The following is a 57,671-nucleotide window of genomic DNA, read 5'->3' as shown; positions in this document are numbered from 1 at the left end:
TAGAACGCATATCACTGACACAGCTATGTCCAAGTTGAACATCTAACTCATCATGGATGATTCGAGAGACTCCACCATCTATTGGGAAGAGGTAGATTCGAGTAAGGGTAGCGAATCCACAAGACAGATCATCCGCTAAAGCTAGAATAGATTGTCCATCAGGTGTATAGGTTATTGCGCCAATCGTTAATTTCCCGGTAGATAATTGACGACGATGATCCCCGTTACGGTTAACTACAAATAAGTCGTTAGTTAATAATAGATCAGGATCGGGATAATCGTCAGCATGAGGGGTCGCAGTGTAAGTTACATATTCACCGTTGGGAAACCATGCGAAGGCTGAAACATCGAATTCGCCAGAAGTAATCTGTACGGATTTCTTAGTGTTCAGTGAGAAGACAGATAGATGAGGTCTTCGCCCATCGCACAAGCCACCACCATCTGCTTTATATTTCATACGGTCGATAACTACTGCCTCTCAGGGAGCGGAGATTTCTCGGATTGATCTTGTGTAGCCTTTAAGTCTTTTTCGTTAGATACGGTGGCTTTAATTAATAGAGATTGCCCATCGGGTGACCATTTGAATGAACCAATACCATGTTTGAAATCTGTGATTGAAGAGGTTTCACCACCATGTGCAGGTATAATCCACACTTGACGGTGATCACCTTTTTTACGAAGGAACGCGAGTTTAGATCCATCGGGTGACCAGGCAGGACTTGAATCTTCTTCGCCTGTAGTGAATGGAATATTAGTTCCATCTGGATGAATTGCACGAATATGTGAGCGATAACCATCATGTTTCTCAGCAACGGATTTAAGGATATAGGCAATGGTACCGTCGGAAGAAGAAATAACGGGATCACTTACCCAATGCATGCGATGTAAATCTTCAGCTGTTAATGTTCTTTTGCTGCTTAATGTAAAACCTCCTATGAATAAATAAATGAATACCTAATTATCCCAAAGTGAAGAAGAAAAATCTATTCAATACGGCTTGGATTTAAGATAAATGGTTATTTTATCATGGGAATATAAAGTGAGGGGTCAGATAATGCTATAATGAATATTCCCGCCACGTACCAACGCTGTCGCTTTGGCTGAAGTGGGGGTTTCTGATGTATCATCCAACTTATTTCAGGATGCTTAACATCAGTGGAGTTGACACGTTGATGGTCTGGTTACCATCCAACCCCTCTATCCCATTCGCTCCTTTGGCGGATACGTTTGGGAATACGCATAATATTGGCTGCGCCATTTACATCGGCATGTACTAAGCCCTTACAATTCTTATACAGACCGCGATACATCCGTTTGCCTGAGAAGGTCCATGTCCCCTTTTCGCCATAACTCGGCAATGGGTCTAGATCTTGGAAGCTAGCTTTCGAGGTATACGCCTCTTCGGTCAGGATAACGACTATTCCCTGTTCTTCTGCCTTATACTTGATCATCTTGATGAGCATCTGATGGGGAATATGACTGAAGGACTGATTGTTTCGTCGTCCGATCCCGGGCGCTTGCTTCCATCCGTCGTTATGTCCGATGACGATCGTACCGATGTTATGCTCCACTGCCAACGTAACGATATGATGACTTACCTTGTGGAAGATGTCTTTGATCCTACGGTGGCGCTTCAAATGGAGTCGTTCTAATCGTCTGGACGTGTACGCTCCTTCGCGTAGTTCCTTGCCCTGACGAAGAATGCGGGTATAGTGCGCCTTCATCTTGTTGTAATACTGATTGATCGCTTTAACGATCTTGCCCTTCACGATGAGCGGTTTCACTCCGGTGGTCGTGACGATGGTTGCAAGATTATCGACGCCAAGATCAATGGCCAGCACGTGTTCTTGTACCGCTTCCTTCTTTTCCATAGGATAAGCGAAGATCATTTCAACCACGTATTGTCCATGGCTTGGGACGACACGCACTTGCATCAGTTGTCCGTCAGTACAGCCCAGTTTGCCGATGTTCAGTTGTAGCTTGGTCTTTGGAAACTTGAGACATTTTCGTTCCTTGATCACACAATCTTGATTGGAGAAAATGACTTCCTTCACTCTGTTCCGAGCGTACCCTGGAATATGGGGCTTGCCGTTGTACTTCTCAGGATGCTGGCGGTAGTCCTTGATACTGGCAAAGAAGGCATTCCAATTGTGGAACACCACCTTCATGATTCCCTGACTGCACTGCGTTGGGAGCGCCCGATAATCGATTTGATTCATCACTTTGAACAACGCGTCCAAGAAGTTATAATGAACAAAGGGACTCTCTTGCGTGGGTGGCTTGAATGGATGGGAACGGTTCTTATCTCTTCGTCGTTCGTTCATGACGTCGATATGGGACGCCAGCGTGTCCAGAACTTCCTGTTGCAACGGCTGAAGAGGCTCATTCTTTCCATAAGCAGTAACGATCTGTCGGATGTAAAAGTTGGTCGTGTTATACAGATTCTTGGCATCCCGACATGCTTGATCGAGGTACGCAAACAAGCGATGACCTGGTTTAATCCACACTTGATGGGTTCTGTACATTGACTTTGAATCTGACAAATCTTCACCCCCTTACAGCCACACAATGCGAATGTATGTTCTGCTTCTATTATACCTCTTAAGATATAAGAAGGGAAGAACATCTTGTGGGATTATTCAGGAGGTCGCCGATTCACCTCACCACTTATAGAAGTGGTAGTCCTCTCGGCGAAAAATAATAGAATGAACTAAAGACGAATGCTCATATTCATGATATATTCTAGAAATTATAGAGTAAGGGAGTACACACTTTGGTTCAATCGATGTCGATAGTGAAAGAAGTAACTCAACATACAGAAATAATGGAGTGATGATATGAGTAAAGCTAAAGGTGGAACAGGTAGAGGAACGGGTAGTAAAGGTTGGACTCGTTGGAACAAGACGGATAAGACCAAAATAGTCAAAAAGAATTATGGTGCGATTCGGGCAGCAGCTAAAGAAGCGGAGAACGCTAGAGCGAATAAAGGCAATGCTTCTGTTAAAAAGAAGGACCCAACCGATTAAATTTAATCCAATTGATGGTTGAAATGTAAAATCCCCATTGAAGAGTGAAATCTTTAATGGGGATTTTTTGTGCTGAATCATGCGGGTAATCGTTGATTCAAGAAATTCTATTCTCGTAAATGGTTTCCTTTAATAATGGGTAACAATTCCTTTACTCAGGAGTTACAATCTATCAATTAACGATTCGTATATCTATGATATGCTTACTAGACAAATCTATTAAAGATAGGAGTTATACTATTGTTTTTAAAAAGAATTTCATTAATGTTGTTATGTCTGTTACTTGTTGGTTTATGTACGGTGAACACCGCTCAGGCTACATCGTCTGCACCTATATTAAGGCTTAGTATTAATGATGAAGTAAGTCAAATTGATTCGGTATCTAAGAATAATACATTTTATGTTCCTTTAAGAGAGTTGTCAGAGGCATTACATTTAGAGATGTCGGGTACAGTACATATTCTGACGGTTAAGGGTACACAAGGATGGATTACGATATACAAAGAAGAGAATAAAGCTATGATGTCGGATGGAAGTAAGGTGACCGTACATCCGTTCAACCGAAATGGTAAGCTAATGATCCCGGTGCGAATAGTATCCAGTTATTTCGGATATAGTATCGCGTATGATTCACATAACAATTTACTTAGAATAAAAGATGGTACAGCTAAACTTAGTGATGCAGAGTTTGTTGCGAAGTTCTCAGCCAACTTGAAGCCAAAGGCCACAGTTACCCCAACACCAAAGCGTGCATCATCTACAGGGAAAGTTGTTTATTTAACCTTTGATGACGGGCCTAGTGCGAGCACAGGAGAGTTGCTTAATATTCTTGGCAAAAATGGAGCTAAAGCAACGTTCTTTATGTTAGGAAACAATGTGCAGAAGTATCCAAGTGCCGTCAAACGGATCTCTTCCGAAGGCCATGCCATAGGATTACATGGTGTTACGCATGTGCAGGATAAGTTCTATAAATCTCCCGCAACCGCGCTGGCTGAGATGGACAAAGATAATCAGTATATTAATAAAATTACAGGTGTCAGTTCTACACTGATTCGTCCACCCTATGGCAGTAAACCATATTTCACGCAGTCCTACAGAGATAAGGTCCTTAATCAAGGTTATCATTTATGGGACTGGAACGTAGATTCTATGGATTGGAAATATAAAGAGGATACGGATTCTACTTATAAAACTGTTATGAATCAGATTCATACGTTGCAGAAGCAGAAGACGACACCGATTATTCTCATGCATGATCAAAAGACAACCTTAAAGGTCCTTCCATTGATTATTTCTTCTCTTAAAAAGGAAGGATATTCATTCAAGACCATTACGAAAGATATGAGTCCCGTTAACTTTTGGGGAGATAAACGTTAATAAGAACACAACTTGAGCTATTATGCTTGAGTTGTATTTTTTTTAAAACGGCAATGTTGTTTCTACTTATAGAGAAGATGATGCACTGGGTCATAACTATGCGCAATGTGCTTGCGGAACTTGACTCTAGGAAGTATAATGTTTTCTTCTTAAGTAAAATTGTGGGGTGTATGTGTGCAACAAGCGATTGGTATGAGAAATATCAAAACAGCAATATCTATATTAGTGTGTCTGATTATTGCGAATGTATTAAACTTGGAATATCCGTTCTATGCTGCTATTGCGACTGTGATCTCAATGGAGAATTCGGTAACGAACTCTTTCACAGCGGGAAAGAATCGCGTGATGGGTACATTTGTAGGTGCGGGGGTAGGGTTAGCTTTTGCCTCCATTCAGCCTGGAAATGTATGGTTATGTGCACTTGGAATCATTGTCGTGATCTATCTATGTAATCTGTTGAAGTGGAACAAGTCTGTTTCTATTGGGGGTATCGTATTTCTAGCTATCATGTTAAATTTACAAGGAGCTTCTCCATTTCAGTATAGTCTTAATCGGATTACGGATACGCTGATTGGTGTGGGAGTAGCAGTGCTGGTGAATTACTTGGTATTCCCTCCAAAGTATGAGGCTAACATTCATAAAGCACGTCGATTGTTATCGAAAGAAATGGCCTATATATTGGACCAATTAATCTCGAAGGAAGAATTTAATCGGACGAAGTTAAGAGCCCAGTTGAAGACACTTGAGAGATATCTTGATATCTCGAAGGAAGAATTTCATCTAATGAAAGATGGGGATGATTCATTGGAGAATATTATAGAAGAATACGAATCCTATAAATTAATCTATGAACATCTGAAGATGATTCAGAAGTTAGAGGGAGATCATGATCTAAGTTTACATAATATGATTAGATTAGGGAATCAGAACTGTGACTTAAATGGTAAGGAAGAAGAAGTGCAACAGCTGGATCCGCTATTTATTATTTATAATTATCATATCGATCGTATTCTCAATGAATTAGAGAGTATGGGGCTACCGCTTCCTTTTGGTGCAAAGAAAAAAACGCTAGAACGTGAGTAAGATGAATGAAGAATCAGATATATATTTAAGGGGTGATTGTCATGGCAAAAGGGTTATTTTCTCAAGGCGTTACAGTGTTGTTATCACAATCCGTCTCCATTCAACAGATTAAGGAAGTGCTAGAACAGAAGTTCCAAATCACGAATGTGAATGAGACATCAGAGAATTGGGAGTTCGGCGGGCCGAGTTGTATGATCTCATATCGTCCAGAAGTGAATGGCAACATCACGGTAGACATCATGGATCGCCCATGGCCTGACCATATGGGAGACCCTAAAGAAGAGACGAAGTTATTCGGAGCTTGGTCGATGGGCCATTTCGGGCCGCATACTTATCCTGGCAATCTGGATCGGGCATCACTACAGGCTTGGGAATATCCTGATGCGAAATTAGCTATGGATTCCCATGTTGCCTGCATTCGTATTCGTACAACGTATGTTGCGGGACATGTGCATGAGGAGGCACCTATTTTACCTGAAGATTATGAAGCATTCCCCGAGTTATTACAGGTAACATCTGTTGCAAGGGAATTACTTCGTCTTCCAGAAGCAATCTGCTATTTCAATCCAGGTGGGGAAAGTTTGGCTTCCGATGCGTTGATCGATGAGCTATTGGAAAGATATGAGCAGACGAATCTTGCACCGCTTGAGTTGTGGTCCAACGTCCGTATGTTTAATTTACCACAAGAGGATTGGTTAGTGATGGATACCGTGGGGATGCAGCAATTAGATGTACAGGATCAAGAAATCGTATTTAACCGGAACCTTTATGATCCTAATGAAGCTGCTGATTTCATTCGTAACATTACCAATTATGTGATGCAGCAGGGCCCAGTTATCCAAGATGGCGATACCATTGATGGTATCGGAGGCGTGAACTGGCAGGCTACTCTATGTGCGGAAGGGCTGGCTCAGCCGCCTAGAGAAGTGCTTCGTTGGTTGGCATTAGATGATATAGAGAGACCTGAAGGGCTATTGTAGTACTAGATTAGATGAGGCCACTGAAAAAAATATTAAATTAAATCAATTTCAAATTAATAAAGGCTATTCCATTCAGAATCGAATGGAATAGCCTTTATTAAAGTAGCGGTGGACCTTGCTGCGAAAGGGCATCATGTGCGTATAGTTGATCCAATGGACGTAATTATGGGTCACGCTCATGTGATTAAAGTTAGTGAGAATGGCTTGATTAGAGGAGCAACCGATCCGAGATGCGATGGTGCAGCTATTGGATGGTGAATAGAAGTGGATTTCTTGATATTCTAGAGCTTCCATTATTATGATGTATGAAATTGTGCCAGATTACTCAACCTAAGCAAGTCGGTTTTTTCGTCCAAATTAGTAGAGGGGGCATTAATAATGGAGAATCAAAGTCAGTATAATCAAATGAATAATCAATCCACAGGCATGCAGAATACGAATCGTGGAGGGCATGAACTGTTAGATATGCACGAAGTATTATCTTGTACGATCGGTGTTCTAGATCAATTCATAATCTACAAATCCTTTGTTAAGGATAACGAACTTATGACTATTATGAATCGTCAATACAATTTCATTCTTTCTCAATACAATCTAACGGTAGAATGTTACACAACAGGGCAGAAACCAAGTCAGGATACGACCATGTATACGATGCCACAAGCGGCCAACCAAATAAATTATGGACTCACGCCAAGTCAGCCGAAAAAACCAATTCAATCTGTAAATGAGATTAAAGATGCTCAGATTAGCGGCTTCATGCTTGGCGAGCTTAAATCCACGGCTTCACATATGACGATTGCAGCGTTGGAAGTAACCAATCCTGTAGTGCGTCGAGTTGTCGCTGCCCAGATCGAGAACTATATCGAAATGGCCTATGAAATATTCCTATATCAGAACAAACATGGGTACTATCAAGTACCACAGTTGGATCAAGCAGATGCTCAAGCCATGCTGCGTGCCTATGCTCCAGCGACTGGTCAACCTCAAATTCCTATGCAATAGGAGTGATCATCGAACTTAGAAGTATAGACAATATAAAAATGTAAAGTGGTATGATGATAAGCGACCAGATGTGTTGGGGCGCTTATTTTTTTTGTGAAACGGTAGAAAATACCACTAAAATTTGGTAAAATTTAAATGGGACACGCTTTCTGTAAGTTCTTATTACAGAGGGAATTCAATATATTACAAAGTGTATGTCAGCTAGGTATCAAGTTAATACGTTTTAACACCCAAAAGTTAAAGCGCTTAAACTTTATGGTGGTGCCTAGCTGGAAACATTATAAGAAGGGAGGATGAGAGGGAAACAGGGCAGGAAGGTAAACCATTATAAGACAATAAAGGAGATGCAAATGAAGATACATTGGGGAAGAAAAACAAAGCGATTTCTTTCATTATTTCTGGCAGTTACGGTGTTCATTTCATTACAATTCAACGGATTAACTTCCGCTGAGAGTAGTGTGGCTTCGACTAAACTTGCTGAATGGATTTTTGCGAATTCAGGACAAAATGGGTCATTTCCAGCAACGGGTGGAACATTTAAAAGCTCATCCAAGTTTGAGAATGTAGGTGGGTATTACGAAGATTATGATAGTAGCCAGAAAGCAATTAGTTATCAAGGCTGGAATAGTGGCAACGGTACGAAATACTGGCTAGCGACTGTATCTACTAAAGGTTATGACAACATCACTTTATCCTCACAGCAGAATTCTTCGGGTACCGGTCCACGTGATTTCAAAGTGCAGTACAGTACAGATAAGACCACATGGTCTGATATACCGAACACGACTTTAAAAATGGTTGTCTCTAGTTTCTCATGTGCAAATAATACGTGTAAATTGGTAAATGTACCTCTTCCAACCAATGCGAATAACCAGGATGTATTGTATATTCGTTGGATCGTCAATTCAAACACCAACACTAACGGCTCAACGGGTATAGGCAGTACAGGATCGAGTAGAATTAAGGGAATTAGTGTCTCAGGTAGCGCCATAACAGATGGACCTGTGGTCACGCCAACATCGCTACTTACGAAGACACCAACAGACGGTGGAACCAATGTGGCAGTGACAGCTCCGGTAACGGTGACCTTTAATAAGCCGGTCTCGATCAATTCGGGATCTAACGTCACGATTGTGGATAGTAGTAATCAAGCTTTAGGTTCTGTTACTTCAGAAATCATAAATAACGATACATTAAACATCAAACATGCTTCGTTTGTGAGTGGCAAGACGTACACTGTCAAAGTTCCTAAAGAACACATCAGTGGAAGAGATGATGCGGTAGCACTTACAAATGATATTTCGTGGAGCTTTACAATACAAAGTGCTACAAGTACTCCTTCTGTACCGAAACTCATCAACATGACTTTTAACGGTGATTCTAAGACATCCCGGGCTTTCACTTGGTATACAGATGTTATGACAAGCTCCGTTGTGCAAGTCGTAGAGGCTTCCAAAGTTCAAGGAAGTACTTTCCCTGAGAATGAAGCCTTGATATTTGCAGGTAGTGCAGATGAAATTCAGACCTATGTAACAAAGGCTAACCGGACAGCCAATACGAAAAAGAAATTTACCACGCATAAAGTGATTGCTAACAATCTAACACCTGGCACATTGTATAAATATCGTGTGGGTAGTGGATCAGCAGATAGTTGGAGTTCGATGGGATCGTTCCAGACGGACGCAGCAGGTAATACGCCCTTCCATTTTATCGTGGGATCTGATTCACAGGCTTCAAACAAGGCAGACTTTGAGCTATGGGCGGATACTTTCCGCAAAGCGGTTGAGACCATCGGTGATCCTAAGTTTCTGATTAATGCAGGAGACCTCGTAGATAATGGGGATTTGGAGGAACAATGGCAATGGATGCTAGGACTTCCACAGAATCAACTACTGAATGTACCAATCGTTCCGGTTCTAGGTGGACATGAAGTTCATGATTACGATGGAGACGAAACAACACCGAACTCTAATCTTTACAACCATTTCAACGTGCCTAAAAAGGTGATAGCCAATACCGATGATGGATCTGTCTATTCTTTCGAATATGGAGATGCCCTCTTTCTTGTGTTTAACTCGCAATATGCTGGTGAGTTAGCGAGCAATGGTCAGGATGTAGAATCGGTCGACCCACAATTTACGGCCCAAGTTGATTGGATGAAGAATGTTGTAGCGAAGAGTAATGCTAAATGGAAATTTGTTACCTTTCACAAAGGCCCTTATTCAGCAGGTGATAACGCCGGCGAATGGGAGGACGACCGAGTACAGTTTTACAAAAAAATATTAATTCCTGTATTTGATGAAATGGGAATAGACATGGTATTTGAAGCCCATGATCATATGTATATGAGATCGTACCAGATGCTTGGCGACAAAACGATTCCAATGAACCAGCTTACATTCGACGCGCAAGGAAACGCGATTAATCCAAAAGGTACGATTTATCTCATGTCTAATGCACTTGGTGATAAATTTTATGAGAAATATCCTGGTTATGATGATTACTTCGCCGTGATTAACAACCAACCTTTCAAAAAAATGTTTACAGACGTATCTCTAACAAGCGATTTGCTTGAATTTACGGCGTATACTGCAGCTAAAAGTGATGAGAAGACCGGGGATAATGGTGTGAAAGTATACGACCACTATGGGATTAAGAGAACGGACACGAAACCTGCGAAGGTAGTAGATGCTACAGTTCAGGTTAGTAGTAATAAAGCCGTTATTTCATGGAAGGCACCTGCAGCTGGGGGCGAACCTGTCAGAGGCTTTAGAATTTATGAGAAGAATGACAAAGTGAAAACGTACTGGAGTGTTTATGTGCCAGTTGTAGCAGGGCAAACGGATTATACCTTTACAGTTAGCAATATTAACGCTTCGACTAAGTATGACTTTGTCGTAAGAGCTGTTGGTACTAGAATCAATTCTGACCCAGTTGAGGTTAGCACACCTTAGAGGACTGATCTCCCAACACAACACGGTGGTAGTAAGCTATCATATTTAGGCTCAAAACTTAGTCATCATCTATAAAGGCAACCCTTCTGTGGTTGTCTTTTTTCACGTTAAACGTTTCTTCACCGTGAAAGGACGGGAGGCCAGTTAAGCTTATTAACTTCTCGGAAAAAAGAATTAAAGCCATTTTGTACCTTACCTTTGCGTCATAACAGGCATATATTGGAAGAGTGGGTTAAGGGGTAGAGTCATTTTCAAGGTCATATGGGGAAGGCTTCAATCTAAGAAAAGAGGTAATTATCAATTTGTTATATTTAAATCACGAGGAGATCGTGAAATTACATCTCCGCGATTTACAACAAGAAGCAGAACGTTGTAGAGTCGCACAGCAACTGTTAGCTACTGAGAATGAATTGTTGAAATTAAACCGAGCTCAAAATAGGGCTAGAGAAAGAGAATCGATCATCCAGCGTATTATGCATATGGGGAGAAGAATGCTCTAATTTAGACTATTGAGAGAGATAATAATGATATGCGTTCAATTTGAAGCAGTAGTCGTAGCATGTTGTAGGGAAGTCGAGCACAAACGAAATCCTGAACACAAGCCAAATCCATGAAGGTATTTCTTCCAAAGGGAAGGAATGCCTTTTTGTCGTAGACCACAAAATAGGATACAGAATAAAATAATAAATAGGCGATCTCTTCCTGGTAGAATACCGAGAAGTGATCGCCTAATGAATCATTTTTTATGAATGCTCTGATTGATACTACTTGCCGCCTTTCACTTCTTCAAGCAAAGACAGATCTAGAAATTCTTTTAAATCAAGCTCGTCGACCGTAACATCTTTAATGTAGCCCGCCTCAATTGACACCTTAGCCATCTCTTCGATAGCTTCTTGACTTACATCAGATGTCAATCTCATATGAGAGAGTGCTGCCTTAATTAGATCAATTTCTAGTCCCTTACCACTGAGTGTACTCAGACGTTTATTTATAAGTTCATAAGCTTCATCAGGGTTGGCATTAATGAATTCAATCGCTTCATTATTCGCTTTTATCGCTGCTTTTGCCAAATCTCTATGTTCACTAATGAACTTATCGCTTGCAACGAGGATAACGAGTGGATAGTCGCCGTTATTCGGAGGAATTTGATCCCAAGGAACGATAACCTTACCGATTCCTTCTTGTTCAATCTGCGTACCCCATGGTTCAGGGATCAGCGTTGCATGTACTTCATTCTGACGAAGAGCTACGAGCGTATCGGAAGGAGCGCGAGCTACAATTTGAGCACCGGAGCTATCCGTGGATACTTTGACTCCTTCTTGCTCCAGAAGCAGTCTAAGAGATAGTTCATTTGTACTCCCCTTTGTCGGGATAGCGATCGTTTTACCGACCAAATCTTGTACCGTACTTACTCCTGAATCTTTACCTGCAACTAGAACGGCGCCACCATTATCAGCGCCGGAAATGACTCGAAAGTTCTTGCTTTTAAGATATTGATTGGTAGATGGACCAGGGCCAACATAACCAAGATCAATCTGCCCCGTTGCAATTGCGGTTGAGAAGTCAGAACCATTATCAAAAGCCTGCACATCAATCTTCACATGGTCGCCCAGTTGCTTTTGAAAATAGTCTTTTTCCAATGCAATGTAACCAGCGGCGTGCGTAACGTTCTTAAAAATACCAATCTTAACCGTAACGGGATCTTTCTTCACAGCTTCCTCGGTCGAAGCCGCGCCTGTGTTTGTAGCTGGACTTTCTGATGCGGAATTATTACCTCCACAAGCTGTTAAAGTAAATACAAATATTACTGTCATAATAAGGCCTAATGTTTTTTTCATCTTCTTGCATCAACCCTTCTATACGTCTCAAATGTATTAATTCATATTAATTTAATCGGAATAATGAATAAAGTCAATTTTTATTTTTTATTCCTATTTGTCTAAGCCATAACGAACGAGTAATTTATCCTCTAGTTTCTTGAAACAGAAGTGATCTGAGATCGTTCCGAGTACTGCGATGATAATAACCACGTTAAGCATCAGTGCCGTATCACCAAGCCCTCGACCATCCTGTAGCAACTGTCCGAGACCAGCTCCATTCGCAATCAATTCTCCTGCTACGAGTGCACGCCAAGCGAAGGCCCATGCTACTCTAACTCCTGTCATTAAATGAGGGAATGCTCCTGGGATGAGAATTTGGGTAAACATTTTCCAACTGTTTCCTGTTCCTAAGGTCTGCGCCGCACGGATATAAATGGGAGGTATATTCTTAATGCCTGTGCGAGTGGCAATAGCCATTGTCCATGTAGCTCCTAAAGCCGTAATAAATATAACGGACTTATCATTAAATCCAAACCATATAATCGCGAAGGGTAGCCAAGCAATACTTGGAACAGTTTGAAGTGCAATCACGACGAATCCGATCGTGTCGTCAATGGTCTTCGATTTGGCAAACATGAGTCCGAGTAGTAGGCCTAAGGATAAGGATATTGTGAATGCGATCAATAGCCGTCTAAGAGAATTAATGATAGCTTCTAAAAGTTGTCCATGAGCAAAACCATTGTAGAAGGACTCTATTGTTTGAAACAGGGATGGAAATTTCCAACTCTCCCATCCAATGATTCTATATGCCGCCTCCCATACCACCAAAAGTGTGATCAGAAATATTGTTCTTTTTAAGACTGTAGGTGTCATCTCCCATTTCCTCCTTTACGACTTTCTCGAGTTCATCTGCCAGACATTCCATAATGGATCTTTCTACATGATGCAGTAACGAATCGGAGCTGGTTCTCGGCCTTGCGGCTTGCACAGAGAATTCTTTCTTGATGGTGCCTGGTCTTGTGGACATAACCAATACGCGATCCGACAAGGTGACAGCTTCTCTGATATTATGAGTGATGAACAATATAGTTTTTCCTGTTCTTAACCATATTTCTTCAAGTTCTTGATGAAGCACTAATCTAGTCTGTTCATCTAAAGCAGCGAAGGGTTCATCCATTAATAAGATTTGCGGGTCCATAATGAGTGCACGAGCAATAGCCGCACGCTGTTTCATACCACCTGACAGTTCATGAGGATAGCGGTCTGCGAATTTGCTTAAATGTACAGAACGGATTTGCTCGCGTGCAAGCTCATTTCGTTCCTTTTTCCCTATACCCTTCTGCTTCAAGCCAAATGCAACATTCTCAAGCACCGTCAACCAAGGAAATAAGCCGTGCTCTTGAAATACAACAACACGATCTGGCCCTGGTCCTGTAATGCCATCCCCAGCAACCTTGATAGATCCTTCATAGCTATTATCGAATCCAGCTATAAGATTAAGCACGGTTGATTTACCGCAGCCGGATGGACCGAGCAGAGATACAAATTCCCCTTTTTTAATCGTAAAGTTCACTCCGTCCAATGCTTGAAAGCTATTCCCATCACGTTGATTAAATATTTTACTGACATTGTCCACTTGGATCATCTTGACTACCCTCCCGTTTCATACGTTCAACTATGAAGAAATGTAGCATTTATAAGTAATAATTTCTATAATTTACATACACTCTATTTTTATCGGAATAATTATAATTGTCAACCTATTTGGCTGACAAAAGCATCAAAAATGGATGGGATAAGAGCATGCAAACAGACCGTAATGGTCTCTATAGAACAGATATGATATAATCACAACACTATAAATCGCACGCCGGAGGTCATATGTTATCTTTTGAACAGAAACTTGAGATTCTAGAATCTTACCCTGAATTACAACGAAAGAACGTCTCGCTCGGTCGAGTGAATTTCCACTATGAGGAGAGTAAGTCGGATAAGAAGACGGTTGCCCTTCATCTCCATCCGAATGGTAATGGATTCATCTATGCAGGTCTTCTACCGGGTTATGCCCCTGATGATAGGGGATTCGTGAATATTCGAGACTATACTGCTGAGGAATTAAGGGAACTTGTAGATGCCTCCATTCGTTCTCTTTCTAGCAGTGGAGAAGTGGTTGAATCTGCAAATGACGATGACGATGTCCGTGAGAAGGGTCATGTCTACGGTTCTGAAGTGTGGATTAATGCTGATGGTGAATCGCTTACGCTTACACGTGATGAGGATCTATGGTATGTCTACACGGGAACTGTTATTGAAATGGTATTCGGAACGCTAGAAGAGGCGAAGGAATATTTGTGGGAAGAAGGATTTAATCTGTCAAAAGATTGATGCCCTAAGTCTTAATCAGTGCCTTACAGACAGCAATGAAGTATGTATGGAGTAGCGAAGGTGACGGTATGAAATGGGATTTGAATAACAGGAAATACTGTACAGAGAGAAGATTCGCAATAAATAGGCAACCGACGAAATCGTCAGCTGCCTATTTGAGTTATGAGTGAGTGTGAACAATCGGCAACATTCAAGTGTTTGTATTAGTATTTATATACCATGCTACAAAACCACTATAATAAAACCCTATTATTATCATATTGAGGCCTAATCCCCACCAAGTATAGGTTCGTGATCCCCTTCTTTTACAAATACCTATCAACCCAAGTAATAAACCTGGTATAAACACAGCTTCCGGAGGAATTAAATACATCATCTCTAGATCTTGTAGAAGTAAGCTTATATTTATAAGAGCTAATAATAGAAGTCCACAAAGAAAAGAGATCAGACCTGCTAGAGAGAATAGTTGGTTTATAACCGACTTTTTTCTGCTGTGTGGATCGTGTTTTTTTAAGAATGCCAGTTCCATATTCTCGAATCCTCCACTTTTAGAGTACGAATGATCGGGTTAGTTTCTAATTTTTTCAATTCATCAACAGGTCCGGTTACGACCATGCCATATATTTGTATGCCATGCTCCTTGATATAAGCTAATCTTTGAGGAAGAGAGAGTGAGAGTGCTCTAGACACTTTGGTAGCTAACTGTTCATTCTTAGATAATTGATTTAGAATCGATATAAATCGCTCTTCATTGGTTGTTGACTCACCTGTTGAAACAAAGAACGGAGACCAAAAATCATCGTCTGGTTGAAATGGATATCCAATAGGTGCCGTAAACACGCCATCATCATCTTTTTGAGAAGAGCCTGTATCTACAACAACCCATACAATATCAATATCGAGATTAGTTGAAATATCTTTCACTTGATCGGGTGAGATTATTTTATCAAATGATACATAGAGTTCTGCTACAGTTCCAGATGTCATGCCATTCAGTACTTCTAAATCTCTGTATTGATCGAATACCATCGGCTCATCTGGATGTAAGAATCCAGTACTCTCTGACGTATCGAATACATCAGGAACGGGTTTGTCAACTAAATGATTATATGTAACCTTAGAAACATGATCCATAAAAAAATGGACATCATATTCTCCAGTTCGTATATCTTCTTTTCCAATTCGTTTAAGGGTAGGGAAAAGAGCGTCCATTGAGAAAATTCCGATTCGTTTATCTATTGGCTGTACTGCTAATTTGGAGTTGGGCCTTGCCAACTTGGTGTTTGGTTCTGTTACATAAATAGTTTTACTAACGATATCTAATAACAGATTTTTCTCACGGCTATAATATAGACAAGAACCTAAGGTCAGAACAGGTAACACTAATAAAAGAATGGCAAGAATAATGAGGATTGTACTCACTTTGGCCTGAAATTTAGCTGTCTTTATAATTCTCCGTTCTTGAGTTTCGGTTAACTTGTGGATCGATTGATAGTCGGTCAGTGCTCGATTAAGATATTTGGAGTAATCATTGTCCTTCTCTAATGTTATGTCCTCTGAGTCATCCATCTTATGATCCTTCATTCATCAGTACCTCTCTTTGTAGTATGACTTTCAATTTTTTTCGACCACGTAACAAATGGCTCTTTAATGTATTTAGATTAAGGTTCAGTACATCAGCAGCTTCGTGGAGTTTCAACTGATGGAAGTCGCATAGTAAAATAACATGGGCTTCATGTTCAGGCAAAGCATGAATGAGTGCAAGTAACTGATCTAGTCCTTCCTTTTCCATTACACCATGTTCGGGGGTCTGCAAATCTAGTTGATCCTCCAAAGTATCTTGTAGAATGATTCTCTTTCGTTTACGTGTGTAATCGATGAATACATGGTATCCAACCTTGAACAGCCAGGGTTTAATGACTTCTATATCATTATTCTCTAAATGCAAATATGCGCGAAAAAATGTTTCTTGCACCATGTCTTCGGCTAAATAATGATCGTTTGTAAGAGAAAACAAATATCGGTATAGATCATTAACATACCGTTGGTACAGAAGCTCTAATTCCATGGTGTGCTCCTTTCACTGTAACCACGTATAGCAAGCACGTTAAAAAAGTTGCAAAAAGAGACAAATTCATGGGTGAATCGTCTAGGCATCTCCATTATTGATTATATAATGAATACTCCCGCCACTTTACCAACGCTGTCGCTTTGGCTGAAGTGGGGGTTTCTGATGTATCATCCAACTTATTTCAGGATGCTTAACATCAGTGGAGTTGACACGTTGATGGTCTGGTTACCATCCAACCCCTCTATCCCATTCGCTCCTTTGGCGGATACGTTTGGGAATACTTTTCGCATAATATTGGCTGCGCCATTTACATCGGCATGTACTAAGCCCTTACAATTCTTATACAGACCGCGATACATCCGTTTGCCTGAGAAGGTCCATGTCCCCTTTTCGCCATAACTCGGCAATGGGTCTAGATCTTGGAAGCTAGCTTTCGAGGTATACGCCTCTTCGGTCAGGATAACGACTATTCCCTGTTCTGTTGCCTTATACTTGATCATCTCGATGAGCATCTGATGGGGAATATGACTGAAGGACTGATTGTTTCGGCGTCCGATCCCGGGCGCTTGCTTCCATCCATCGTTATGCCCAATTACGATCGTACCGATGTTATGCTCCACTGCCAACGTAACGATATGATGACTTACCTTGTGGAAGATGTCTTTGATCCTACGGTGGCGCTTCAAATGGAGTCGTCCTAATCGTCTGGACGTGTACGCTCCTTCGCGTAGTTCCTTGCCCTGACGAAGAATGCGGGTATAGTACGCCTTCATCTTGTTGTAATACTGATTGATTGCTTTAACGATCTTGCCCTTCACGATGAGCGGTTTTGCTCCGGTCGTCGTGACGATGGTTGCAAGATTGTCGACGCCAAGATCAATGGCCAGCACGTGTTCTTGTACCGCTTCCTTCTTTTCCATAGGATAAGCGAAGATCATTTCAACCACGTATTGTCCATGGCTTGGAACAACACGCACTTGCATCAGTTGCCCGTCAATACAGCCCAGTTTACCGATGTTCAGTTGTAGCTTGGTCTTTGGAAACTTGAGACATTTTCGTTCCTTGATCACACAATCTTGATTGGAGAATATGACTTCCTTCACCCTGTTCCGAACGTACCCCGGAATATTAGGCTTGCCGTTGTACTTCTCAGGATGCTGGCGGTAGTCCTTGATACTGGCAAAGAAGGCATTCCAATTGTGGAACACCACCTTCATGATTCCCTGACTGCACTGCGTTGGGAGCGCCCGATAATCGATTTGATTCATCACCTTGAATAAAGCATCCAAGAAGTTATAATGAACAAAAGGACTCTCTTGCGAGGGTAGCTTGAACGGATGGGAACGGTTCTTTTCTCTTCGTCGTTCGTTCATGACGTCAATATGGGACGCCAGCGTGTCCAGAACTTCCTGTTGCAACGGCTGAAGAGGCTCATTCTTCCCAAAAGCGGTAACGATCTGTCGGATGTAAAAGTTGGTCGTGTTATACAGATTCTTGGCATCCTGACATGCTTGATCGAGGTACGCAAACAAGCGATGACCAGGCTTAACCCACACTTGATAGGTTCTGTACATTGACTTTGAATCTGACAAAGCTTCACCCCCTTACAGTCGCACGATGCGAACATACGTTCTATTTCTATTATACCTCTTAAGATATAAGAAGGGAAGAACATCTTGTGGAATTATTCAGGAGGTCGCCGATTCACCTCACTACTTATAGAAGTGGGAGTCCTCTCGGCGAAAAATGATAGAAAAAACACAGCCCTTAATCGTAATTGATTAAGGGCTGTGTTCTCTTATGTGAAGATAGCGTGAATGAGTGAGAAGTGTATCGACCGAGAACCCTAACCTTGAGCGGTGGGTGATTCTGTAGCAATAGAAGGTTTGTGCTTGAAGATTGGAACCAAGATCAGAGCGCCTATTAGCATAATCACTCCGGATACACAATAGATTTCTACGATTGGAAAGTGACTTTTGAGAACGCCTGCTAATGACATCATGATGACCATCATACCCATAAACATTGGACTGAGTACACCGTTTACACGACCAACGTAGGATTGTTCTGTCCATTGCAGAATTAACGTGTTGATTCCGATTTGAATACAAGGCATCGTGAGTCCATTTAGAAACTGAAGTGCTAATGTGAGAGGAACGCTTGTGGATAGTCCCATACCAACAATACATAAGGCACTAATGCTCATGCCAAAAGCAAGTAACATTTGTGGAGATACCTTTTTGGCTAGGGTCATAATAAGAGCACCACCAACCAGCATTGCGGCACCATTAACCATCAAGAGGAATTGTAGGAATTCTTTATCCTGACCAAGTCGCTCTGTAACTACAAACAGCCCCAGAGTCTGTATGATGCCAATAGAAAAACCAGCAATGGCAAATGTAGCTGCAAGGACCTTCAATACGGGGCTTTTCCATACATATCGAAACCCATCAGCCAGTTCTTTGCGTAAATTTAGAGCTTTAGTTTCATGAGTTGCCACCTGTACTTCATCAGGCGGGAGACGGAAGAGAATAAGAGCAGACAATAAGAACGCAACACCCATTACAGCTATGGAGATATGAATCCCGAATTGATTATATGAAAAAATACCAAGAGCGGGTCCCATAATCATAAAGATGGCCATAAGGGATTGGAACAATGCCATACCTTGCTGAAGCTGATCTGGATGGACATGTTGCTTGAATAGTTTCATGACGGATGGCTGAGAAAACTGTGAGAGTATCGCGGAGACGAAAGTGGCGAAGTAGATGGTCTCCCATGAACCGTAGAGTAACGTCATTAGGACGATAAGCACTGAAATGGAGGAAAGAAAATCACACCAGATCATGGTTCGTTTAGGTCGCCAACGGTCAGCGAACGCACCTCCGATGAAGGAGAATACAAAGATCGGTGCAAATTCAACAACAGAAATAAGTGAAATTGCCATAGGATCGTTATTTGTCTGATCGGTAACAAACATGAGAATGGCGAAGTTTCTGACCCATATTCCGATTTGCAGAAATAAATTTGAGATGAGTATGGTCTGGTAGAACCTATTCCTGAATAGATTACCATTCATGGGCGACGCATGTGTCGCGTTTGCATTTGACATTGTTATACACTCCTATTTTATTGTCTATATGGATATTTTTCCTATATAACCATAAGTCATTGTGGGCTATTTGGGAAGAGGAAATAGGATTAAATTTTAGTTTTATTTAAGTACAAGGGCAAAAGTGGCTTATGAAAAGGTGACATGGTGGGCTTCTAAAGGGTGTAATTGCTTCACCGCGGGTACTGAGGTTCTAACAGACGAAGGGGAGAAACCTATTGAGGAAATCGAGGTAGGAGATAAGGTTCTTTCTAAGAATGAAGAAACTGGAGAACAGGCTTACAAGGAAGTAATCCAACTACATCGAAATGAGAAGGATACGACGTATAAGCTTTCCGTTGGAGACCAAATTATTGAAACTACCGATAATCATCCATTTTGGGTTGAAGGCAAAGGATGGGTACTTGCTGTAGACTTGAAGGTGGGGGATAGGCTAGTTCAAAGTAAAGGAAATTATCTAAAGATTGACAACATTGAAATTGTAAATCATGATACGAAAGTTAAAGTATACAACTTCACTGTTGCTGATTTTCATACTTACTTTGTTAGTAGCTTAGGCATTTGGGTTCATAATATTGAGTGTAAGTTGCCAAACGTCAAAACATACGAACAAGCACGAAATCAGGTGACGGAAATACTGGGAGACTTTGGTGAGGGTTCAAAAGCTTGGATTGGTGGAATGGAAAGTAGCTATGGGTATGATAAAGTAATTGGTAGAACATCAGCCGATGGTAAAAAACGTTGGAGACTTGATTGGGATTCAGAAAAAGGTATGCATATTAATATCGATGATTTTAGTAATGGTAAGGGAGACAAAGCTTACAAAGCCTATATTCCATTTGAAGGAAACGAAGCTACATTCAAGTCTTACATCGATATGTTAAATAAATAGGAAGGTGGTTAGTATGACTTTATTTGATGAATGTATTGAGGTACTCCTACCTGAAATCGAAGTACTACCCCTTAATCAACGGAATGAATACACCCGATTGATGACTGGAAATTACCCAATCTCAATGAATGGTAGAATTGACTGGGGAAAGGTAGGTGAAAAGCACAAGGTTAACACATGTAATGAAATAATTGCTGTTTTACAAAAACACTTTGATTTTGTTAGCTCTGATGTATTAATAATATGGGATGGGGCTCATTTGCCAATTGTGAAAAGTAAATTAAATAAAGTATTTGAGTATATTGATGATGTAACAGCGGTTGGTTTCGATACATGGATTTACTGTCCTGAACAAAAATATGTAATCGAGTTTTATCATGAAGGTGAAATAACAGTAGGTTATCTTAAACAGTAATAAAGTAATTCTGCTAAGACCTTGGGTATTTATCTCCAAGGTCTTTCTTTACCCCCACAACACTCAAAGCATACGGATATTGATGTGGGAGACCTTGGGGCGAGAACCTCATATTTAACCCCAACCCATTGCCGAAAGTTGCAGGAGCACCAAACCATGTAAGGGTCTATGGAAGAATGGATGAGAATGGCGCAATGGTATTTGATTACATGACCAGCGGTAAATAGTTGATGAAAGGTGGTGAGAGGAATGGATTTGAAGTCAATAGAACAGACTTTTAATCTCAGTTATGACTTTGAAAAGATGAAGGATTCTACCCAAAAAATACTTGAAGAACTTGTTTGTAAATGCTCAACCAATTTTCTGAAAGATGATGAGGCGAGTTTGCCAAATGGCTTAAGTTATTCAGATTTAAGAATACAGTATAAATATGTAAGTATATTCGTAAATAGTTTTGATAGGGAGTTCCCTTATTTTAGAATTTGTTTTGACTTGGTTCATCCAAAGACAGGGATTCAATTTTTCTACTATCATGTTGATTATAATATTGATGGTGAGTTCTCAGATGAATACTTTGGGAGATATTAAAGGATAGTTTGTATCTAATACCTGTAGATTGACCTTGGGGAATCAAATCCTTCAAGGTTTTTCTTTTACCCCAACCCATTGCCGAATGAATCGCTTTATCTTCAATCAAGTAAGATAACGCTGAACAAACCTCTACGTTATATTCGTATGATGCCTTTAGTGGGTTGAAACGCACGATTTATGCCGATCTTACAGAAGATATAGTAGATTATGACTTGGCGCATCTTACGACCACTTATAAAGATGCGAGTGGGAATAAACAAAGAGAACAGTCCGACTTATTAGGACAGATCACATTGCAAGAAGAAGGCAATAATGGTAGTTTCATACCTCTAGCGAAATGGACATATGATCTGGATGGTGATGTTCTCACTAGTCAGGATGGTAATGGACAAATTACGACATCTACGTATGATGCTCTAGGTAGATTGATCAGGTAGCAATGTAATTAAGTTTATCAACTATACGGGACAGACGACCGAATATAAGTATAATGATGATAATTTAGTAACGGGAATTACAACCCTAAGTGAAGGAATACCATACACCTACGATGCGGTAGGACGACGTACAAGTATGGTCGATGTCCAGTCCATGGGAGACACAGTATAAAATATAATCCATTGGATGGATCATTACAGACTTTACGCTACCCGGATGGTGCTCAGATCGGGTATACCTACAATAATCAAGCTCGTACAGGCTACACTTTTACAAGTGGAACGAACATCTGCTGGTAAATGGAAATCCAGAGAGTCATATCATATTGTGGTAGATAAGTATGGAAATATAATTGATAGATTTTAAAAGGAGGAAATGTTGTGAAATATGTAATTGATATAGAAAATGATGATAATGATGAATTTGAAAATCAAGCAGATAACGTTGGCGTATTGCAAGTTTTTGATAGCGAGGGAAATGACATAACAAAGCAATCGAAAGTATCGTTATTCTTAAGCAAAAATGCCCTTTTAGGCTTAGGAACTGAATTGATACGATTAGCTCATAACTATAAAGAAGGAAAACATTATCATTTAGAACCAGCTAGTAAAGATTGGATGGTTCAAACCCTAGGCATTTTTTTAACACCAAATAGTAGTAAATTCATAGTAGGATGTAGATGAAGATGTTATTGATGAATATTTTAAGGGCAGGAACAATTAATTTATCTATAATATGAATTTTTACATATAAGAAGAACTCACTATCAAGACCGAGATGGAATGGACTACTATGATAATCTTTAAAGGAGAGATTTAGTGTGGAGGCGTATCATTTTCATAATTTATATCATAAGTCCGAAGATAAAGGCAATATAGAAGTAATAAATTTACTTCATTCTTTTGTTGCAGATGGAGATGAATTGTTGTTTATGACTAATGGTATAACTCAATTTAATTCATTCTCAGTATACGAACGAGAAGTATTTAGAAATGGTGATTGGGTGCATCCATTCGATCCTCCAGGGGGCTATTATTCCAATCATATATGGTATGCTCCTAAATCAGATAAGGAAATTGAAGAAATCATTACAGAAGATTGGTACTTTACATGTATAGTTCATAAAGTAGGAAGGCCATTTTATGATAGAACATTCGTATTACACATGCACGATGAATTAGATGGTTACATCCTTTCGGTATACATTGAAGAACCAAACGTGATTGATGAAGTTCTACCTAGATTACAGATTTTTTTTGAAAATGGTCTAAAACTAGTCTAACATTTAAAAATCCACATGAGAGAGTATTCGCTCCATGTGGATTTTTATAAACCAACTGGAGGGATCAGCACCCTTGCGAGAGCCGCTTCTCAGCAAATGACATTTGAATATGAAGCTAACAGCTTATTGAAACGTCAAGCATCATCCAATAGCTTAAGTACAACCTTTAGTTACAATAGTTACGATTTATCGGGTGTGAACATTGGAGGAGTTTCATCTTCCCAGCAGTTCACCTACGACTATGATAACAACAAGAATATTATAAATCGAACACAGAACGGAACGACGGACCAGTTCACGTATGATTCTCTAAGTAGAATTGAGAGTGAACAAAGTGATGGAAAGGACAAAACGTTCACGTATGATGATCAAGGGAACCGGCTGACCATAGCAGGTGGCCAAATTTCCGGATTGAAGAATAGGAAATATACCTTTGATACATTGGATCGATTGATTGGAGTTACAGGTCAAGGTCAAGGAAAAGAAGCTATTGATGTTACCTATAGCTACAATGGAGATGGCTTATTATATGAACGTGTGACCAAGGATCAACGGATCCGCTATTATTATGATGAGGAAGGTAAGCTCCTAGCGGAAGCGACCGTTGGAGCGGATAACGCACCTCGAGTATCCTACTTCTATATTTATGATCTGGATGGCCGACTCTGGGCTCGTCAGAGTAAGACCAATGGCATGGAGTACTACCAGTTTAATGGACATGGTGATGTTGTTGGGTTAACCGATAAAGATGGTAATGAACTGAATAGCTACAGCTATGATATTTGGGGTAACCCAACGAATGAGAAAGAAGACGTTCCGAACGTATTCCGTTACTCCGGAGAATATTGGGACAGCGATACTGGACTTCAATACCTACGCGCTCGATGGTATGATCCCAATACCGCACGGTTCGTATCTAGGGATACGTATGAAGGGGAACTCACAAATCCGTTAAGTATGAATTTGTATTCGTATGTGGAGAATAATCCGTTAACAAATGTGGATCCTAGTGGACACCTGACGTTAAGTTGTGCTTTTCTATGTTTTGCATCAGGTACTGTAATCGAAACATCGAAAGGTCCGAAGGCGGTTGAAGACATTCAGGTAAACGACCGTGTATTGACAAAAGAGGAAGAGAGCGGCGAACTGAGCTATCAGCCAGTTGAGGAAACGTTTAATCGTATTACGAATGAAACGTATCATATTCATGTCAACGAAACAGAAATCGTAACCACGGCAGAGCATCCATTCTGGGTAGCAGGTATAGGTTGGATGGAGAGCCGAGGGTTGCAAGTTGGCGATAGTTTGATAGATGATGAAGGAAAGGAATACAAGATTGATCAGATTGAAATAAAAGCTGAAGAAACGACCGTCTATAACTTCCGTGTGCATAAAAACCATAACTATTTTGTAACGAATCTGAAGCTATGGACCCACAATTGCGGATACAATAATATAGGAGGACGAGTTAGTTCTGGACAAAGCATAGGTAGATCCGGTATGGGTAGTAGTGTGAAATCTTCTACTAAAGCGTCGGTCGGAAAGTCTACATCCATTAAACCAGGTACAACCATTAAGGCCTCGAAAAATTTAAATACAACACTGAGCCAAGCAAGGATTATAAAGAAGCTACCAATTAGTGCAAAACCGTCTCGTAAGAGCACGGCTAATACAGGATGGAGTATGCCTAAAGGTGGGGGAACAATAAGCAGTCGAAAATACTCAGAACATGCATTGGAGAGAATGGCTCCCAATACGCCGGAGGTAAGAGCAGAATTAACAACAAGAGCATATCAAAGAGCAAATCAGAGCGGATTGAAACCTGGAACTAAGGAGTATAATGACTTCATCAACAAACAAATTGAACCACGCGGGGTTACTCCGAGTGTAGTAGAGAATACCATCAAATATGGAACTAAGACTTCGGGAAATACACAGGGAACCTTCGTATATCAGAGTGACAAATTAAAAGTAGTCACTAATTCAAATGGAGATGTCATTACAGTTATACCACAATAGGAGGAGATTCAAATGTTTATTCAATTCAGTGAATATGACTTGTTAGAGTTATTTGAAACTGAACCAGTAGTAATTGGAGAATATGAAGCAGGGATGTGTATTTACAGTAAAATAGATGATTTTGGATTTAAACTAGTGTTGACTATATCTGTTTATGAGAATGAATGTCTAATTAGTTTAAATCACCAAAGTTATAGTGTTCCTATAGTAGAATTGAAATTGAAAGATGTCATAAAAATAACTAGAAATGATAACCGATTGATTATCTATTGTGATAATAGTAAGAAGCAACTTGAAGTATTGTTCAAACCGAATTTCTCATTTAACGAAATCATGATTTATAGTAGCTAGAAATAGTACAACAAAAAACCGCAGGAGTGCATCTCCTGCGGTTTTTTGTTGTGGGGGCTACCCATTGCCGAATGAATTCATCTTTCAACGAATAACACATATACCTTTGATACATTGGATCGACTGATTGGAGTTACAGGTCAGGGTCAAGGAAAAGAAGCTATCGATGTTACCTATAGCTACAATGGAGATGGCCTATTATATGAACGTGTGACCAAGGATCAACGGATCCGTTACTATTATGATGAGGAAGGCAAGCTCCTAGCAGAAGCTACCGTTGGAGTAGATAACGCACCAAGAGTTACGTACTTCTATATCTATGATTTAAGTGGACGGCTCTGGGCTCGTCAGAGTAAGACCAATGGCATGGAGTACTACCAGTTTAATGGACATGGTGATGTTGTTGGGTTAACCGATAAAGATGGTAATGAACTGAATAGCTACAGCTATGATATTTGGGGTAACCCAACGAATGAGAAAGAAGACGTTCCGAACGTATTCCGTTACTCCGGTGAATATTGGGACAGCGATACTGGACTTCAATACTTGCGCGCTCGATGGTATGATCCCAATACCGCACGGTTTGTATCCAGAGATACGTATGAAGGGGAACTCACGAATCCGTTAAGTATGAATTTGTATTCGTATGTGCAGAATAATCCGTTAACAAATGTGGATCCAAGTGGACATTGTGGTGTAAGTAGTTGGAGAGAGGTCGGAGATTGTGGAGTTGACTTCATACTCATTGTAGGCGGACTTAAAAGCTTTCAAGAAGCAGCAACTGGGAAAAATTTAGTGACTGGTGCGAAAATATCAACAGCAGATAGAGTTATTGGATTAGCTGGGGTTATTCCAGTTGGAAAAATTGTAGCAAAAGGTGGTAAAGTAGCTGGTAAAGCAGTCGGAAAAGGCGCAAAAGCGGCTTATAAAAAGGTGGCAAAATGGGCTTCTAAATGCAATTGCTTCACCGCGGGTACTGAGGTTCTGACAGACGAAGGGGAGAAACCTATCGAGGAAATTGAGGTAGGGGATAAGGTTCTTTCCAAGTCCCGATGAAACCGGAGAAGTGGAATATAAAGAGGTCGTAAAGCTGTTCCAAAAGCAGGCTGACGAGATCTACTATGTCCATATCGGTGATGAAGTCATCGAAGCAACTGGATTACATCCTTTCTGGTTAGATGGAAAAGGTTGGACCCTTGTACAAGACCTAAAGGTTGGTGATTTGCTTGTTTCAAGTGATGGTACCAAACTAGCAATAGATAAGATTGAAATAGCGGCGCGACAAACAACTGTTTACAATTTCATGGTCGCCGATTATCATTCTTACTTTGTATCAATCCTTGGGATTTGGGTGCATAATTGTACTATTCTTACCTTGGGTAAGAATTTTAAAAGTCATTTTCTTGATCATAAAAAACTACTTGAAAATGCTCTTGGGACCAAATACAAGAAATATGATGGCGAGACAACTGCAAGATTTTTAAGTGATCTTGGTAGTTTAATTGAGGATGGTAAAGTTAGTTCGTAGGGAACGCCACTTTACTTCCAAATGGGGAAGTTTACAAGGTTTACCGTGGGAATGGTTTGACGATGACAACAAAACAAAATGGAGAATGGCACACACTATTGGAGTCGGGAGAAGGAATGGATAAAAAGTTTATTTTTCAATAAAGAAGGTGGAGAACACAATGTTTTTGGAAGGAATAAAAAGTATAGTTCAGAATAATATTTTAAGTAGCTTTTATGTAACTGGTGTAGTTCTACCCCCGGATACAGAAAGTGAACTTGCGGAGTTTGTGCCTTATAGAAGTTACTTATTTCTAGAATTTGGTGTTTACCTCATAAAAATTGAAGCGATTGAGCAGTACTCCAAACTATCTATTTCAATAACTCCCACATTTAAAGTTAGGGTAGAGGTTGAAAATGCTATACCAACAAAATCAAATGTTAGTGACATTATTTTTGATAATAGTTTGATTGATAACAAAGTTAGTCAAATGGAAGTGTTTAATATGCAAATAACAAATGAAGAAATTATTTGCGACGCACTAAGGTTATCTTTAACTAGTAGCACGAATAAACAGGAGTTATTTCTAGACCCTCAATTTTTCGGTATAAACATTGGAGGCTCTGGAGTAGAGGAGTTATGGAAGAATAGTCAATTAGAAGGATATGAATCCATATCAACGATTATCGAATTATAAATAATCTTATGTAATTCCATTGACCTTGGGGCGCTAATCCTCAAGGTCTTTCTTTGTTTACCTATACCCAGTGCCGAATGAATCGGGCGGCAGTCTCAAAAAGAACTCTACTCTCATCAGACTCATATAATATTTTTTCAAATGTGAATGTACGTATTCGTTCAAGTGTTAACGATTTTACCCTAACTATACAAGTTACTCCTTACACATGATCCCCCAAATCATCAGATACTACCGTCTTCCCATTTAATTAAGATACCTTTGGTTTCTCACGGTTTTTCTAAAATGAGATTTTGAGAGTTGACTATTTTATTTCAGAATAATGACACCTAAAAGACTAGCCACCATTTTAGAAGAAGATAAGATTTTAGATGGGAGAGCTACATTTTTTGTCAATAAATTTGATTTGGCACTAGTGGAAGAGGGGATTAACAAAATTTAGAGGATTGTATCCGTCCCACATGGGATGAAGTAGCAAAGGCTATTAACCGCCATTTAAATTGGGAATACGATAACTTTCAATACGAGACACTTGATGAAGCAATGGTAAGACTGAACAATGATAACTGATTTCAAAAACCTTGAGGGAATTTACTCCTTCAAGGTTTTTCTTTTACCAGTTGATTGACGCTGAACAAAATTCTACGTTATATTCATATGATGCCTTCAATCGGTTGAAACGCACGATTTATGCCGATCTTACAGAAGATACAGTAGATTATGACTTGGGGCATCTTACGACCACTTATACAGATGCAAGTGGGAATAAACAACGGGAACAGTCCGACTTATTAGGACAAATCACACTGCAAGAAGAAAGCAATAATGTTAGTTTCATGCCTCTAGCGAAATGGACATATGATCTGGATGGTAATGTTCTCACTAGTCAGGATGGTAATGGACAAATCACGACATCTACGTATGATGCTCTAGGTAGATTGATCAATGTTACCGATCCAGAGCAACGTACGACGGGATATACCTATAGTCAGGCTGGCAATTTAACAGGTATATCTCTCCCAGATAAGACATCGATCAGTAAACAATACGATGAACTGGGCAGATTAACTCGCCAAGTGAATCAAGAAAACCAAGCGGCATCCTATTATTATGATGCACGTAGCAATGTAATTAAATATATCAATTATGCGGGCCAATCAACCGAATATAAGTATAATGATGATAATTTAGTAACGGGAATTACAACCCCAAATGAAGGAATATCATACACCTACGATGCGGTAGGACGACGTACAAGTATGATCGATGCCCATGGGGAGACACAGTATAAATATAATCCATTGGACGGATCATTACAGACTTTACGCTACCCGGATGGTGCTCAGATCGGGTATACCTACAATAATCAAGCTCGTACAGGCTACAAATTTACAAGTGGAACGGGTGAATCGATCCAAATTCAAGGCAAGCTTGATGAGATGAACCGTTTAACAGAGATGGATATCTCAAGTGGTACTGCTGGAGGGATCAGCACCTTTGCGGGAGCCGCTTCTCAGCAAATGACATTTGAATATGAAGCTAACAGCTTATTGAAACGTCAAGCTTCTTCCAATAGCTTAAGTACAAGCTTTAGTTACAATGGTTACGATTTATCAGGTGTGAATATTGGAGGAGGATCATCTTCCCAACAGTTCACCTACGACTATGATAACAACAAGAATATTATAAACCGAACACAGAACGGAACGACGGACCAGTTCACGTATGATTCTCTGAGTAGAATCGAGAGTGAACAAAGTGATGGAAAAGACAAAACGTTCACGTATGATGATCAAGGGAACCGACTGACTATAGCAGATGGTCAAATTTCGGGGTTGAAGAATAGGAAATATACCTTTGATACATTGGATCGATTGATTGGAGTTACAGGTCAAGGAAAAGAGACTGTCGATGTTACCTATAGCTACAATGGAGATGGCCTATTATATGAACGTGTGACCAAGGATCAACGGATCCGTTACTATTATGATGAGGAAGGCAAGCTCCTAGCAGAAGCTACCATTGGAGTAGATAACGCACCTCGAGTATCCTACTTCTATATTTATGATCTGGATGGCCGTCTTTGGGCTCGTCAGAGCAAAACCAATGGCATGGAGTACTACCAGTTTAATGGACATGGTGATGTCGTTGGGTTAACCGATAAAGATGGTAATGAACTGAATAGTTACAGCTATGATATTTGGGGTAACCCAACGAATGAGAAAGAAGACGTTCCGAACGTATTCCGCTACTCCGGTGAATATTGGGACAGCGATACTGGACTTCAATATCTGCGCGCTCGATGGTATGATCCCAATACCGCACGATTTGTATCCAGGGATACGTATGAAGGAGAACTCACGAATCCGTTAAGTATGAATTTGTATTCGTATGTTCAGAATAATCCGTTAACAAATGTGGATCCAAGTGGACACCTGACGCTAAGTTGTGCTGCGCTTTGTTTTGCAGCAGGTACTGTAATCGAAACATCGGAAGGGCCTAAGGCGGTTGAAAACATTCAGGTAAATGACCGTGTATTGACAAAAGATGAAGAGAGCGGCGACCTAAGCTATCAGCCAGTCGAGAAAACGTTCAATCGTATCACGAATGAAACCTATCATATTCATGTCAACGAAACAGAAATCGTAACCACGGCAGAGCATCCTTTCTGGGTAGTAGGTATAGGTTGGATAGAGAGTCGAGGGTTGCAAGTTGGCGATAATCTGATAAATGATGAAGGTAAGGAATATAAGATTGATCAGATTGAAATAAAAGCTGAAGAAATCATCGTCTATAACTTTGGTGTGCATAAAAACCATAACTATTTTGTAACGAATCTGAAGCTATGGACCCACAATTGCGGAAATAATATAGGAGGGCGAATTAGTTCTGGACAAAGCATAGGTAGATCAGGTATGGGTAGTAGTGTGAAATCTTCTACTAAAGCGTCGGTCGGAAAGTCTACATCCATTAAACCAGGTACAACCATTAAGGCCTCGAATGGCTTAAATACAACACTGAGCCAACAAATGTTTGTAAAGAAGGCGCCTTTTAATACAAATATTATTAATTCTGGTATAAAAACTCTGAAGAAATTTAACATTAATAATGCATATGTGAAACCAAAGCATTTGTCAATAACAGGAGGAAAGGGTGCGAAGTTTTTAGGAAATACTAAGAAAGAGGCCGAGGAATTATTGAAAAAAATAATGCAAAATGGAAAAGTCAAAAAAATAGAAAATAATGGTTTGACTCAACAAGGGAATAACTCATACGAAATAATTATCGATGCAGGGAAAGTAGTGGGAACAAAGGGAGAGACTTCGGTAAAAATCATTCTTTCTGAAGACGGCGCAATGTTGTCTGCATATCCAGTTAAATAGGAGGGGAAACAATATGTCAACTTTGTTTGAAAGATTTTTAGATGATGAAATATCGTCGCAAGAATTATATGAATCTATTTATGATTTTGTAACTTCCTTTCATATTAGAAGTGGTGAGTTCGAAGGGAATTACTATGTAATTAAAAAAATAGACAAAAATAATTTTTTTGTTTTTCCAGAGAATGTTTATCCAGATAATCACAGAGAAATTCCAAATTGCATTTCTATCTATAGAGATAATTTAATCAAGAACATAAACGCACATGCAACGAAACAAGGCTTTATTATTAAAGGATAGAGCCAATTGTTACAAATAGAGTAACCTTAATTGGCTTCCTGCCCTTTAAGGTTCTTTAGTGTGGGTTGGAGTCAGGTGCAGTTTAAGGAATATGTATTCAAAAACGACAGAAGAGTTGAGTACAATCTTTAGTTACAATAGTTACGATTTATCAGGTGTGAATATTGGGGGAGGATCATCTTCCCAACAGTTTACCTACGACTATGATAACAACAAGAATATTATAAACCGAACACAGAACGGAACGACGGACCAGTTCACGTATGATTCTCTGAGTAGAATCGAGAGTGAACAAAGTGATGGAAAAGACAAAACGTTCACGTATGATGATCAAGGGAACCGGCTGACTATAGCAGGTGGCCAAATTTCCGGGTTGAAGAATAGGAAATATACCTTTGATACATTGGATCGATTGATTGGAGTTACAGGTCAAGGTCAAGGAAAAGAAGCTATCGATGTTACCTATAGCTACAATGGAGATGGTCTATTATATGAACGTGTGACCAAGGATCAACGGATCCGTTACTATTATGATGAGGAAGGCAAGCTCCTAGCAGAAGCTACCGTTGGAGTAGATAACGCACCAAGAGTTACGTACTTCTATATCTATGATCTAAGTGGACGGCTTTGGGCTCGTCAGAGCAAAACCAATGGCATGGAGTACTACCAGTTTAATGGACATGGTGATGTTGTTGGGTTAACCGATAAAGATGGTAATGAACTGAATAGCTACAGCTATGATATTTGGGGTAACCCAACGAATGAGAAAGAAGACGTTCCGAACGTATTCCGCTACTCCGGTGAATATTGGGACAGCGATACTGGACTTCAATATCTGCGCGCTCGATGGTATGATCCCAATACCGCAAGGTTTGTATCCAGAGATACGTATGAAGGGGAACTCACGAATCCGTTAAGTATGAATTTGTATTCGTATGTGGAGAATAATCCGTTAACAAATGTGGATCCAAGTGGACACCTGACGCTAAGTTGTGCTGCGCTTTGTTTTGCAGCAGGTACTGTAATCGAAACATCGGAAGGGCCTAAGGCGGTTGAAAACATTCAGGTAAACGACCGTGTATTGACAAAAGATGAAGAGAGCGGCGACCTAAGCTATCAGCCAGTCGAGAAAACGTTCAATCGTATCACGAATGAAACATATCATATTCATGTCAACGAAACAGAAATCGTAACCACGGCAGAGCATCCTTTCTGGGTAGTAGGTATAGGTTGGATAGAGAGCCGAGGGTTGCAAGTTGGCGATAATCTGATAAATGATGAAGGTAAGGAATATAAGATTGATCAGATTGAAATAAAAGCTGAAGAAATCATCGTCTATAACTTCGGTGTGCATAAAAACCATAACTATTTTGTAACGAATCTGAAGCTATGGACCCACAATTGCGGAAATAATATAGGAGGGCGAATTAGTTCTGGACAAAGCATAGGTAGATCAGGTATGGGTAGTAGTGTGAAATCTTCTACTAAAGCGTCGGTCGGAAAGTCTACATCCATTAAACCAGGATCAGCTGCTAGTGCTAATAAGAGCAGTACAAAAACTAGTCAGTCGAAAACAACTAAAATTCAACCATCTAGTGCAACATCAACGGATTTGCTTAAAAAAGAGCAATTAAGTATAAAAAATTCTAGTAATAAGAACAGTGATAAAAAGAGTCGAAGCACCCCCGCAGATACAGGAATACCAAACTCTACAAAAGTTGATAGAGATGTCAAAGGAAAGATAACAAAATACACAACATATGGTCCTGATGGGAAAATCCAAAAGGAAGTAAGGATTACTGGTATTGAACATGGCCCTACTATACCAAGACCGAATGTAAAGGAGCCGACTTTTAACATCAATCCTAAAACAGGGGTGAAGTTTCAGAATGGCTATAAGGTTCGACCTGCTCATTCTAATGAGTTGCCAATGTGAAAATAGTTAACACAACATATGATACAGATGGTTATAAGGCTAGGCTTGCACATTCTGTTGTAATTTTAAAGAGCATATTAATTTTAAAAGACTACAATAAGCATAAGAGTCATCTGAAAAAATCCATCTATTTCTGATAGTTCGTTGTTTAATTTCTATTAAGGGGGGGCTTATTGATATGGAATTGTTTCATGATGATATGATTCAAGAGTTTATAGAGTATAAAAATGCTAACCCTAACAATTTTAGCTGGTGGAATTATGTGAATATAAAGGCTGATTTACAGACTGCATTAGCATTTGCGAAGTTTTTTTACCCTGAGATAGTTGAGGTAGAAGGATATTTTCTATTAAAAGACAGATACAATGAAGAACTATTCGAAGATTGGAAGGTGAATTGTGAAAATGATAGGATTTCTGTTGAGAAAATGATGAATTTATATGAATTAAAAGATTTCTTCCATATCAATGAAACCGAACAAGAAAATAAAATGGAACAGGAAAAAATTCTCGGTGACATATTAAAGATGTTTTGGTCTATGAGTTTCCAACAAAGGTTTCCTAGTAAAGATATTACAGTTGAAGTTTTTGAAGAATGGGATTCATTATTTATCACAGTCTATGAGATCAAATAGTATATTTGATTCTACTGTTGTAAAAAAGTTCATTGAAGATTTCATAGATAATCTTCTACTTAACTCTAAAAACTATAGTGAAGCCAAGGGATTTTACAAGAAAATGAAGACTTAATAACGAAATAGTCGGTTTACTACCTTGATTAGCTTTAGGCTTTCAAGGTTTTTTTATTTGGTGGGGGCTACCCAGTGCCGAATGAATACATCATTCAACCAATAACACATATACCTTTGATACATTGGATCGACTGATTGGGGTTACAGGTCAAGGTCAAGGAAAAGAGACTATCGATGTTACCTATAGCTACAATGGAGATGGCTTATTATATGAACGTGTGACCAAGGATCAACGTATCCGCTATTATTATTATGATGAGGAAGGCAAGCTCCTAGCGGAAGCTACCATTGGAGCGGATAACGCACCTCGAATATCCTACTTCTATATTTATGATCTAAGTGGACGGCTCTGGGCTCGTCAGAGCAAGACCAATGGCATGGAGTACTACCAGTTTAATGGACATGGTGATGTTGTTGGGTTAACCGATAAAGATGGTAATGAACTGAATAGTTACAGCTATGATATTTGGGGTAACCCAACGAATGAGAAAGAAGACGTTCCGAACATATTCCGCTACTCGGGAGGATATTGGGACAGCGATACTGGACTTCAATACCTGCGCGCTCGTTGGTATGATCCTAATACCGCAAGGTTTGTATCCAGAGATACGTATGAAGGGGAACTCACGAATCCGTTAAGTATGAATTTGTATTCGTATGTGAGTAATAATCCGTTAACAAATGTGGATCCTAGTGGACATCTGATGCTAAGTTGTGCTGCGCTTTGTTTTGCAGCGGGTACTGTAATCGAAACATCGGAAGGGCCTAAGGCGGTTGAAAACATTCAGGTAAACGACCGTGTATTGACAAAAGATGAAGAGAGCGGCGACCTAAGCTATCAGCCAGTCGAGAAAACGTTCAATCGTATCACGAATGAGACCTATCATATTCATGTCAACGAAACAGAAATCGTAACCACGGCAGAGCATCCTTTCTGGGTAGCAGGTATAGGTTGGATAGAGAGCCGAGGGCTGCAAGTTGGCGATAATCTGATAGATGATGAATGTAAGAATACAAGATTGATCGGATTGAAATAAAAGATGAAGAAACGACCGTCTATAACTTCCGTATGCATAAAAACCATAACTATTTTGTAACGAATCTGAAGCTATGGACCCACAATTGCGGAAATAATATAGGAGGACGAGTTAGTTCTGGACAAAGCATAGGTAGATCAGGTATGGGTAGTAGTGTGAAATCTTCTACTAAAGCGTCGGTCGAAAAGTCTACATCCATTAAACCAGGTACAACCATTAAGGCCTCGAATGGCTTAAATACAACACTGAGCCAACAAATGTTTGTAAAAAAGGCATCTTTTAATACAAAGACGCTTGGTAGAGGCTCGATTAACGCTAAAAATGTGAGGTTTTCTCAGGATAGTATTTCACGTAAATTTAGTGATGGAAAGACTGTCGACGATACTATTAAGGGATTAAAGAATGGGAGTATTAAATCGAGGGACTTGCCCGAGATAAGAATTTTCATGAAAGGTGGTAAACTATATACTTTGGATAATCGTCGTTTGTATGCGGCTCAAGAAGCAGGAGTTGAAGTAAGATACAGAATGGCTACGTCAGAAGAAGTTTCTAAAGAAGCGTGGAAATTTACCACGAAAAATGATGGCACATCAATTAGAGTGAGGTAAGGAGTGAGAATATGATACTAATTGCATTTGATGAAATGGAGATACATGTAACTCCATTGGAAGAAATAAAGATGACCACAACAGATATTTCAATCGAGTTTGATGATTCAGACGAAGTGAGATGGAGGGCAAGCTTTAGTCCGTATCAAGCTTTTAAGGTTACAACTGTAGACTGCATTGAAACAGCACCTTTTTTGGTTGATGGTAAAAGACCTCACCAAATACTTGAAGTTACTCATTCAGATTGGTTAAATGAATTAAGATTAACTCTTGCTGAGAAAGACGCGTCTGCAAAGTTTCTTGAAAAGGCTCATCATTATGTATTTCCATTTCAAGATATAATAATTGAAGTCGTGGGATGGGAACTAATATTAGAAAAGCTGTAATTAGCTTGAGACCTTGATTGGTTTAACCCTTTCAAGGTTTCTCTTTTTTTTGTTTGTACGTTGATAACGCTGAGGCTCATCTTGCTCCAATCATTTTCGTATTGTCTTCGGATCTCTTCCTAATTCTTTAGCGATATGTGTGACATACATTCCTTTCAAGTGCATTTCCTTGATCATAAAAGACTCCCTATTCTTGACCCTAGATTCCTCTCCCCTCGGAGAGTATGTCGGCTAATTATGAGGAATTTTCAACTGCTGATATTAGGTGTTTTACAATTGATGTTCACAGCAGATGTAGGGATATATATGAAGGGGAAATCACGTACCCGTTTCGCTAAGTGTAGATGCTCATTCTATAAGATACAAGTGCAGTAGACCATTATAATTTAGAAATTCAAACTAAAACATCTGCTGGGAAATGGGAAACCAGAGAGTCATATCATATTGTGGTAGATAAGGATGGAAATATGATTGATAGATTTTAGAAGGAGGGAATGTTGTGAAATATGTAATTGATATAGAAAATGATGATAATGATGAATTTGAGAATCAAGCGGATAACGTGGGTGTATTTGCAAGTTTTTGATAGTGAGGGAAATGATATAACAAAGCAATCGAAAGTATCGTTATTTTTAAGCAAAAATGCACTTTTAGGTTTAGGAACTGAATTGATACGATTAGCTCATAATTATAAAGAAGGAAAACATTATCATTTAGAACCAGCTAGTAAAGATTGGATGGTTCAAACCCTAGGGGTTTTTTTAACACCAGATAGCAGTAAATTTATAGTAGGATGTAGTGATGAGGATAGTATTGATGAATATTTTAAGGATAGAAACAATTAGTTCAACGATAAAATGAATTTTTACATATAAGAAGAACTCCCTATCAAGAACGTGATAGAATGCACTACTATGATAATCTTTAAAGGAGAGAGCGACTGTGGAGGGGTATCATATCCATAATTTATATAATAAGTCCGAAGATGAAAACAATATTGAAGTAATAAGTTTACTACATTCATTTGTTGCAGATGGAGAAGAATTGTTGTTTATGACAAATGGAATAACTCAATTTAATTCATTCTCAGTATACGAACGAGAAGTATTTAGAAATGGTGATTGGGTGCATCCATTTGATCCTCCAGGGGGCTATTATTCCAATCAAATATGGTATGTCCCTAAATCAGATGAGGAAATTGAAGACATCATTACAGAAGATTGGTACTTTACATGTATAGTTCATAAAGTAGGAAGACCATTTTATGATAGAACATTCGTATTACACATGCACGAAGAATTAGATGGTTACATGCTTTCGGTACATTGTGAAGAACCAGACCTGTTTGATGGCATTCTACCTAGATTACAGATTTTTATTAAAAATGGTTTGAAACTATTCTAGTATGAAATCAATGGCCAAAGAAAGATTGTAGATGATAAGGTTATTGTTGAATATGATGGAATTGGTATCACAGTTATTGTTATTAATTAAGAAGATTAGCTGACATCGATATGATATCGGTATCAGTATCAGCTTGTTAGTGTATCTTAAAAAGATTAGCATGATGAATAACGAGGAGGAGGATGGTGATTGAACGATTTTAATGAGCTAATTGTTATGAGTAAGAAAACTAGAAAAAAGCCAAAAGAAGGAGATATGTTTCTTATTCAACCATTAGAGGATACATACTATTACGGAAAAGTTATAAAGATAAATATAAATAGTACGAATCCTTTTTTGAACGGATGGAACTTGGTGTATGTATATAATACGCTTGTATACGGTCGAGACAATAACTTCTATGATTTAGTAGATGTTAATCATTTACTTATCCCTCCAATTGTAACTAATAATAGAGGTTGGTATGATGGATATTTTGAAACAGTAGGATCTCAACCCGTAAGTAGTGATGAACTAAATTTGAGTTATGGATTTATGGATAATAGTAAGGATAAACATATTTTTAGAAATGAAGAAGGGGTAGAATTAGAGATTCAACCTGTGCATATTTCTGGATATGGTCTTGTAAGTTATGGTGGTATTGGAAGGGCTATTCATAGATTATTGAATAATGCACCTCATTTAATGTAAGCCACTTTGATATATGTGAGAATATACTCAATAGTATTACAGATCCATTATGGTTAAAATCCATAATGGATCTGTTTTTAGTTCTATGTGTTTTTCCTAGTACAACCTAATCTATTGATCCCGCAGAACAAACCCTGGAACCAGACGGATGTAAATTAATTCCCCAACCAATTCCACAATGGTCTGCGTGACTATAACGGCGGCTGCAATCGTGGACCATTCATCCGGTAAGGCTAATGCCAACGGAAGGACAACGAGTGAATTACGTGTTCCTGAACTGAAAATAAGCGCTCGACCTGCTCCTATATCTAAATGGAACAGCATAGCCATTAATCTTGCTATCGCTGGCATGATGATAAGAAATACAACATAAATCGGAATGACATGAACAATGACGTTGAAATCGGCATAGACCTTCTCGATCTGAGATGCCACGACAATGATCAGGGCAAGTGCCATGAATGGAACCGGCAACCAAGCGGTTGCTTGTAGTACAGATTGTCCCTTGGGTCTACGTTTTGCCCATACTTGTGTAAGTACGGCAAAGAATAATGGCAACACGATCAAAGTGAGGAACGCTTCTACAAACGGACCTACTTTTACAATATTAGCTGCCTCTTTTCCAATAAATAACCATAGATATAAAGGCAGTAATATCATTTGAACGACGAACAGAATTGGTGTTGCAGCTAACATTAACTTCTCATTTCCACGCCCTAGCAGTGTGAACACAATAACGTAATCGATACACGGCGTAAGTAAAACAAGGTAAACTCCAACTAGGACAGAGGGAGTCTGTGGGAATAGTTGTGTAAGTAGCCAGACGACAATGGGAACGAGTATGAAATTAGTAATGAGTAATGCGGCGATAAATTTTCTGTTCGATAGGGACTTCCTTAGGTGGAGAAAAGGAATCTGTGCAAACATGCTATACAACAGAATGGCTAGAATGGGAGAAATGGTGTAGTACAGAAAGGAACTTACGTTAGGACTTGCCATGCCTATCATAGTTCCAATGAATAGAGAGACTACATAGATCCAAATTTGTTTATTCTCAAGTTGTTCTCTTGTGATCACTTGAATGAGTAACCTCCTAATCAGATATGTAAAAGGGCGTTTTATAACCTAAAGGTTCACTATTATAATCATACAGTACTGCACTCGAAGAAAGTAATAAAACACTCCAAAAATACGTTACATATAGAGCTCTCCCAAAAATAAGGGATTGGCTATATTTGCAACTGAATGTATTATAGATATAACTATTAGAGGGTTTTGACCACTATTTTAAATTATTCGATGGGGGATTTGTATGAAATATATTAGCACAAGAGGCCATGTAGAGCCTCAAGGGTTCATTGATACAGTACTCATGGGGTTAGCAGATGATGGGGGATTAATGATTCCAGAGACGATCCCACAGGTATCACCAGCAATGTTGAAAGAGTGGAGCACATTAAGTTATAAGGAGTTATTTCTTCAAATTTTCTCACTTTATATAGATGATGAGATTCCTTATGAAGATCTGAAGGAAATGGTGGATAAGAGTTACGCCAGTTTCCGTTCTGCCGAAGTAACACCTGTGAAGAAATTGAACGATTCTCTCTATATTCTTGAGTTGTTTCATGGTCCCACATTTGCCTTTAAGGATGTAGCATTGCAATTCATGGGTGAGTTCTATTCCTATGTGTCCAAGAAGCAGAATAAAATCATTCATATTCTTGGAGCAACCTCAGGAGATACAGGAGCAGCCGCGATCCAAGGTGTTCGAGGAAAAGAAGGCATCAAGATTTGTATTCTGCATCCACACGAGAAAGTAAGTAAGGTGCAAGAACTGCAAATGACTACGGTGAATGATAAGAACGTATTGAACCTTTCGGTAAAAGGTAATTTCGATGATTGTCAGAAACTCATTAAAGAGCAATTTGCAGATTTAGATTTCAAAAGCAAACATAACCTTCGTGCGATCAACTCGATTAACTTCGTTCGGATCTTGGCACAAACCGTTTATTACTTCTATGCCTATTTCCAAGTGAAACAAGGAGATCAATCGAAGAAAGTGAATGTCAGTGTTCCTTCGGGCAACTTTGGGAATATCTTCTCAGGTTTCCTAGCGAAGATGATGGGCTTGCCGATCCATAAGTTAATCATTGCAACGAATGAGAATAATATTCTTGAGCGGTTTGTGAAGACTGGTGAATATAAGCCTGGCGACTTCAAGAGTACACATAGTCCTTCGATGGATATCCAAGTGGCGAGTAACTTTGAAAGATATCTCTATTATTTCTTAGGTCAAGATGCGGAGAAAGTGTCCGCTTATATGAAGAATCTTCAGAACGCTGGAGAGATTGTGATTAGCGCAGACGATTTAGTACGCGTACAAGATGATTTCGAAGCTTATGGAGCTAGTAACGAACAATGCTTACAATTGATCAGCACATATACAGCAGAGTATGATTATTTGCTGGACCCACATACGGCTTGCGGTGTGGCAGCTTATGAAGCGTTCAATGGTGAAGATGAAATCTGTATCTCGTTCGCTACGGCTCACCCTGCTAAATTTAATGAAGCGATCGCACAATGTGATATTAAGCAGGAGTTCCCAACAGAGATCGAGCAATTGTTCTCTAAGCCACAACATCAGTTAGTTATTGATCATAATAAGGAAGCCATCGTAAGTGAACTTGAAGCTTTCTATACTAAATAAAGATAAGCGACAGGGATATCGCTGAAACACAGAATAGCCTACTGACGGGATGACTTGTCAGTGGGTTATTTCTATTGGTATTTCATTGAGAGGAGAGAGGAATTAGAGAGTAAGGCCAGTAATGGTATAATATAAAAGAAGTAGTGATTTTATTATAAGGAGCTAAAAATGATGAGAGAAGCATTTCTAATGGGTCTGATTGAAAAAGCGAGAGAAAGAGTCATTCTGCAAGTAGAACAGGTCTCGGAATCTCAACGAAATGTTGTGCCTACGGGATTTAATAACAGTCTCCATTGGCAACTTGGACATATTATTACGGTTGCAGATGGACTCATACTTGGTTATGGAGGACTGGGACCTAAGATGCCAGCCTCATACTCCAAATTATTCGGTAACGGAACGAAACCAGCAGATTGGCAGGAGGAGCCACCACATTGGGATACTCTTATCCTTCAGTTGCGCGAGCAATTACATGCCTTGCAGGATACGCTTCATGACAAACTAGATGAACCCGTAGCCGTGAAGGATAACTTCGCCAAGGCGGAGACGATTGGTGAACTCGTACAACTCAATATGTCTCATGAGAATTTACATTTAGGTATGATTACGGCAATGGTGAAAGTATTAAAGTTGAATAACACTAATGTTGGTATATCATAACCATAGATATAACTCGTACAATGAAGAAAAAGGGAATTTGAGATCAATCTCAAATTCCCTTTTGGTTGCTACTAATCTTTAAGATAAACCTAGCCATACAGCTTGCATCTGCTGTAAACTTTGCTGCACATCAAGCACCCGTTGATTCTCGGAACCACGCCATTCTAGCTTCAGATTCCTTTGCTCTAATATAAACTTCCCATCAATAAGTACGTCGCAATAGGAAAGTAACTCTAATCGAGACGGATCTGCGATGATCTCTTCGAAGGTATATCCTGACCAGACCCAGATATCTTTATCCATACATTCATGCTTGATTCTCTTGACGAGATTCAATAACCCCACAACATTCTGGAAGGGCTCACCTCCCAATATAGAGAATCCAGATATTCTGACATAGTCAATATTCAGGTCACGGATAACCTGATCCTCAAAGGCTTGTGTGTAAGGTGTACCATAGTTAAAACTCCACGTAAGTGGATTGAAACATCCCTTACAATGATGCTGACATCCTGATGTGAAGAGCGAATGGCGTAGTCCTTTGCCATTAATGACATCGAATTTCTTATAATCTGCTATATTCATCGGGTCACATATGCTTTACGCGAGAGAGGACCTCTTTTTGTTTACCCGCATTAAATGGTCTTTGACTAGGTTCAGATAGATACCCACAGCAGCGTCTAATGACTGATGACGTCTTAGGATCACGATTACCGCAATTGGGACACTCGAACCCTGTGTTTGTAGCTTCAAATTCCCCTTCAAATCCGCATTCTAAACATTTGTCTGTCGGGGTATTGGTTCCAAAGTAAGGCACATTCTCATATGCATAATCCCACACGGCTTCTAATGCTTCCGGATTCTTCACAAGGGAATCGAATTCGCAATAGGTAATGAATCCACCGTTGGCGTGATGAGGGTACTCTTTCTCGAAAGCAATCTTCTCAAATGGAGTCACCTTTTTGTTCACATCCAAGTGGAAGGAATTGGTGTAGTACCCTTTATCCGTAACCCCATCAATCGCCCCGAATTGCTCCTCATCTAATTTACAGAAGCGATAACACAAGGACTCTGCCGGAGTAGAATACAGACTGAATCCATATCCCGTTTCATTCTTCCATTGTTCTGTCTTGGCACTCATATACTTCACAATGTCTAATCCTTTTTGCCGAAGCGCAAGATCATCGTACATATGTTGACCGTATAGGGCAAGAATCGTCTCGTGGATCCCAATGTATCCAAGGGAGATACTAGCTCTACCATTCTCTAGTAGATGATCAATCGTATCCTCTGGTTGGAGTCGACTGCCTGCTGCACCCTCCATATATAGAATAGGAGCTACTTTGGCTTGGACTCCCTTTAAACGTTGAATACGATACATCAGTCCTTCTTTACAGGTATCCAGCAACTCATCGAGTAGAAGATAGAACTCTTTCTCGGAGCCCTTCGCACGAATGGCAATCCGTGGGAGATTGGCTGTAACGACGCCCATATTGAATCTACCATCATGAATGGCTTGTCCATTCTCTTCGTATGCACCTAAGAAGGATCTGCATCCCATAGGGAACTTGAAGGATCCTGTAATTTCTTTCACTTTGGGCACAGAGATAATGTCTGGATACATGCGAAGAGTGCTACAGGTTAAAGCCAATTTTTTAATATCGTAGTTGGGGTCTTCAGGCTTTAGATTCACGCCTTCTTCCATACCAAAGATCAGCTTAGGGAATACAGGAGTCTTGCCGTCCTTACCTAGACCTCTAATTCGATTCTTAAGGATAGCAATCTGAATCTGTCTCTCTGCCCAAGATGTTCCTCTGCCGAATCCAAAGGTGCTGAAAGGGGTCTGTCCGTTCGCGCTTACGAGTGTATTAATCTCATACTCTAGTGATTGAAAGGCGTCGAATGTTTCTTTCTCCGTAAGTTTCTTCGCATAGTCGAAACACCTTGGATATTCAGCGTGTAACTTATGATTGTCATAAGAGATGTCTAAGGAATCAATCACGATGGAGTCTAGCATGTACAGCCACTCAAGCCCATTCTTGTAATGTTTCTTGAACGAATGACCGACGTAGGGAGCCAGAATAGTATCGATCTCATTAATCGTATTTCCACCATAAATATGACTAGCTACCTGAGCAATGATTTGTGCTGTAATGGCTGTTGCTGTGGTGATCGATTTAGGTGTTTCGATCTGAGCATTACCAAGCTTGAAGCCATTCTCTAACATCCCTTTTAGATCAATCAGCATACAATTATAGATAGGGAAATACGGGCTATAATCCTGATCATGAAAATGAAGTTGGCCACTATTATGTGCCTCAACGACTTTTTTAGGAATCATATAGGTCTGAGCGAAATCCTTCGCCATAATTCCAGCAAGTAAGTCTCTTTGCGTAGGAATGGTAGCGCCGTCTTTATTCGAATTCTCTTTCAATACTTCTTCATTCGTAAGATCGAGGAGACCTTGAACTTTCTTATCTAGACTGCCACGTTCACGTCGTTTTAGCGTCCGAATCTCCCGATACCCTATGTACTCTTCAGCAACGTCTTTTCTCGAACTATTCATGAGTGCAGACTGTACTTCATCTTGTATATGTTCAATATCAATCTTTTCGAATTTAGATATTTTATGAGTTACTTTATCTGCGATGCGTTGTGCGATATCCAGATCTATTTGCTTCTCTGTGCAATCCATAGCTTTACATATAGCATCGATAATTTTATGCTGGTTAAAGGCAACTTCCGTTCCATCTCGTTTGATAACTAACGTAATAATCAACCCTTTCTCCGTACTGTCACGTGAGTATATCATTCAAATTTGGATTGACTTTGTTACATTTGTCACATCGAATTCATTCATTTTTAAAAATTAAAATTCAAAAAGATGTCGCTTGACACGTTCACATATGAACGATGCGGACCTCATGAATCTAGCATGAATGGAAGGAGAATCATGAACATGATAGACTTCATAAGGAAAAGGTTTGAGGGAATAGATGTAAAGACTATTGAAGGGTGAGTGCACAGGATGGCCATTTTTCAATTTAATCCATTTAGACCATCGGAATCTGCGTCGCATCTTCACCTTCTGTTCTGGGGCAAAGAGGATTGTGTGCCAGGACATACGGTAGGGCCGGGTGTCAGAGACGTATATAAGATTCATTTCATACATAAAGGAAAAGGAATAGTTCGCGTAGGAACAGAGACACATCTGCTAGTAGCGGGACAAGCTTTTCTAATCATTCCCAATGTGGTGTACTATTACGAAGCAGATCATGACGAACCATGGACCTATTCATGGATAGGATTTGAAGGGACAGACGTGCCAGAGATTCTAAGTCGAACCTTGGTATCTCCTGAGAGCCCTGTTTTTGCAATGGATAATAGGATGATGCCCACGTTATATGATCAATTATCAACGGTTGATCTGGAGAGTGGTGCTGTAGATTTACGATTGCAGGCTATTTTGTATGATTTCATGGCAGCATGGGTAGAAGTAACCTCAGATACATCTTCTCCTGTTTTGATATCGGGGAGGCAAGAGTCTTATGTGCATCAGACATTAGAATTCTTACATACACACTATAGTGAAGATATCTCATTGGAGGGGCATGCCGATCGTCTGGGTCTTGACCGCAAACATTTAAGTGTGATCTTCAAAAAGGCACTCGATGTACCCCCTCGTCAATATTTGCTTCATTACCGTATGAATAAGGCTTGTGAATTACTTAATATGAGAGACTTCACTGTTGGAGAGGTGGCAAGATCGGTTGGATATCAGGACCCGCTGTTATTCTCCCGAATGTTCAAGAAGGTTATCGGAGTCTCCCCGAAAAATTATCGAAATAATAGGATTCAATCAGACATTAATCCATAAATTCCGTCCTTCCTGTTATGGGATGTTATCCATCGATTGCCTATAATGAGTTGATAATACATAAGGAGTGGGTATAAGTGACTTATTTAGCAGATGATAAACGCTATGAAATGATGACATATAGAAGATGTGGCAAAAGTGGACTGAAGCTACCAGCTATTTCGCTTGGGTTGTGGCATAATTTCGGTGGGATAGATACGTATGAGAATGGACGAGCTATGATCCGAAGAGCTTTCGATCTGGGTATTACTCATTTCGATCTGGCGAACAACTATGGACCACCCGCTGGTTCTGCAGAGGAGACTTTTGGCAGAATCTTGAGAGATGACTTTAAAACTTATCGTGATGAGATGATTATCTCGACCAAAGCAGGTTATTACATGTGGCCTGGTCCATATGGGGAGTGGGGATCCAAGAAAAGTCTAGTTGCTAGTCTTGATCAGAGCCTAACGCGATTAGGACTCGACTATGTGGATATCTATTATCACCATAGACCGGATCAAGATACACCTCTTGAAGAAACAATGGCTGCACTCGACTTGATTGTCCGTCAGGGGAAGGCACTCTATGTAGGTCTGTCAAATTATTCACCTGAGATGACAATCAAAGCTTCTCGAATCCTGAAAAGATTAGGAACACCTTGCTTGATTCATCAGCCGCAATATTCAATGTTGGGACGCGCACCTGAACAAGGGTTGTTAGATGTGTTGCAGGAGGAAGGAATAGGTTCCATTGCATTCTCACCTTTACACAAAGGCATTCTTACGGATCGTTATTTAAATGGAATCGCAGCGGATTCCCGAGCTGCAGGACCAAGTGTCTTCTTAAATACAAGTGAATTGACGGAAGAACTATTAGCTAAAGTGTCTGAACTTAATGATCTGGCTAAAGAACGAGACCAAAAGTTATCCCAAATGGCATTAGCTTGGACACTCCGGGGTGGAAAGGTCACTTCTGCTCTAATCGGGGCAAGTAAGGTCAGTCAAATTGAAGACGCTGTAGGAGCAATCCATAATCTGAATTTTACGGATGAAGAACTTGCTCGCATCGATCGTATATTAGCTTAAATAGAGAAAACCCTATAGAAGGAGCACTAATGACGATGTAGTCATAAGGTGCTCCTTTTTCCTATGAGAATATTTATGATAAAATAAGTCGTTGGTTCATAATAAGAGATCGGCGCATAAGAAGTAAAAAGGAGATCATATATATGTCTGAAGCGATTGAAGTATTTAGAGGGGAATTTATTGAAAGTTCACATCACATTCACGTAGCTGTTGTAGATCATGAAGGAAAGCTACTGTACTCATATGGAGACCCGAACCGATTGACGTTTCCACGTTCGGCAATGAAGCCATTTCAAGCCGTTCCGCTTGTAGAGACGGGAACAGCGAAAGCACTCGGATATAGTGCTGCTGAAATTTCTATAAGCTGTGCATCCCACAGTGGAGAACCGTTTCATCGTGAAGCGGTATTGAATATCCTTGAAAGAGCGGACTTAGAAGAGAATGATTTACAGTGTGGAATTCATGTTCCGAGAGATACCGCTAGTTATAAAGAGCTTATTCGAGAAGGCAGGGAGCTTACACCGGTATTCAGTAATTGTTCGGGGAAACATTCCGGTATGCTAGCAACATCAGTGCATATGAATGAAGACATTCACACGTACCCTGAAATTGGACATCCCGTTCAACAGCGTATTCTTAAGGTGATTGAAGATGTTTGTCAATATCCTAAAGAAGACATTGGTATTAGTGTAGATGGTTGCGGTCTGCCCGTACATCAGATCCCACTCTACAATGCAGCATTGGGCTTCGCCCGTCTGGCGCACCCACAGGGAACAGTATCAGAGACAAGAGCCGCAGCACTTGAAACCATTCGAGATGCGATGATGGAGCATCCTGAGATGGTCGCTGGAACGAACCGATTTGATACGGATGTCATGAGAGCTTTCAAAGGGAACTTGGTCAGCAAATTAGGAGCAGAAGGGGTACAGTGTATAGGTATCGTTGATCGAGGTATAGGTATTGCGATCAAGACGGAAGATGGAACCGAGCGTGCAGCAGGTGTTGCGGCGATGGAAGTGTTGAGACAGCTAGGAATTGGTGATGAAACAACAAATGTATTGTTGAAAGATTACATTCATGCACCTGTACTCAATGCGAGAAACGTTAAAATCGGCGTTGTGAAAGCGAATTTTGTGTTGAAGTAGTTGAAAAATAGTAAAACCCACCCTAAAGTTCGTGAATGAGGGTGGGGTTTTTTTGGAATCAGCTTACGTTTGAATCCTTCAAATTTCTGTGAGTTCGTCATCGTTATTCTCCCCTCTGTCTGGGCCAATGTTGTATCCACATTAGCAATTAACTGATCCAATTGTGCGCGTCTCGCAAGTAGTTTCACACGATGTTCTCTCAGTGCATATGTTCCATCAAAGGAGGGTGAGGTGATGATTTCCTTAATCCTGTCTAAGCTAACACCCAACTCTCTGTAGAAAAGAATCTGTTGTAACCGTTCCACTTCGGGCTGACCATAGATCCGATATCCTGATGAGTTTGTTCTTGTGGTATCCAAAGAAAAAAAACTGCAGTCCTCTAATCAAAGAGTAAGCTGCAGTGTCATGGTGTTGGAAGCTTAATGTGTTACTTTGATATGCTGTCCTATGTGTTCTTTATTAGTAATTAAATCGGAGACCGTTACAAAGGAATAACCTCTCTTGACTAACTCGGGCAAAATGACTTTTAATGCCTCGACGGTCTGCGTACTATTGTACACATAATCGTGCATTAATACGATATCTCCATTATCAACGTTGTTAAGTACTTTATTTACGATTTTATCTACTCCTGGCGTAGTCCAATCCTTAGTATCTTGATCCCATGACCATAGAATCGTCAACAATTGATTCTCCTTGCAAATGTTAACAGCCAATTCGCTGTAACTACCACCTGGTGGCCGAAATAGCGTTGGTCTTTGTCCAGTAGCTAGATAAATAGCATCCTGTGTTCGAGTTAATTCGTTGAGTAATTTAGTCCTAGAGATATTCTCAAAAGAAGCATGATCAAAGGAATGATTCCCGATCTCATGTCCTTCGAGAAATGCTTGTTTCACAATTTCGGGGAATTTCTCTACACGATTTCCTACGACGAAAAAAGTCGCCTTAGCCTGGTATTTTTTCAAGAGACTAAGGATTTCAGGGGTGTTGTTATGATCGGGTCCATCATCAAAGGTCAACGCGATGACTTTGTTCTCTGAAGGGACTTCCCATACGATATCACCACGTTTCTCATAATATTCTCGTCCTTTGCTCGCAGTAGAGTATGGATTAGCATATGTAGTCGTGGTGAACAGATTAGCTATCGTGATTACGAGTAATATTCGTGTCAGGTTAAAGATATTCATGGGTCCTCCGGTGATAGATCTTATATTGGAATCATGAATGTAGGGTACACCACAACATAGGCATTTATTCTTTTGTATAAGCTACTTATTTAAAGTGTAGAAATAATTATAGATACTTGCATGCTTTAACTTATCTATTATGATTCCCATAACGTTATCTTTGTGTTGTCCTTGTGGGAGCTGTGTCCATATTTCTCTATACTTCTCTACTGCGGTTAGTTCGCCAAACAATGCGTGTTGGATACCCTCTAAAAAAGAGTTAGGTTGTTTATATTCTTCATTACTTATTCCGGTAATCTGTTCACCGGTGAGAGAAAGATATATTTGTCGGAAGATCTTCATGTGGAGCCGTTCATCGTCACGAATAGAAATAATAATGTTTCTCTGAGCATCCGAAGGAGCAGATTTGATTAATTCATCGTAGAACAACTCATGATTGGGTTCACTTTGAACGGAATATTTAATAAGCAGTAAGGCATTCTGATAGGCGCTGTCTACACGATACCAATAAGGTAATGAATTATACAATGCATTCAAAGCCTCCCTCGGGTTCATGATAATGTAAAATATGCATCATAGCCCAATGGGGTGTTCTAATGTTGACTGAAACTTTCAATAAATTTGGTTGCCAGGGAAGAAATATATTTATCTTTGATCCAGATGGCTGCAATTTGAGTTCGTAATGCTTCATTTTGAATCTCTTTGTAGATTAGATTCTCACGATTCGCAAGGTCAATAGCAGACTTTGGAACAATGCCGATGCCGAGTCCTGCATTTGCCCATAATAGTGTTGTACGTGCATCGTCATTTTTGCAAATGATGACAGGATCAAATCCCTCCTTCAAACAGGTCTCGCGAATAAGTTGTTCAAATCTGCGGTATATGATGAGCGGCTTATCTGCTAACTCGTTCACATCTATGCTGTCTTTAGTGGGTTCCCAATCCAATTCTGGTGTCATCACAGCGATCATAGGTTCAGACTGTGCATATCTGTATTCGAGGTTAGATGTGTTAAAGGGTGTTCTTACAATACCGACTTCTACAATCCCCTTCGATAATAGATCGATAATCATAAAGGTGTTCCCTTCATGAATTTCAAATTTGACCCCCGAATAGGTCTTGTGGAATTGGGAGAAACTTTCCGTCAATAGCGTTGCGCCTGATGATGAGACTGTGCCGATGGAGAGAGTCCCCTTAAGGCCCTTAGCGAAATCCTTGATTTCTCTTGTCGTAGAATCCGTTAATTCTAAGATTTGTTGTGCTCTATTTCGAAGGATGATTCCGGCATCTGTAAGTTGAATACTACGAGGTTTGCGCTCCACAAGTTGTACACCCAGCTCGTCTTCCAGAAGCTTAAGCTGTTGACTCAATGGGGGTTGGGCCATTTGAAGTTTCTTAGCTGCTGAGGTGATCTGACCTTCATCAGCTATCGCCAGGAAGTATTTGAGTTGTCTAATATCCATGGAAATCCTCCAATGTGAATTTGAGATATGAATAACGTATCGGAAGGATACGAAACAAATATTTTTAATATGATAAAAGGTATGCCATAATCATAACCGGTACTACATAATAGTCAAATATTTTACTAATTCTTAGGTTAGGTGATGATTACCTTGTTTAAACTAGCTATTTATCTAAGAGCGTACAAGAAAGAGGTCATTATCGGTCCGTTCTTCAAATTGTTGGAGGCGATATTCGAGTTACTTCTTCCCACGATCGTTGCGCTTATTATCAATAAAGGAATTGGAATGCGGGATACATCGTATGTATTCAAGATGGGTGCACTCATGCTTATCCTATCCATTGTGGGATTTGGCTGTTCTATGATCTGCCAGTATTATGCAGCGCGTGCTTCACAAGGATTTGGTACGACGCTACGTAATAAAATATTTAGACATATCTCATCACTCTCGTATGCAGAGATGGATAAGTACGGTACATCGTCCTTAATTAATCGAATAACGAATGATGTTAATCAACTTCAATTGGCTGTTGCTATGCTCATTCGTCTCGTGATACGTGCACCGTTCATCTGTATTGGTGCCATTATCATGTCGATGATATTGGATGTAAGATTATCACTTATTTTAATTGTCGCTACGCCTGTATTTGGGATTATTCTGTACTTTATTATCACACGTACAGCCCCGATTTATCGCTTATACCAACAGAAGTTAGATCGAATCGCTCTCGTGTTGAGTGAGAATCTTTCCGGGGTGCGTGTTATACGTGCCTTTGCAAAAAGTAGACAGGAGAGACAACGCTTCAATGAATCCTCAGAGGATTTAACACATACGGCGATTCGTGTAGGTCGAATTTCAGCTTTATTGAACCCGATGACAACTCTTGTCGTGAACGTTGCTATTATCGCTATTCTGTGGGTTGGTGGTATCCATATTAATGAAGGTCAGCTGTCACAGGGCGAGATCATAGCTTTCATTAACTACATTACGCAAATATTATTAGCTCTGATCGTCGTATCGAACTTAGTCATTATTTTTACCAAAGCATCCTCATCAGCAGCAAGAATTAATGAAGTGTTAGCGACAACCACATCGATCCTTGACCTTGGAGATATTCGTTCGAAGAGGATCACGAATAGCACACATGTACCTGCGATCCAATTTAATAACGTATCTTTTGGGTATAACAAAACCGGGGAGTTGGCGCTTGAGAACATTTCCATCGAGATCCAGCATGGGGAAACGGTAGGTATTATTGGGAGTACGGGTTCGGGGAAATCGACCTTTGTGAATCTCATTCCTCGATTCTATGAGGCGACACAAGGCGATGTACGGATTGATGGAGTGAATGTAAAGGATTATTCATTACAGCAATTACGAAGCAAAATAGGGATGGTTCCACAGAAAGCTGTACTCTTTACGGGTACTATCGCTGAAAATATTCGCTGGGGTAATGAACATGCAACGGATGAAGAAGTCGCACGAGCGGCTTCCATAGCGCAGGCAGAAGAGTTTATTGCGAAACTTCCTGAAGGATATAATACAGGTGTCTCTAGAGGTGGGCGTAATCTATCGGGTGGACAGAAGCAACGGTTAACGATTGCTCGTGCTGTGGTAACACAACCACAAATCCTTATCTTAGATGATTCCTCGAGCGCGTTAGACTTTGCTACGGATGCTGCATTAAGGCATCAATTGCGAGAAAATAGTGAACAGATGACGGTGCTAATGATATCTCAACGAGTCAGTACTATACAGCAAGCCGATAAAATCATTGTATTTGAGGAAGGTGGCATTGCCGGCATAGGTACTCATAATGAGCTTATGATCGGCTGTGAGGTATATAAGGAAATTACTCTTTCCCAACTTTCTAGTGAGGAGTCACTCAAATGAATAATAAACAAACATGGAATAGACTCTTGAAATATGCCGGGAAATACAGAACCTATGCGATTTGGGCCGTGGGTTGCGCTGTTCTGAGTGTCGTTGCAAGTCTGATCGGACCGCTTCTCATCGGTAATGCAGTCGATCAGATGATTGGTGTTGGCACTGTCCGATTCGAAGCCATTGGCAAGCTACTAGTCGTGTTAGCGGTCGTTTACGTGTTGGGAAGTCTCTTTGGATGGTTGTTAATCTATTTAACGAATCGGATTGCTTACCAGACGGTATATGAAATGCGGCGCGAACTCTTCGATAAGTTAAATATTCTTCCATTGAGTTATCATGATAATCATCCTCAGGGTGATAGCATCAGCCGATTTGTTAATGATATGGATGCCGTATCGGATGGATTACTTCAGGGATTCTCAACATTACTTACAGGTGTAATAACCATTGTTGGAGCAATTGTGTTAATGCTATATATCAGCCCGATGATGACATTAGTAGTTCTGATCTCGGCTCCGGTATCCTATTATGTGGCACGTTTTATTACGACACGTACACAACAACATTTTCGCGAACAAGCCCAAATTCTAGGTGGATTAAATGGTTATGTGGAAGAAATGATCGGTGGGCAAAAAGTGGTGCAGGCATTTCAATATGAGGAAAGATCCTATACTCAGTTCGAGAAGAAAAATGAAGAGTTATATGAAAAAGGAATGAAATCTCAATTCTATGGCTCGCTATCGAATCCTGCAACTCGTTTAGTAAACAATGTTACGTTCTCCGTTATAGCCATGATCGGTAGTGTGGCTGTCATTATGAATACGGTAACCGTAGGAGAACTCTCTAGCTTTCTAATCTTCTCTAACTTATTCGCTAAACCATTTAATGAAATTACAGGCGTGTTAACCCAACTTCAATCGGCAACCGCATCTTCCCAACGAATCTTCTCGGTTCTTGATTTGGAGGCTGAACAATCGGATGACCCGCAGGCACTTCAATTGGAACAGAGTAAAGGTACGATCATTTTTGATAAGGTGAATTTTGCCTATGATCCTGACCGTCCTTTAATTACGAACTTCAGTTTACAAGTACAACCAGGAACTCGAATTGCCATCGTGGGTCAGACGGGAGCGGGTAAGACTACATTAGTTAACTTGCTCATGCGTTTCTATGATGTGAACAGTGGGAGGATCACGATAGATGGCATTAACATCAATGAGATCACTCGCGATAGTTTGCGGCGTAATTTCGGAATGGTATTGCAGGAGACCTGGCTGTATGGCGCTAGTATACGGGATAATATCGCATACGGTAAGCAGGATGCGACGGACGAGGAAGTTGTAGCGGCAGCCAAAGCAGCGAATGCACACAGTTTCATCAAACGCTTGCCTGATGGGTATGACACATTAATTACGGGGACGGGTGGAAGCTTGTCTCAAGGTCAGGAACAACTGCTCACCATTGCACGAGTGATGTTAGTTGATCCACCGATGCTTATTCTTGATGAGGCGACAAGTAGCATTGATACACGAACCGAGATTCGTATTCAGAAAGCTTTCCAGAAGATGATCGAAGGCCGAACTAGCTTTGTGATTGCACATAGACTATCTACGATTCGTGAAGCAGATCTTATTCTATATATGAAGAACGGTGATGTTGTTGAAAGTGGCAGCCACGAGCAGTTGTTAGCGAGTGGAGGACACTACGCCGATTTATACAACAGTCAGTTTACAGCGGTATAAATAATTCAGATTTAACAAGTTAAAGGTGATGTCCAACAAGCCATAAATGATGGCTGGGACATCACCTTTTTTTAGTATGTATTCGAACAACCTATTTTTGAAATTAAGGAACATTTGGTCCATTCCATAATCAATATAGAATCATAAGATGATGAATGAAAGAGTGAATACTAGATTGGTCGGAAAGGTGGGGTAAAGGTGACCAAGAATATCGTGATCAAAATTCCTTTTAATAGTAGAGGAGCAAATGAAGTAAGTTTCACTAAGGATTGGATCGAGCGAAGATTATCGATATTCATGAACTATACCTTGAAAAGCTTAGAAGGACAAAGCTCTCAAGATTTTTTGGCGCTGGTTTTATATAATCCAATATCAGAAGATGTAGTAAAAACGGCGCTAACTAACTATCGTCCGCTCCCTCCTAATGTTAGATTTATTTCTTCTCAAAAGTTTCATGCAGAAGTTATGAAGAACGTGAAAGAGAGAGAGTTTCTGTATGAGGTCCACTTAGAAAGTGATGATATGTATCACCAATCATATATAGAGCAACTGCAAAAACACATACCTCAAAGGGATTCAATTACACTTATACCGCAATACGGATATGTGTATGATTCAATACAGCATAGATTAGGAAGGTTTTTTTTCTGGGCACCGAGTTTCGGGGCTGTGATCTATCATACGAAGGATTATTTAAAAGGAACAAGATACAGATTGGAACTAGGGTGGAGAGGAGCACTTAAATTACCTCATGAATTTATATGTGTGAAGACTCCTATTTGGATAAATCACGTTCATTCCAAAAATACGGGTATTAGTTTTGACAAAATCATGTCATGGAAAATAAGAACCTTTACGGATGCCTGCGAAATAGACCCTTGGAATGATAGTGAGAAGTCTCGGGCTCATTTTGGACCAGAGATGACAGATCAGAATGAAATAACAAAAGTCTTAGTCGAGTTTATCTGAACCACAGAAAGATAGAAAGGATGCTAAAGGTATGACAACCAGAAGAATTGTGATAGAAATTAATTTCAATAATTATGGGATGAATCCGAATCGATTAACCAAAGCGTGGATTGAAGATCGCCTTGAAATTTTTCATCAATATACGCTTAAAAGCTTAAAGAAACAGACGAATCAAAACGTTATAACTGTAGTTAAATTAGCCGAAGGATGCAAAGAAATCGTTGAAGAAGCTCTACAAAAGGCTGAAGCGTATCCTGATAATATCATCTTTGGAACAAGTCATGAATCCAAGCAGACGATTGAAGCTTATATCCAAGGATTTGATGAGTTATATGTAGCGAGGCAGGATTCAGATGACTTGTACCATGAATCTTTCGTTCAGCAATTACACGATTATCAGCACCAACCAACGACGGAAGTATTAATTAATCAAGAAGGTTACATGTGGGATACCGTAGATAATAGATTCGTTCCGATTTATTTTGAATCGCCGCAATATTACACGTTCATCTATACCACGAAGGATTATTTAGATGGGAAAAGATATGTCCTGCCAGGTGGTCATGGTTATGCGATCAAATTACCTCATGAAATACTGCAGCATCGCAATTTCGTGAATATCGTTCATCCTTCGATTACGTCAAAGAAAAGAGTCCCAAAAAGGGACGGATTTAACCCAGAAGATATGAACAGGATATTAGATGAATTTATGTGAATGATCTATTTTAATCTAGGAGGCGTTTCTTGTGTATAAGAATAAAACAATTCTGATTACGGGAGGTACGGGGTCTTGGGGACAAGAATTAACCCGAAAGTTATTACCCTATCAACCCAAAGAGATTCGTATTTTCTCTCGTAATGAATTCTCTCAAGTATCGATGGGTAGAACGTTTAATCATCATTCTAGAATAAAATATATGATCGGGGACGTTAGAGATTTCGATGCCGTCAATGAAGCGTGTCAACATGTTGATTATGTCTTTCATCTAGCTGCATTGAAACACGTACCTATATGTGAGGATTATCCACAAGAAGCGATTAAGACCAATGTGCTAGGCACCGAGAATATCATCCGGGCAAGTATCATACACAAAGTGAAAAAGGTCGTGGATGTCTCAACGGATAAGGCTGTAGATCCCATTAATCTGTACGGCATGACCAAAGCGATTGGTGAGAAGTTGATGGTGAGAGCTAACCATCTCAGTGATTATACTCGTTTTGTGTGTATTAGAGGCGGTAACGTATTGGGGACTAATGGAAGTGTGGTACCTCTGTTTAAGCAACAAATTCTAGAAACGCAAGAGGTAACACTTACGCACAAAGACATGACTCGGTTTTTCTTAACGGTCTCAGAAGCGATTGATCTATTGTTACAAGCCTCAACGGCTGCCATAGGCGGAGAAACATTCGTTATGAAAATGAAGGCGTGTCGGATCACAGATCTAGCAGATGTCCTAGGTCAACAGTTGTTGAATAAATCCATTGGGCATAAGGAAGTTGGCATCCGTCCAGGAGAGAAGCTGCATGAGATTCTTATTTCAATAGCAGAATCACCTTATACGTATCGGTTTAATGATCAATATTATGTTATTCTTCCTTCGAATCATTCTGCTGAACTCTATAAAAAGTACCGAAGTCTTCCTCAGGTTTCCTTTCAAAGATACCAATCGGATGATGATCTCATGAACCATGAAGACATTACGAATTTGTTGAAATATGGCGGAGTTTTAGATTGAAGAAAAGAGAGGTTCATCATGCCTAATCATGATCAAGTGAATTTGCGTTATTATGGATTAATCAATACGGAGGCATCGCATAAAGCTACACACTTTAGAGTCCACTGGATATGTAAACATGTTACAGGACAAAAAGTGCTAGATATCGGGTGTAGCCAAGGGATCACCTCTATTCTGCTCGGAAGAGAAGGCTTCGACGTGACAGGGATAGATCTGGAAGAGACGAGTATTCATTACGCAAATGAAGAGTTGAAGAAAGAATCGATGCTTGTTCAAGATAAAGTAAAGTTCTATCTACACGATGCCTCTTTGTCAGATAAAAGTATTGGGAAATTTGACACCGTTATTCTAGGAGAAGTACTCGAGCATTTCTCTCATCCCCACAAAATCTTAAAGACAGTTCATTCTTCCCTTCAGGATAAAGGAATCGTTCTTATCACTGTTCCCTTTGGTTTTCACCCCTTTCACGACCATAAGCAATCTTTTTATATCGGTAATTTATCGTATCTTCTAGATCTTTATTTTGATGAAATCAAGCTAGAGGTTCATCACAAATATATATGTTACGTTGGACGGAAAAGAGGACGTATTAAATCGATTATAGGAAGTCAATATACACCAAAGCAACTTAAAAGGTGGATGAATCTAAATGAAGAATGCTTTCTACTGATCGAGAAGAAGAATGAAGAATTGTTATTAGAACGCAAACAACGTTTGGAAGTCAAAAATA

General features: G+C 39.9%; 56 protein-coding genes and 3 pseudogenes (2 of these 59 cut by a window edge). 41 read left to right on the top strand and 18 right to left on the bottom strand.

The window, feature by feature from the left end:
• The 3 genes and pseudogenes from AC1D7X_RS10530 to AC1D7X_RS10520 all read right to left on the bottom strand — a co-directional run.
• Positions 1-457, bottom strand: partial view of a TolB family protein gene (locus AC1D7X_RS10530; protein WP_495456999.1) — the 5' portion only. Its footprint begins 32 nt before the window's first position; only the first 457 of its 489 coding nucleotides appear in the window; the start codon lies at positions 455-457; its stop codon lies beyond the left edge, outside the window.
• A gap of 11 nt (positions 458-468) precedes the next feature.
• Positions 469-879: a TolB family protein gene (locus tag AC1D7X_RS10525; protein ID WP_495475190.1), complete on the bottom strand. Its 411-nt coding sequence runs from the start codon at positions 877-879 to the stop codon at positions 469-471.
• 253 nt (positions 880-1,132) lie between these two features.
• Positions 1,133-2,525 (bottom strand): annotated as a pseudogene (locus AC1D7X_RS10520) (RNA-guided endonuclease InsQ/TnpB family protein).
• Positions 2,526-2,837: 312 nt separating this feature from the next.
• Here AC1D7X_RS10520 and AC1D7X_RS10515 point away from each other — a divergent pair.
• From AC1D7X_RS10515 to AC1D7X_RS10480, 8 genes are all read left to right on the top strand, one after another.
• Positions 2,838-3,026, top strand: a complete 189-nt coding sequence (locus AC1D7X_RS10515) for a DUF3934 family protein (RefSeq protein WP_495456997.1) — start codon at positions 2,838-2,840, stop codon at positions 3,024-3,026.
• 240 nt (positions 3,027-3,266) lie between these two features.
• Positions 3,267-4,403, top strand: coding sequence for a polysaccharide deacetylase family protein (locus tag AC1D7X_RS10510; protein ID WP_495475189.1), 1,137 nt, complete (start codon positions 3,267-3,269; stop codon positions 4,401-4,403).
• Positions 4,404-4,577: 174 nt separating this feature from the next.
• The gene (locus AC1D7X_RS10505) at positions 4,578-5,486 is read left to right on the top strand and encodes an FUSC family protein (RefSeq protein ID WP_495456995.1); all 909 of its coding nucleotides are present in this window, start codon (positions 4,578-4,580) and stop codon (positions 5,484-5,486) included.
• 41 nt (positions 5,487-5,527) lie between these two features.
• A complete protein-coding gene (locus tag AC1D7X_RS10500) occupies positions 5,528-6,466 on the top strand; it encodes a DUF4261 domain-containing protein (protein WP_495475188.1) in 939 nt (312 codons plus the stop codon).
• Positions 6,467-6,601: 135 nt separating this feature from the next.
• Positions 6,602-6,724 (top strand): hypothetical protein, encoded by a 123-nt coding sequence (locus tag AC1D7X_RS10495; protein WP_495475187.1) that lies wholly within the window; start codon positions 6,602-6,604, stop codon positions 6,722-6,724.
• A gap of 120 nt (positions 6,725-6,844) precedes the next feature.
• Positions 6,845-7,471, top strand: a complete 627-nt coding sequence (locus tag AC1D7X_RS10490; RefSeq protein WP_495456993.1) for a spore coat protein — start codon at positions 6,845-6,847, stop codon at positions 7,469-7,471.
• A 350-nt stretch (positions 7,472-7,821) separates the two neighbouring features.
• Positions 7,822-10,425, top strand: coding sequence for a metallophosphoesterase (locus tag AC1D7X_RS10485; protein ID WP_495456992.1), 2,604 nt, complete (start codon positions 7,822-7,824; stop codon positions 10,423-10,425).
• Between the two features lie 329 nt (positions 10,426-10,754).
• Positions 10,755-10,925, top strand: a complete 171-nt coding sequence (locus AC1D7X_RS10480; protein WP_495456991.1) for a hypothetical protein — start codon at positions 10,755-10,757, stop codon at positions 10,923-10,925.
• A gap of 264 nt (positions 10,926-11,189) precedes the next feature.
• Here the strand turns inward: AC1D7X_RS10480 and AC1D7X_RS10475 are convergent, their stop codons facing one another.
• From AC1D7X_RS10475 to AC1D7X_RS10465, 3 genes are all read right to left on the bottom strand, one after another.
• Positions 11,190-12,263, bottom strand: a complete 1,074-nt coding sequence (locus AC1D7X_RS10475) for an ABC transporter substrate-binding protein (RefSeq protein ID WP_495475186.1) — start codon at positions 12,261-12,263, stop codon at positions 11,190-11,192.
• Between the two features lie 93 nt (positions 12,264-12,356).
• Complete coding sequence (locus AC1D7X_RS10470) at positions 12,357-13,118, bottom strand: ABC transporter permease (protein ID WP_495456989.1); 762 nt, start codon at positions 13,116-13,118, stop codon at positions 12,357-12,359.
• Positions 13,048-13,890 (bottom strand): ABC transporter ATP-binding protein, encoded by an 843-nt coding sequence (locus tag AC1D7X_RS10465; RefSeq protein WP_495456988.1) that lies wholly within the window; start codon positions 13,888-13,890, stop codon positions 13,048-13,050. Before AC1D7X_RS10465 ends, AC1D7X_RS10470 begins: the two co-directional genes overlap by 71 nt.
• Before the next feature lie 236 nt (positions 13,891-14,126).
• On the opposite strand from AC1D7X_RS10465, the gene AC1D7X_RS10460 reads away from it, so the two are divergent.
• Complete coding sequence (locus AC1D7X_RS10460; protein WP_495456987.1) at positions 14,127-14,630, top strand: hypothetical protein; 504 nt, start codon at positions 14,127-14,129, stop codon at positions 14,628-14,630.
• Positions 14,631-14,820: 190 nt separating this feature from the next.
• On the opposite strand, the gene AC1D7X_RS10455 is transcribed toward AC1D7X_RS10460, so the two are convergent.
• The 5 genes from AC1D7X_RS10455 to AC1D7X_RS10435 all read right to left on the bottom strand — a co-directional run bounded on the left by AC1D7X_RS10455 (position 14,821) and on the right by AC1D7X_RS10435 (position 19,813).
• A complete protein-coding gene (locus AC1D7X_RS10455; RefSeq protein WP_495456986.1) occupies positions 14,821-15,159 on the bottom strand; it encodes a hypothetical protein in 339 nt (112 codons plus the stop codon).
• A complete protein-coding gene (locus tag AC1D7X_RS10450) occupies positions 15,141-16,214 on the bottom strand; it encodes an anti-sigma factor C-terminal domain-containing protein (protein WP_495475185.1) in 1,074 nt (357 codons plus the stop codon). The genes AC1D7X_RS10455 and AC1D7X_RS10450 overlap by 19 nt, the downstream gene beginning before the upstream one ends.
• Positions 16,201-16,698 carry a sigma-70 family RNA polymerase sigma factor gene (locus AC1D7X_RS10445; RefSeq protein ID WP_495456984.1) on the bottom strand — a complete coding sequence of 166 codons (498 nt, stop codon included), beginning with the start codon at positions 16,696-16,698 and terminating at the stop codon, positions 16,201-16,203. The genes AC1D7X_RS10450 and AC1D7X_RS10445 overlap by 14 nt, the downstream gene beginning before the upstream one ends.
• A gap of 179 nt (positions 16,699-16,877) precedes the next feature.
• Positions 16,878-18,275 (bottom strand): RNA-guided endonuclease InsQ/TnpB family protein, encoded by a 1,398-nt coding sequence (locus AC1D7X_RS10440; RefSeq protein WP_495475249.1) that lies wholly within the window; start codon positions 18,273-18,275, stop codon positions 16,878-16,880.
• A gap of 272 nt (positions 18,276-18,547) precedes the next feature.
• A complete protein-coding gene (locus AC1D7X_RS10435) occupies positions 18,548-19,813 on the bottom strand; it encodes an MFS transporter (protein ID WP_495456983.1) in 1,266 nt (421 codons plus the stop codon).
• Positions 19,814-19,976: 163 nt separating this feature from the next.
• Here AC1D7X_RS10435 and AC1D7X_RS10430 point away from each other — a divergent pair.
• The 21 genes and pseudogenes from AC1D7X_RS10430 to AC1D7X_RS10330 form a co-directional block, all read left to right on the top strand.
• A pseudogene (locus AC1D7X_RS10430) lies at positions 19,977-20,705 on the top strand (polymorphic toxin-type HINT domain-containing protein); the annotation flags it as partial.
• A gap of 13 nt (positions 20,706-20,718) precedes the next feature.
• Positions 20,719-21,120 (top strand): CDI toxin immunity protein, encoded by a 402-nt coding sequence (locus AC1D7X_RS10425; RefSeq protein ID WP_495456982.1) that lies wholly within the window; start codon positions 20,719-20,721, stop codon positions 21,118-21,120.
• Positions 21,121-21,369: 249 nt separating this feature from the next.
• Positions 21,370-21,708 carry a hypothetical protein gene (locus tag AC1D7X_RS10420; protein WP_495456981.1) on the top strand — a complete coding sequence of 113 codons (339 nt, stop codon included), beginning with the start codon at positions 21,370-21,372 and terminating at the stop codon, positions 21,706-21,708.
• 164 nt (positions 21,709-21,872) lie between these two features.
• Positions 21,873-22,148 carry an RHS repeat domain-containing protein gene (locus tag AC1D7X_RS10415; RefSeq protein ID WP_495456980.1) on the top strand — a complete coding sequence of 92 codons (276 nt, stop codon included), beginning with the start codon at positions 21,873-21,875 and terminating at the stop codon, positions 22,146-22,148.
• Positions 22,149-22,529: 381 nt separating this feature from the next.
• The gene (locus AC1D7X_RS10410; RefSeq protein ID WP_495456979.1) at positions 22,530-22,832 is read left to right on the top strand and encodes an Imm32 family immunity protein; all 303 of its coding nucleotides are present in this window, start codon (positions 22,530-22,532) and stop codon (positions 22,830-22,832) included.
• 137 nt (positions 22,833-22,969) lie between these two features.
• Positions 22,970-23,431: a hypothetical protein gene (locus AC1D7X_RS10405; RefSeq protein WP_495456978.1), complete on the top strand. Its 462-nt coding sequence runs from the start codon at positions 22,970-22,972 to the stop codon at positions 23,429-23,431.
• Between the two features lie 36 nt (positions 23,432-23,467).
• Positions 23,468-25,450 carry a polymorphic toxin-type HINT domain-containing protein gene (locus tag AC1D7X_RS10400; protein ID WP_495475184.1) on the top strand — a complete coding sequence of 661 codons (1,983 nt, stop codon included), beginning with the start codon at positions 23,468-23,470 and terminating at the stop codon, positions 25,448-25,450.
• A 12-nt stretch (positions 25,451-25,462) separates the two neighbouring features.
• Positions 25,463-25,801, top strand: coding sequence for a hypothetical protein (locus AC1D7X_RS10395; RefSeq protein WP_495456976.1), 339 nt, complete (start codon positions 25,463-25,465; stop codon positions 25,799-25,801).
• 75 nt (positions 25,802-25,876) lie between these two features.
• Positions 25,877-26,857: an RHS repeat-associated core domain-containing protein gene (locus AC1D7X_RS10390; protein ID WP_495475248.1), complete on the top strand. Its 981-nt coding sequence runs from the start codon at positions 25,877-25,879 to the stop codon at positions 26,855-26,857.
• Between the two features lie 10 nt (positions 26,858-26,867).
• Entirely contained in the window at positions 26,868-27,329 is a 462-nt protein-coding gene (locus tag AC1D7X_RS10385) for a polymorphic toxin-type HINT domain-containing protein (protein WP_495475183.1), read from the top strand.
• A 160-nt stretch (positions 27,330-27,489) separates the two neighbouring features.
• Positions 27,490-28,005: a hypothetical protein gene (locus AC1D7X_RS10380; protein WP_495475182.1), complete on the top strand. Its 516-nt coding sequence runs from the start codon at positions 27,490-27,492 to the stop codon at positions 28,003-28,005.
• Between the two features lie 674 nt (positions 28,006-28,679).
• Entirely contained in the window at positions 28,680-31,388 is a 2,709-nt protein-coding gene (locus AC1D7X_RS10375) for a polymorphic toxin-type HINT domain-containing protein (RefSeq protein ID WP_495475181.1), read from the top strand.
• Positions 31,389-31,401: 13 nt separating this feature from the next.
• Positions 31,402-31,686 (top strand): hypothetical protein, encoded by a 285-nt coding sequence (locus AC1D7X_RS10370; protein WP_495475180.1) that lies wholly within the window; start codon positions 31,402-31,404, stop codon positions 31,684-31,686.
• A gap of 91 nt (positions 31,687-31,777) precedes the next feature.
• The gene (locus AC1D7X_RS10365; protein WP_495475179.1) at positions 31,778-33,622 is read left to right on the top strand and encodes a polymorphic toxin-type HINT domain-containing protein; all 1,845 of its coding nucleotides are present in this window, start codon (positions 31,778-31,780) and stop codon (positions 33,620-33,622) included.
• Between the two features lie 178 nt (positions 33,623-33,800).
• A complete protein-coding gene (locus AC1D7X_RS10360; RefSeq protein ID WP_495475178.1) occupies positions 33,801-34,256 on the top strand; it encodes a hypothetical protein in 456 nt (151 codons plus the stop codon).
• 239 nt (positions 34,257-34,495) lie between these two features.
• Positions 34,496-35,410, top strand: coding sequence for an RHS repeat-associated core domain-containing protein (locus tag AC1D7X_RS10355; RefSeq protein WP_495475177.1), 915 nt, complete (start codon positions 34,496-34,498; stop codon positions 35,408-35,410).
• Positions 35,411-35,553: 143 nt separating this feature from the next.
• Complete coding sequence (locus AC1D7X_RS10350; protein ID WP_495475176.1) at positions 35,554-36,018, top strand: hypothetical protein; 465 nt, start codon at positions 35,554-35,556, stop codon at positions 36,016-36,018.
• Positions 36,019-36,029: 11 nt separating this feature from the next.
• Positions 36,030-36,404 carry a hypothetical protein gene (locus AC1D7X_RS10345; RefSeq protein WP_495475175.1) on the top strand — a complete coding sequence of 125 codons (375 nt, stop codon included), beginning with the start codon at positions 36,030-36,032 and terminating at the stop codon, positions 36,402-36,404.
• Between the two features lie 572 nt (positions 36,405-36,976).
• A complete protein-coding gene (locus tag AC1D7X_RS10340) occupies positions 36,977-37,249 on the top strand; it encodes an Imm32 family immunity protein (protein ID WP_495475174.1) in 273 nt (90 codons plus the stop codon).
• A gap of 97 nt (positions 37,250-37,346) precedes the next feature.
• The gene (locus AC1D7X_RS10335; protein ID WP_495475173.1) at positions 37,347-37,808 is read left to right on the top strand and encodes a hypothetical protein; all 462 of its coding nucleotides are present in this window, start codon (positions 37,347-37,349) and stop codon (positions 37,806-37,808) included.
• A 189-nt stretch (positions 37,809-37,997) separates the two neighbouring features.
• Complete coding sequence (locus AC1D7X_RS10330; protein ID WP_495475172.1) at positions 37,998-38,498, top strand: immunity 26/phosphotriesterase HocA family protein; 501 nt, start codon at positions 37,998-38,000, stop codon at positions 38,496-38,498.
• Positions 38,499-38,609: 111 nt separating this feature from the next.
• Here the strand turns inward: AC1D7X_RS10330 and AC1D7X_RS10325 are convergent, their stop codons facing one another.
• Positions 38,610-39,575 (bottom strand): arsenic resistance protein, encoded by a 966-nt coding sequence (locus tag AC1D7X_RS10325; RefSeq protein WP_495475171.1) that lies wholly within the window; start codon positions 39,573-39,575, stop codon positions 38,610-38,612.
• A gap of 235 nt (positions 39,576-39,810) precedes the next feature.
• Between AC1D7X_RS10325 and thrC the strand changes: the two genes are divergently transcribed.
• On the top strand, positions 39,811-41,205 hold the full coding sequence (gene thrC, locus AC1D7X_RS10320) for a threonine synthase (protein WP_495475170.1): 1,395 nt from the start codon (positions 39,811-39,813) through the stop codon (positions 41,203-41,205).
• 168 nt (positions 41,206-41,373) lie between these two features.
• Complete coding sequence (locus tag AC1D7X_RS10315) at positions 41,374-41,865, top strand: DinB family protein (RefSeq protein ID WP_495475169.1); 492 nt, start codon at positions 41,374-41,376, stop codon at positions 41,863-41,865.
• 78 nt (positions 41,866-41,943) lie between these two features.
• Here AC1D7X_RS10315 and nrdG read toward each other — a convergent pair whose 3' ends face one another.
• Both nrdG and nrdD read right to left on the bottom strand, forming a co-directional pair.
• Positions 41,944-42,450, bottom strand: coding sequence for an anaerobic ribonucleoside-triphosphate reductase activating protein (gene nrdG / locus AC1D7X_RS10310; RefSeq protein ID WP_495475168.1), 507 nt, complete (start codon positions 42,448-42,450; stop codon positions 41,944-41,946).
• A gap of 4 nt (positions 42,451-42,454) precedes the next feature.
• Positions 42,455-44,644, bottom strand: coding sequence for an anaerobic ribonucleoside-triphosphate reductase (gene nrdD, locus AC1D7X_RS10305; protein ID WP_495456961.1), 2,190 nt, complete (start codon positions 44,642-44,644; stop codon positions 42,455-42,457).
• Positions 44,645-44,893: 249 nt separating this feature from the next.
• On the opposite strand from nrdD, the gene AC1D7X_RS10300 reads away from it, so the two are divergent.
• The 3 genes from AC1D7X_RS10300 to AC1D7X_RS10290 all read left to right on the top strand — a co-directional run bounded on the left by AC1D7X_RS10300 (position 44,894) and on the right by AC1D7X_RS10290 (position 47,954).
• Entirely contained in the window at positions 44,894-45,742 is an 849-nt protein-coding gene (locus AC1D7X_RS10300) for an AraC family ligand binding domain-containing protein (protein ID WP_495475167.1), read from the top strand.
• 77 nt (positions 45,743-45,819) lie between these two features.
• Positions 45,820-46,809, top strand: coding sequence for an aldo/keto reductase (locus AC1D7X_RS10295; RefSeq protein WP_495475166.1), 990 nt, complete (start codon positions 45,820-45,822; stop codon positions 46,807-46,809).
• A 143-nt stretch (positions 46,810-46,952) separates the two neighbouring features.
• Complete coding sequence (locus AC1D7X_RS10290) at positions 46,953-47,954, top strand: asparaginase (RefSeq protein WP_495475165.1); 1,002 nt, start codon at positions 46,953-46,955, stop codon at positions 47,952-47,954.
• Between the two features lie 56 nt (positions 47,955-48,010).
• Here the strand turns inward: AC1D7X_RS10290 and AC1D7X_RS10285 are convergent.
• From AC1D7X_RS10285 to AC1D7X_RS10270, 4 genes and pseudogenes are all read right to left on the bottom strand, one after another.
• Positions 48,011-48,313: pseudogene (locus tag AC1D7X_RS10285) on the bottom strand (MerR family transcriptional regulator); the annotation flags it as partial.
• 60 nt (positions 48,314-48,373) lie between these two features.
• A complete protein-coding gene (locus tag AC1D7X_RS10280) occupies positions 48,374-49,141 on the bottom strand; it encodes a polysaccharide deacetylase family protein (RefSeq protein ID WP_495475164.1) in 768 nt (255 codons plus the stop codon).
• Positions 49,142-49,222: 81 nt separating this feature from the next.
• Positions 49,223-49,669, bottom strand: a complete 447-nt coding sequence (locus AC1D7X_RS10275) for a ferritin-like domain-containing protein (protein WP_495475163.1) — start codon at positions 49,667-49,669, stop codon at positions 49,223-49,225.
• Positions 49,670-49,734: 65 nt separating this feature from the next.
• Positions 49,735-50,604: a LysR family transcriptional regulator gene (locus tag AC1D7X_RS10270; RefSeq protein WP_495475162.1), complete on the bottom strand. Its 870-nt coding sequence runs from the start codon at positions 50,602-50,604 to the stop codon at positions 49,735-49,737.
• A 144-nt stretch (positions 50,605-50,748) separates the two neighbouring features.
• On the opposite strand from AC1D7X_RS10270, the gene AC1D7X_RS10265 reads away from it, so the two are divergent.
• The 6 genes from AC1D7X_RS10265 to AC1D7X_RS10240 all read left to right on the top strand — a co-directional run.
• A complete protein-coding gene (locus AC1D7X_RS10265) occupies positions 50,749-52,500 on the top strand; it encodes an ABC transporter ATP-binding protein (protein WP_495475161.1) in 1,752 nt (583 codons plus the stop codon).
• Entirely contained in the window at positions 52,497-54,236 is a 1,740-nt protein-coding gene (locus AC1D7X_RS10260) for an ABC transporter ATP-binding protein (protein ID WP_495475160.1), read from the top strand. The genes AC1D7X_RS10265 and AC1D7X_RS10260 overlap by 4 nt, the downstream gene beginning before the upstream one ends.
• A gap of 198 nt (positions 54,237-54,434) precedes the next feature.
• Positions 54,435-55,205, top strand: a complete 771-nt coding sequence (locus tag AC1D7X_RS10255) for a glycosyltransferase (RefSeq protein WP_495475159.1) — start codon at positions 54,435-54,437, stop codon at positions 55,203-55,205.
• Positions 55,206-55,236: 31 nt separating this feature from the next.
• Complete coding sequence (locus AC1D7X_RS10250; protein ID WP_495475158.1) at positions 55,237-55,920, top strand: glycosyltransferase family A protein; 684 nt, start codon at positions 55,237-55,239, stop codon at positions 55,918-55,920.
• 31 nt (positions 55,921-55,951) lie between these two features.
• On the top strand, positions 55,952-56,941 hold the full coding sequence (locus tag AC1D7X_RS10245; RefSeq protein ID WP_495475157.1) for a polysaccharide biosynthesis protein: 990 nt from the start codon (positions 55,952-55,954) through the stop codon (positions 56,939-56,941).
• A gap of 18 nt (positions 56,942-56,959) precedes the next feature.
• Positions 56,960-57,671, top strand: partial view of a class I SAM-dependent methyltransferase gene (locus AC1D7X_RS10240; protein WP_495475156.1) — the 5' portion only. 155 nt of this gene lie beyond the right edge of the window; 712 of the gene's 867 nt are visible here — the first part of the coding sequence; it begins with the start codon at positions 56,960-56,962; its stop codon lies off the right edge, out of view.

Source organism: Paenibacillus sp. Y568 (assembly GCF_059445545.1).
This window is presented reverse-complemented; position numbering and strand designations above follow the sequence as displayed.

Excerpts from the sequence above, each read along its gene's own strand:
- AC1D7X_RS10280 (WP_495475164.1), bottom strand. The coding sequence starts at position 49,141 with ATGAATATCTTTAACCTGACACGAATATTACTCGTAATCACGATAGCT.
- AC1D7X_RS10485 (WP_495456992.1), top strand. The coding sequence starts at position 7,822 with ATGAAGATACATTGGGGAAGAAAAACAAAGCGATTTCTTTCATTATTT.
- AC1D7X_RS10420 (WP_495456981.1), top strand. The coding sequence starts at position 21,370 with ATGGATTTGAAGTCAATAGAACAGACTTTTAATCTCAGTTATGACTTT.
- nrdG (WP_495475168.1), bottom strand. The coding sequence starts at position 42,450 with ATGAATATAGCAGATTATAAGAAATTCGATGTCATTAATGGCAAAGGA.
- AC1D7X_RS10345 (WP_495475175.1), top strand. The coding sequence starts at position 36,030 with ATGATACTAATTGCATTTGATGAAATGGAGATACATGTAACTCCATTG.
- AC1D7X_RS10395 (WP_495456976.1), top strand. The coding sequence starts at position 25,463 with ATGTTTATTCAATTCAGTGAATATGACTTGTTAGAGTTATTTGAAACT.
- AC1D7X_RS10470 (WP_495456989.1), bottom strand. The coding sequence starts at position 13,118 with ATGACACCTACAGTCTTAAAAAGAACAATATTTCTGATCACACTTTTG.
- AC1D7X_RS10475 (WP_495475186.1), bottom strand. The coding sequence starts at position 12,263 with ATGAAAAAAACATTAGGCCTTATTATGACAGTAATATTTGTATTTACT.
- AC1D7X_RS10380 (WP_495475182.1), top strand. The coding sequence starts at position 27,490 with ATGTTTTTGGAAGGAATAAAAAGTATAGTTCAGAATAATATTTTAAGT.
- AC1D7X_RS10270 (WP_495475162.1), bottom strand. The coding sequence starts at position 50,604 with ATGGATATTAGACAACTCAAATACTTCCTGGCGATAGCTGATGAAGGT.
- AC1D7X_RS10500 (WP_495475188.1), top strand. The coding sequence starts at position 5,528 with ATGGCAAAAGGGTTATTTTCTCAAGGCGTTACAGTGTTGTTATCACAA.
- AC1D7X_RS10440 (WP_495475249.1), bottom strand. The coding sequence starts at position 18,275 with ATGTACAGAACCTATCAAGTGTGGGTTAAGCCTGGTCATCGCTTGTTT.
- AC1D7X_RS10250 (WP_495475158.1), top strand. The coding sequence starts at position 55,237 with ATGACAACCAGAAGAATTGTGATAGAAATTAATTTCAATAATTATGGG.
- AC1D7X_RS10370 (WP_495475180.1), top strand. The coding sequence starts at position 31,402 with ATGTCAACTTTGTTTGAAAGATTTTTAGATGATGAAATATCGTCGCAA.
- AC1D7X_RS10455 (WP_495456986.1), bottom strand. The coding sequence starts at position 15,159 with ATGGAACTGGCATTCTTAAAAAAACACGATCCACACAGCAGAAAAAAG.
- AC1D7X_RS10435 (WP_495456983.1), bottom strand. The coding sequence starts at position 19,813 with ATGTCAAATGCAAACGCGACACATGCGTCGCCCATGAATGGTAATCTA.
- AC1D7X_RS10260 (WP_495475160.1), top strand. The coding sequence starts at position 52,497 with ATGAATAATAAACAAACATGGAATAGACTCTTGAAATATGCCGGGAAA.
- AC1D7X_RS10315 (WP_495475169.1), top strand. The coding sequence starts at position 41,374 with ATGATGAGAGAAGCATTTCTAATGGGTCTGATTGAAAAAGCGAGAGAA.
- AC1D7X_RS10515 (WP_495456997.1), top strand. The coding sequence starts at position 2,838 with ATGAGTAAAGCTAAAGGTGGAACAGGTAGAGGAACGGGTAGTAAAGGT.
- AC1D7X_RS10445 (WP_495456984.1), bottom strand. The coding sequence starts at position 16,698 with ATGGAATTAGAGCTTCTGTACCAACGGTATGTTAATGATCTATACCGA.
- AC1D7X_RS10290 (WP_495475165.1), top strand. The coding sequence starts at position 46,953 with ATGTCTGAAGCGATTGAAGTATTTAGAGGGGAATTTATTGAAAGTTCA.
- AC1D7X_RS10265 (WP_495475161.1), top strand. The coding sequence starts at position 50,749 with ATGATTACCTTGTTTAAACTAGCTATTTATCTAAGAGCGTACAAGAAA.
- AC1D7X_RS10490 (WP_495456993.1), top strand. The coding sequence starts at position 6,845 with ATGGAGAATCAAAGTCAGTATAATCAAATGAATAATCAATCCACAGGC.
- AC1D7X_RS10365 (WP_495475179.1), top strand. The coding sequence starts at position 31,778 with ATGTATTCAAAAACGACAGAAGAGTTGAGTACAATCTTTAGTTACAAT.
- AC1D7X_RS10460 (WP_495456987.1), top strand. The coding sequence starts at position 14,127 with ATGTTATCTTTTGAACAGAAACTTGAGATTCTAGAATCTTACCCTGAA.
- AC1D7X_RS10450 (WP_495475185.1), bottom strand. The coding sequence starts at position 16,214 with ATGAAGGATCATAAGATGGATGACTCAGAGGACATAACATTAGAGAAG.
- thrC (WP_495475170.1), top strand. The coding sequence starts at position 39,811 with ATGAAATATATTAGCACAAGAGGCCATGTAGAGCCTCAAGGGTTCATT.
- AC1D7X_RS10360 (WP_495475178.1), top strand. The coding sequence starts at position 33,801 with ATGGAATTGTTTCATGATGATATGATTCAAGAGTTTATAGAGTATAAA.
- AC1D7X_RS10425 (WP_495456982.1), top strand. The coding sequence starts at position 20,719 with ATGACTTTATTTGATGAATGTATTGAGGTACTCCTACCTGAAATCGAA.
- AC1D7X_RS10465 (WP_495456988.1), bottom strand. The coding sequence starts at position 13,890 with ATGATCCAAGTGGACAATGTCAGTAAAATATTTAATCAACGTGATGGG.
- AC1D7X_RS10300 (WP_495475167.1), top strand. The coding sequence starts at position 44,894 with ATGGCCATTTTTCAATTTAATCCATTTAGACCATCGGAATCTGCGTCG.
- AC1D7X_RS10525 (WP_495475190.1), bottom strand. The coding sequence starts at position 879 with ATGCATTGGGTAAGTGATCCCGTTATTTCTTCTTCCGACGGTACCATT.
- AC1D7X_RS10350 (WP_495475176.1), top strand. The coding sequence starts at position 35,554 with ATGGGTAGTAGTGTGAAATCTTCTACTAAAGCGTCGGTCGAAAAGTCT.